This window comes from Methylophaga muralis, assembly GCF_001720165.1.
In the GTDB taxonomy this organism is placed as follows: domain Bacteria; phylum Pseudomonadota; class Gammaproteobacteria; order Nitrosococcales; family Methylophagaceae; genus Methylophaga; species Methylophaga muralis.
This window is the reverse complement of sequence record NZ_MCRI01000013.1, coordinates 1-57671: the sequence shown is the minus strand read 5'-3', so window position 1 is coordinate 57671 and position 57671 is coordinate 1. Positions and strand designations below refer to the sequence as shown.

Sequence of the window (57671 nt, the reverse complement as noted above, 5' to 3'; positions counted from 1 at the left end):
CAAAGTCATGTGTTCATGAAAAACACTGCTACGCACGCCATGTTGCAAACGCAGATGTAATTCCAGCTGCTGTGCGGTTTCAGCATTGGCAGTGATTAATAAGGTTTTTTCACCGCGATGTTGTTTCAACCAGTCAATCAGCCAATCTACTCGTGGATCCAGTTCCAGCCAGTTTTCGCCTAATAGCGTTTCTGGTTGTACCAGATGAGTAAGTTCGCTGTTGTTTTCCGGTGAAAACGACTCTGGAGCATCCAGGGGAAAAGTTGTTAACTGACGCTCGGGAAAACCTTTCACAGTATCGCGGGTATTACGGAATAAAATTCGTCCGGTGCCGAATTGATCGAGAAATTGTTGTTTGGCTTGTTCACGTGATGCTTCAAATTCGTCTGCAGAACTGAGCGCTTTCAGCAGCGTTTTATCCAGATAGCCCGCCAAGTCTTTGTTTAAGCTTTTGTTCGCAGCAAACTCGCTGGCGGATTCAACTGCCATCAGTTGATCCAGCAATAGACTTATCTGCTGATATTTCTGCTGTTCCTCGCGAAACAGATCCAAATCGTAATAACGATCCGGATCCAGCAGTCGCAGCCGGGCAAAGTGGCTATCCATGCCCAATTGTTCAGGCGTGGCGGTTAACAACAATACCGAAGCGATCTGCCCAGCCAGTTTTTCAACCAGTTGATAACCTTCACTGCTCTGTTCAACATGCCACTGCAGATGATGCGCCTCATCCACCACCAACATATCCCAGCTCGCCTGCAATACATCGTGTTGCATTGCAGGATGCGCTTCCAGCGTCTGTAAATCGGTTAATACTAATTGGGCGCTATCAAACGCATTGCCTTCGTCCAATTCAACCAGCGCTTCATAACGCTCTGCATCAATTACCGTAAACGCCAGATTAAAGCGGCGCAGCATTTCCACCAGCCACTGATGCACCAGTGCTGAGGGAACAATCACTAATACCCGACTGGCACGACCCTGCAGAATTTGCTGATGCATAATCAAACCGGCTTCAATGGTTTTACCCAAACCCACTTCATCAGCCAATAAAACACGAGTGGAAATACAATTAGCCATTTGTGAAGCGATATAAAACTGATGCGGCAGACATTGCACTCTGGCACCCAACAGACCAAATACCGGCGATTGATGCAAACGATGAGAAAACTGATGGGTGCGCAGCCGCAATTGAAACTGACGATTTTTATCTATCTGGCCAGCAAATAAACGATCTGTGGCCTGACTAAACTGCACATAACTGTCCAGATCCATTTCATGAATGCTGATAGCTTCACCGTTAGCGCTTTCACCCTGATAGATCACACAGCCATTTAAAGGATGTTTTTCACTGATGGTGAACTGTTGTCCGTTACGTGTTTTAACTTGTTCACCAACGGAATAATCGACTCGACTTAAAGGCGCATTATTTGCTGCATAACTGCGCTGTTCATCAGCTGCCGGAAAGGCAATTTCAATGCGTCTACCGGTGACTTCGGTGATGATACCCAGACCTAACTCGGCCTCGCTGTTACTGACCCAACGTTGGCCAACTGCAAAACTTAATTCTGACAAACTGTATTACCTGATGATTGATTGAACGGTGAACGAAACGTTGCTCTGCATAGCACGCGAGCAAAAGATGGCGATATGGTAAATTGTCGGGCTGTATTTTCCTATAGCAAATAAAATGTCCAGCCAATTTTTTGTTCTACGCACGGCGTCCAATGTCGAATCGGAAATTAAGAAATCGCGGTTTGTCGGTGTTGCCATGTCTTGTGACAGCGAACAATCTGCGTTAAAACAACTGCGACAATTGGCAGCACAACATCCATCAGCCAATCATCTGGCTTTTGCCTGGCGGATCCGCGCAGCAGAAGGTTTTATTACAGAACGTTTTTTTGATGCCGGTGAACCGTCCGGTACAGCAGGCCGACCGATTTTGGCGCCATTACAAGGCGAGGATTTGATAAACACGGTGGTCGCCGTTATTCGTTATTTTGGCGGTGTGAAATTAGGCACTGGTGGCTTAACCCGTGCTTATGGCAATGCGGCCAAACAAGCCATTGATGCCGCCGGGAAACTCCCTTGGGTAGAAATGGCGCAACTTAAACTGCAGATTGATTACAGCCAACTACAAATGCTGGAATATCAACTGAAACAGATTCACGGCCGCATCGTCGATCAGCAATTTACCGATATGGTTACCGTCGTAATCGAATTACCAGCACAACATTTAACCGCTGTACGCGAACAATTTAGTTAATAAAAGTAATTAATCTTTGATTAGCTTCAACTGAACTAAAACCAAATTGTTTCTGAATGAAATGCAAACTGTCGTGATGATAGAAAAACACATGGGTGATATCGTTTTTGTAGTGCCACCTGGCAAAATCGACGCTGTTCTCAAATAGTTGAGTCATGCAAAACAATTTTCCGCCGGGATTTAACAACGATTTAAGCCGGGCGAATTCCAATGCCGGTTGATGAAAATGTTCAATAACTTCGCAGCAGATAATAAAATCATATTGTTCGACTAACACGCTGTTATCCGGATGAAAAACCGGGTCATAAAGCTTTGTTTGATAGCCTTTTTCGCTGATAATTTTGCTGATAACGGGCCCAGGACCTGCACCAAAATCCAAACCAATTTTGTCTGGCGGTATTTGGCTTAGGATGGCCTCAGTGATTGGGGAAACAAACTGCTGATAACGCGGATCGTTAACATCATTTTCATGGGTCAGATACAACGCTGTTTCGCTTTCACGATCCGGCAGATGGTGTTTATCCATCTGCACAGCATGACACTCATTGCATTGCCAGTAATCGCGACCGCGCCAGTGTTGATAAAAATCTACTAGCGCGGCACATAAGCGGCAATTATTCTCGGCCCAGGGTTTCACAACGGTAAAAAGCTGGTCAGCAATCCTATCAAACCACCGAATACCCCACCCCAGACAACTAACCAGCCCAGATGCTGACGGATCAAATCCTGAATCATCTGCTTGACCATTTGTGGCGTCAGCTCATCCAGTCGACTGTGCACGATGGCATAGATCTGCCGATATAAATCATCACTGACTGGTCCACTGCTGAGTTTGTCACGCAGGTGCTGCTGAAAATGTTCGCTATGGGCAATATCGTTGAGTGACTGCTGCATTTTGCGAATAAAAGGCTCTTTTAAGGGTTTAAGTGCTTTGGCTCCCCCCACCATCGACAGCATACTGCCAAAGGAGGATTCCATAATGGTGGCGACCAGATTATCAAATACCGGATTCAGATCGGTTTGGTCGATGATTTCAGAAAAATCCAGTTGGTTTTCACGTTTGTCATCCAGCATTTCACTGACAAAACGATCCAGATTCTGTTGGTTGAAAAACTGTTCCATCACCAGTTTTTCGATGGCACTACGAAACTCACTAAACCGTGCCGTAATCACCCCCGATCCATATAAGCCGGGCACTTTTTCAAATAACATATGAATCGCCAGCCAGTTGGTTATGCCACCGGCCAGTGCAAACATTCCCGTAGCTAACACTGGCTCACGCCACGGTGAAGCAAGCATTAAACCTACGCCAACCACGACAGCGGCGCAGAGATTCGTCAATAAACTCTTATTCATAGGCGGCTTTTTCTAGTTAATCTTTGGTCCAGCGGGTTAACGCTTCAATGATTTGTTGCGCTTGATCACGGCTTGAAATATTGAATTTTGAACGTTGGCCATATTCGCCATTACGTTTTTGATAGCGACGAATTGTATATTTGTCTGGACCAAACTCACCGGTTTTACGATCCAGATCCTGATAACGAAACATCACCGTTGCCCAAGCACCTTTGGTCAGCACAACTTTATCCAATTCTTTAACTGTGGTGACATCGCCTTCTTGATAGGTCACCGTTAACTCATCAACTGTTTCTGACATAAGCTTTATATTCCTTTGATTTAATTAAAAAACTGTTTAAGCGCGCTGTATAAGTACCAGGTATCCCGGCTACCTGCGAGCTCGCGAATTGAATGCATGGCAAAGGTTGGCACACCGATATCCAGCGTTTTTACGCCTATACTGCTGGCAGTGATTGGACCAATGGTGCTGCCACAAGCCATATCGGTACGAACCACGAAATCCTGTAGCGGCACTTCAGCCAGTTCGCAAACCTGTCGAAACCGGGCACTGGTTTCGCTATTAGTGGCATAACGCTGATTCACATTGCTTTTGATGACTGGGCCATTGTTCAAAATTGGTCCATGTTGCGCATCATGTCGATCTGCATAATTTGGATGAATGCCGTGTGCATTATCAGCGGAGATCAACAGTGACTGTTGAATCATTCGTTGAAAGCTTTCGTTGTCCTGTGCCAATCGCTGCAGCACTGAAGGCAGAAATGTACCCTGCGCGCCACTGGTCGACACACTACCGACTTCTTCATGATCGGTACACACCAATAAAGTCGCTTTGTCTTTCGAGCCAGCTAACAATGCCTGTAAACCGATATAACAGCTAAGTAAATTATCCAGTCGCGCGGCACTGATAAAGTCTTCATTAAGACCCACTAATGCAGCGGGCTGGGTATCGTAAAAGCAGATTTCATAATCCAGAACTTTACCGACAACCTCATCACCGTGCTCTGATCTGAGCTGTTGCTCTAGTAACGCGCGAAAATCTGGCTTATCACCCTCTTCAGTCTGCAACACAATCGGCGGTAAATGCAGTTGTGGATTGATACTGCGGTTTTGATTCACTTCCCGATCCAGATGAATCGCCAGACTGGGAATAATCGCTGCAGGCTTAACGAAATTAATCAGGCTATGGCGTAACTGATTATCAGCATCGACATAACTTACCCGGCCAGCCATTGATAAATCACGGTCAAACCACGGATTTAGTAACGCCCCACCGTATACTTCAACTCCCAGCTGCCAGAATGAATGTTTCACAGTCTCAGGTTGCGGTTTCACTTTTAAACACGGGCTATCGGTATGCGCCCCGACCATTTGAAATCCTGCTTCTGCGATAGCTTGTTCAGGCAGATTAAACGCAATGATTGATGAGTCATTGCGGGTAACAAAATAACAACCTGCCGCTAGCTTTCCCCAACTGTCTTTTTCATCGAGCGATTGATAACCGGCGGCGATTAAAGCCGATTGCATATTCGCTACCGCATGATATGGCGTCGGTGATGCGTCAATAAAATCAAGTAAACCTCGATTGAGATTTTGGGGAGATAGGCTGCTCATGATGAATTCCGGAGTCTGTAACGTGGCGATATGTTAACGATTTTGGCGCAGTCAATGTGACAAATTCGTGGGATAAATTCAATCTTCAATGACCTGACCGCGATAGATGCGTTTACTTTTGCTTTTTTTCGGTGGTGTATCAGCTGATGATTCAATAACGGGTTTTACCGGTTTTGGTCGTGTTTCCTCGGGATCTTGTTCAACGATAAGATGACCGCGATACATTCGTGGGGTTTTTGTTGCAATGTGAGGTGCTTCGATTGCTGCAGTCTGCTGACGTCGCAACCCCAAGGCAGCGAAGATATCCGCCTGGTCTTCAATATTGGCGCGTTCGCTCAGTGGCATTCTGAGTGTGCTGTTAAAGCTGGTGCGTTCTATCAATAATCTGGGTAATAAATTAGCGACAGCTATACCTTTGACAGAACCAAACGCCATCGCTTCAATACGTCCCTGTTCGAAAATGATATGACAGGCTTTGTTATCAGCTGTTGTTAAAAATAAGGTGCCGCTTTTTTGCTCGTTACACAGTGTTAGTAATCTGTTCAGAATTTCTGTTGTCTCAAGCATAAGTCCCTCATTCTGTATCGTCCTCTTTTTTAGAACGAATGATGCGTCTGGCATTGCCGCCGTGAAGACGGCATCGATCTGCCAAAGCACCCAATGACCATGCTTCAGGTTGGCGTATAGCCACTGAACGTTTGCACTTTTTGCCTCCTGGCAGCCGTGCACCGCATGGCGGACGATAACGTTTAATTTTTTCCCAACCTTCCAAGGTTTGGGTCGCTTTGCGAATCACTTTAACTTCACGGGGCGACAAACTGTTTTGATCGACTGGTCGCGTTTTTTCGTCAGTTTGACGCCACCAATAACGTACTACCGGCAATGGCAGTCCGAATCGACGGGCAAGATCATCAGGTTTTCGGTAAATTTCCATTTCAAGCAGCGTCAATGCAGCTTGTTCAAGACGGGCGGTAAAGTCGCGACTTTCTTCAGGTGTCATGCGGATAAACGGGTGGCTGCAGAGCTATGACCTCTTCGGTTAAATCAATATCATCGGATTCGCTGATAGCCACATGACGCACTGAAATACCGGCATCAATCACAGATTGGGGATCACCGGTAATCAATGGATGCCAATCAGGTAAGGGTTCACCTTCGGCAAGTAATCGATAGGCACAGGTATCGGGTAACCAATCAAAAAAGTGTGCCTGCTCGACGCTGAGTTGAATACAGTCCGGCACCGTCTTTTGACGATTAGCATAATCCTTACAGCGACAAGTTGAAATGTCCAGCAATTCACAGGCAACGCGGGTGTAATACATCCGGCCATCGGCATCATCTTCAAGTTTATGCAGACAACAGCGCCCACAGCCATCGCAAAGGCTTTCCCACTCGGTATGTGTCATCTGTCCGAGACGCTTGTGTTTCCAGAATTCGGTAGATGTTTTATGCTGGTCAGTCATGAATCAATCAGTCTTATTGTCTTCGCTGCTCAGCACGCTGATACAGCAATTTAAACCGCAATCAATTTTAGTTGCGGGAGATGCGGCCAGGTCGTGCCTGAACGAAAGCCAAGATACCAGATCCCAGTCGCTGACAACACCATTTGAACAATCACAATTACAGCATATTCATAGTGTCGATCTGGCGGTTATCAGCGATTTAACGGAAACATTACCGTTGCAGGCGGGACAACAATGGCTAGGCTATTTACGTAATTTGCATGCCCCGCATATCATTTTGATCACCGATCCTGCGCAAGCTCAGCAACAAGGTTGGCAATTTCGAGATTATCTGGCGATGGGACTACATCATATTGCAGGTACCAACGATGGATTGCAGTTGTTCAGTTATGCTATTGAAAACTACCAGCCTAAACGTGATTGGCTTAATAGCCGCTTTTGGGCGAATCCGGAAAACTATGACAAATATCGCTGGTAAGCTGTCATCAGATTGTCATCATATCCCTCTAGTTTGCTTGGGGATTATTGAGTAACTCAATGAGCACTCGTAAACTTCAAATGCTGCACAAATTATTAATCAACTTTTTAATAAGCCACCAAAATGGAAAACATGGAAACACAAATTGACTTGAATAGCTCCGAGCTTTACCTGAATCGTGAGCTGAGTTTGCTGGAATTTAATTGGCGCGTATTACAACAAGCCTGGATCCCAGTGTTCCATTATTGGAAAGACTGAATTATTTGTGTATATCCAGCACCAATCTGGATGAGTTTTTTGAAGTACGTGTTGCTGGTCTGATCCAACAAATCGAAATTGGCGACCCTTATCTTGAAGCTGATCAAATCAGTGCTCAAGAAGCATTGAGATTGATTAGTGCTCGGGCCCATGAATTGGTTGATGAGCAATATAGCGTTCTTAATAACGAATTGTTGCCCCTATTAGAACAGGAAGGTATTAAGGTGCTTGCACGGCCAATGTGGAATGCTGAGCACAGTGCATGGCTGGAACAATATTTTCGTGATGAAATTCAGCCAATCCTAAGTCCAATCGGATTAGATTCATCCCATCCCTTCCCCCGTCTACTCAATAAAAGTTTAAATTTCATTGTATCGATGGATGGCAAAGATGCCTTTGGCCGCAATATTGGTTATGCCATTTTACAGGCACCTCGAGCTTTACCGCGTGTCATTCAATTACCCGCCGAATTTTGTGAACCGGGTCAATATCACTTTGTGTTTTTGTCATCGATCATTCACGCGTTTGCCGATGATTTATTCTTCGGCATGAAAATCAAAGGCTGCTATCAATTCCGGGTAACGCGTAACAGTGATCTGGCCATTGATACCGAAGAAACCAGTGACTTGCTGGCAACCATTGCTGATGAATTGACGCATCGTAATTACGGTGACGAAGTACGGCTTGAGATCGCCCATAACTGTCCTGAAGAAATGGTTACTTTTTTGCGTGACCAATGTGCTATGCAACAGGAAAACGTTTATTTAGTGAATGGCCCTGTGAATTTAAGTCGGTTGCAAGCTCTGCATTCGATAGTGGAACGTTCCGATCTGAAATTCAAACCATTTACCCAAGGGCGTCCCAACGGTTTGACGTCCGAGGTCGAAATCTTCGGCTTGTTAAAACAAAAGGACGTGCTGTTACATCACCCTTTTCAATCATTTACCCCTGTCATAGATCTGATCAAACAAGCGGCTACTGATCCCAATGTATTGGCAATTAAACAAACGCTATACCGCACCGGTGCTATTTCACCGATTGTCGATGCTTTGGTCTCAGCCGCACATGCCGGAAAAGAAGTTACCGTGGTTATTGAATTACGGGCACGTTTTGATGAAGCCGCCAACGTGGCCCTGGCCGCTAAATTACAACAAGCTGGTGCACATGTGGTGTATGGCATCGTCGGTTATAAAACCCATGCCAAAATGTTGCTGATTTTACGTCGTGAAAACAACAAATTACGTCGTTATGTTCACCTTGGCACCGGAAACTATCACCGCAATACTTCACGCATTTACACTGATTATGGTTTGTTGACATCAGACAAGCAGATCGGTGAAGACGTGAACAATCTGTTTATCCAACTGACCAGCCTTGGCAAAATTCCCAAAATGCACAAATTGATGCATGCGCCTTTCAATCTGCATCAGGGTTTACTGGATAAAATTGATCGCGAAATTGCTCACGCTGAAGCAGGCAAAAAAGCGCATATCATAATCAAGGTCAATGCCTTGGTTGAGCCAGAAATGATTAATGCTTTCTATCGCGCATCAATTGCCGGCGTTAAAGTTGATTTGATTGTCCGCGGTATCTGCACGTTAAAACCGGGCGTTCCAGGCGTTTCAGAAAATATTCAGGTACGCGGCATCATCGGCCGTTTTCTGGAACATACTCGGGTATTTTATTTTGAAAATGGCGGCGAAGTTGAAGTTTGGGCTGGCAGTGCCGATTTGATGAAACGTAACCTGTTGCGCCGTGTAGAAACCTGTTTTCCGATTGAATCCAAACGTTTGCAAAAGCGTGTTATCGAAGATTTAAACCTATACCTTGCAGACAATACACAAGCATGGATTTTATCTGCTGATGGTCGTTACCAGCGTGCTGAACGCAAAGAAGGTGATGAAATAATCAGTGCACAAACGGCTCTGCTTGATGAGCTGGCGAAAATAAATTAATCATGCAAATCATCGCATTTTTTAATCTCAAAGGCGGCGTGGGTAAAACTACCTCCGCGGTTAATATTGCCTGGCAGGCAGCCAATCAAGGTATTCCCACCCTACTATGGGATTTAGACCCACAAGGTGCTGCCAGCTGGTTATTACAGCGTAAAAGCAAACCCAAAGCAGAAGCCAAAAAATTGTTGTCAGGCAAAACGCCGATTGGGGAGTTAGTCAAAAACACCGATTATCCATCGCTGGATATTATTCCTGCTGACTTTTCATTTCGCCAAATGGATTTGGATCTGGCTAAAGCTGGCGATAACAAAAACCAATTAGCTAAATTGTTAGCGCCATTTGGTGAAAGTTATTCGTTAATCGTGTTGGATTGTCCGCCCAGTTTTTCTGAACTGACCGAACAAATGTTTGCTGCCGCAGATGCGATTTATGTGCCGATTATTCCCAGCCATTTATCGATGCGTACCTTTGAACAGACCCGCGATTTTTTCAAAGAAAATAACCTTAAACCCAAACGTCTACATGCTTTTTTCACGATGGCCGATCGCCGTCGCAGTCTGCATCGTGTCATGCTGGCGCACCCACCCAAAGTACTGAAACATGGTCTGAAAACAGCTATTCCCTATGCCGCCGTGGTGGAAAAAATGGGTGAAGTCAGAGCACCTTTAGCGGCTTTTGCAGCGAATTCTGCTGTCAATAAAGCCTATGAAGCATTATGGGAAGAAATTAAACTCACCCTCGATACTTCAAGTTGATTTTTGTATTTTCCAGCAGTAATGAATCTTTGAATTTCGTTCAAAATCAATTGGCAACGTTGCTTTGCTAATGTCTTTTATATCTAACCCTTTCAAGGCTGATCCATCTAATTTGAAATCACGACGGTTGGTAGAAAAGAAGATTTCACCACCTTGATTGAGCATTCCGGCGACTTTGTAGAGCATATCGATATAGTCACGTTGAATATCAAAAACCCCTTCCATTTTATTGGAATTGGAAAATGTCGGCGGATCGACAAAAATCAAATCAAAGCGAAGTTCTTTTGTGGCTGGATCATTCAACCATGCTAATACGTCAGCACGAATAAACTGATGCTGTTCACCAACAAAGTTATTCAGCTGCATATTATCTTTGGCCCAACCCAGATAGGTATTGGACATATCAACCGTGGTGGTAGATTTGGCACCGCCTGCAGCAGCATAAACCGTCGCACTACCAGTGTATGCAAACAGATTTAAAAATGCCTTACCTCTGCTGGTTTCTGCCAGCATTTGTCGGGTAATACGGTGATCCAAGAACAAGCCGGTATCCAGATAATCGGTCAGATTAATCCAGAACCGCAGATCATTTTCCCGCACTTCAAAACGCTGACGTAATGCCGCCTGAGATTCGTATTGATTGGAGCCACGTTGTTTCTGGCGTAGTTTTAAAGCCACTTTATCTTTATTCACACCCAAAACAGCAGGAATAATTTGCATCACTTCATCCAGCCGTTCGCTGGCTTTTAACGGATCAATATCGGCTGGCGGAGCATATTCCTGCACATGTACATAGTCACCATAGATATCAATGGCTACGGCATAATCCGGTAAATCGGCATCATAAACACGGTAACAATCGAGTTGGTTTTTGCGTGCCCATTTCGCCAAATGGCGAACATTCTTTTTTAATCGATTGGCAAACATTTCAGCTTGTGGGGACACATTTTCCACCACATCACTACTAGCAACTGGTTTTGGTTTGCTCTTGGGTGTTTTGTCCCATGGTGACGGGGAAGCAGCCATTTCCTGCTGCACCGGTTTGGCATCACGCCGTAATGGTTTAGGGGCACGATATGACAATACTTCACAGGCAATCGGCCCGTTATCAAACGGTTTGCTGTCAAACATGGTCAAACCAGTAAATTTACCCAATTGAGCATTATCAGTGATGATAGTAGTCCGCCATGCAGGTAAATGCTGATTGACTAAATCACCGAGGTTTTCATAAATATCGTGCAACGAGTTGGTATCACCAATACGTTGACCGTAAGGTGGATTCGAGACTAACAAGCCAACCTCTGGCAGCGTTTGGGCTACTGTTGTCCAATTTTGCAGATCGCGATGAATTACCTGAATGCGATCACTGAGTCCTGCTGCTTCGATGTTAGCCTGCGCTGCTGTTACAGCCGTTTTATCCTGATCGCCGCCCATGATCATCGGCAAACGTGCCAGACCACTTAGGCGTCGTCTTTCAGCATCGGCTTTTAATTGTTGCCAAGCGACTTTATCGTGCTGTTTCCAGTAGAGAAAACCAAAATAATCACGTTGTAATCCCGGTGCGATATCGGCTGCCATCAGCGCCGCTTCAATCAAAAATGTACCACTACCACACATCGGATCCAATAATGCCCAGCCTTCTCGGGCAAGTTTTGGCCATTCAGCAGAGAGTAATATAGCCGCTGCCAAATGTTCTTTTATCGGCGCATTGGTTTGGCTGACGCGATAGCCACGTTTGTGCAGGCTTTCACCGGACAAATCGAGACTAACAATCGCTTGATTATGTTTAAGATAAACGTTGACCCGCAGATCCGGTTGATGCAAATCGACTGAGGGTCTGGTACCGAACAGATCGCGTAATCGATCCACAATGGCATCTTTAACTTTCTGCGCACCAAATTGTGTGTGGTGAATTTTCGAGCGAAAACTGTTGAAATCAATGGCAAGAGTGGTGTCCTCCGCATCGATATGTTCTTCCCAGGCTAGTTCTTTTATACCGTTGTAAAGCTGGTCGGTAGTTTCAGCAGAAAAATGCGCTATGGGCATCAACACCCTGACGGCGACCCGTGACCATAAACAGACTTGATAAGCTTCCTTGAGACTACCGGTAAAACGGATACTACCCGCCTCTGTTTTGAATTGTTTGATACCGATTTGCTTGAGCTCGGCTTCGAGCAGCGGCAACATGCCACGTGCTGCGGTGACGGTGAACTTATGTTTAGTCATGAAACTATCCTGATATAATCACGGCATTTTAATACAGGTAGCACTTCACATGGCAGTCAATGATAAACAACGCCGATATCTGAAAGGTTTGGCCCACCCGCTAAAACCTGTCGTAATGATTGGAAACGCGGGTCTTACTGAAAACGTTTTGGCTGAAATTGAAAACGCGTTGGCGTTTCATGAGCTGATTAAAGTGCGTGTCAGCGGACAGGAAAGAGCGGATCGCAAACAAATGCTGGATGAAATTGCCGAAAAAACCAAAGCGGATCTGGTTATGGTGATTGGTCATATCGGCGGTTTTTATCGTCCGGCTGAAAAACCACGTATCGAATTACCACGTTAATTAAGTCATTTAGCTGTCCAGGAATTCTGCATGATTCAAAAACCAGCAGAAACAGAACAAAAACTCGCTTCGATTATTGCTGAGCGTTGGAGTGGCAAGTCATTCGATGCTTCCCAACCAGTAAGTGACGAGACCATTACTGCACTCTGTGAAGCAGCTTTATGGGCACCATCTTGTTATGGCGAAGCCCCTTGGCGTTATGTCATCTGTAATAAATTTGATGATGCAGCAAGTTGGCAACAGACTCTGGAATGCTTATCTCCGGGTAATCAGACCTGGGCGGTTAATGCACCATTATTAATCGTTACTGCCTCACAAGCTAAATTCACCCACAACGGTCTTGAAAACCGCTGGAATGGTTACGATACCGGCGCAGCAGCCTGAATTTATGTTTGCAAGCTACTGCAGTGGGATTAATGTCTCATCAAATGGGTGGCTTTGATGCCGATAAATTGCGTAAGTCTTTATCCATTCCCAGTGAAATAAACCTTTGGTCAGTCATTGCTATTGGCTACCCTGCTGCACTTGATACATTGACAGCAGAACAGTTAGAACAGGAACTAAAGGCCAGACAACGGCGTCCATTAAGCGAACATTTTTTCATCAATCGTTGGTCTGATTAACGCGTTATTCTTGAAATTGAGGAAAGTACAATGAAATCAATGGTGATTATCACAATCCTGAGTTTTTTCAGTACATCTGCTTATGCTTACAACAAGATTTATCTGAAAAGATTACTCGAACAGAACCAATGTCATCATTGCGATTTAAGTGAAGCACCGTTAGAAGATCATGATCTGCAAGCTGCCGATATGAGCGAATCCAATCTCAAAGGCATTAACCTTAAAAATGCCAATGCCAAAGGTGCCTGGTTTACTCACTCCCGCATGCATGGTGCCCAACTTGAAGGTGCCAATCTCAGTAATTCGTTAATGGATTACAGTCAGTTGATAGATGCCAATCTTAAAAATGCCATCCTTGACGGTGCACACCTGATTTTCTCAGATATGACGGGAGCTGATTTGACCGGCGCATCAATGGAGGGTGCCCATGTCCGGGGCATTAAATATTGTAATACCACTATGCCTGATGGCAGCATAAACAATGATGGTTGTTAGAACCGGTAATATTTCCCGAGATTTAAAGATAAATTCCCGACAAGTTACCACTGACATTTGATTCAGTTGTAGATAGTATATGGCAGAGAAAATCTGCCATAGGAATTAGTTTTGTTGCTGAAAAAAATTTTATTTGTCTGTTTGTTGGCTCCTGTTTTGTCTTACGCTGCTCCCGTTACATTGGTTTTAACCAATGGTGATCGTCTTCAAGGCGATTTATTAGAGCGCAATCAGGAATCTCTTACGATTAAACATCAACTGCTCGGTGAAATGACCATCAGTACCAATACGGTCTCAGAGATCAAGACCGATTATGAAGCCCTGGCGCAGCAAACTCCCACCACTGAGCAGTCAACTCCTCAACCCTATGTCGAACCAGCAGGCCTGGTAGCAGCAGCTGAGCCAGAAGACTCTGGTTTATTTGGCACTGGTTGGTTATCTGACTGGGAAAGACGTTTTGATTTAGGTCTGACCGGCAGCAGAGGCAAATCTGATAACAGTAAAGTAAACGTAGCATTTAACGCCGACCTGGCAACTGAAAGAACCCGTATCAATAGCAGAACTGCTTATTTTTATGCTAAATCAGAAGATGAAACCTCTGATAACAGCTTTTTTACTTCCATTAACCGCGACTGGTTGAAGCCAACAACTCCTTGGTTCATGTTTGCCGGTGGTCGCTTTGATATCGATAAATTCAAAGATTACGATTACCGGGTAAATGCTAACAGCGGTTTTGGTTATGAATTTGCAAACTCCGAAGACTTTTTATTCGTTGGTCGTTCAGGTGTGGGTTTTAATAAAACTTTTGGCGGAGAACGCCAAGAATTCACTCCTGAGGGTTTATTAGGTCTTGAATCTCGCTGGCGGATTAATGCAGCTCAACGTCTGGCACTGGCCAATACGTTCTATCCAAGTTTTGATTCCTTTGATGCTTATCGTAACGTGACTACTTTTGATTGGATCCTGGATCTCGACGAACGTGCCGGCGTAGCCTTAAAAGTGGGTATGACCAACGAATATGATTCAGAAACTGAAGATAACATCAGTAAAAATGATTTCAAATATATGTTGTCACTGTCTTGGAGTCTGTAAAGACGTCTAATCTCACATAGCATCGATGCTAAATGTATGATTCAGCCCTCAGGGCCATTGCATGCGTCCGGGTAAATTGAAGATCAGTGAACAACCTACAGCAACAACTAGAATCACAAATACAAAATACAATGATTGCCGACCAGCACAAGCTGCGTCGGCGCTTATTGCAGTTGCAGAATAAATCCGCTAATGAGTCAGAATGGCTGAGCCTGCAACAACAAATTGAACGTTCCTATCAACGTTATCAGTTACGACGAGATAATCTCCCCAAACCATCCTTAAATGCTGATCTTCCGGTTATCGAACGTCGCGAAGATATCGCCAAGGCAATTCAGCAACATCAGGTAATTATTCTTTGCGGCGAAACCGGCTCAGGTAAAACCACTCAGCTTCCGCAGATATGTCTTGATCTGGGTCGAGGCGTCGGTGGGCTGATTGGTCATACTCAACCACGCCGTATTGCGGCCAGAACTGTCGCCACCCGAATAGCCGAAGAACTGAAATCTGAAATTGGTGAATCAGTAGGATATAAAGTCCGATTTCATGATCAAGTGAAGGCAGATAAAAGCTACATCAAGCTGATGACGGACGGCATTCTGCTGGCCGAAACGCAGAATGATCCATATCTCAGCCAATATGACACACTGATTATTGATGAAGCCCACGAACGCAGTCTGAATATCGACTTTTTACTGGGCTATCTGAAACAACTGCTGCCTAAACGCCCCGATCTGAAACTGATCATCACCTCAGCCACTATTGATACCCAACGTTTTTCAGAGCATTTCAATAATGCACCGGTGATTGAGGTCAGCGGCCGCACCTACCCTGTGGAAATCCGTTATCGGCCGTTAATGAGCCGTGATGATGACAGTGAAGATCTGGATTTTATTGATGGTATTGTTCAGGCTGTCGATGAATTGTGTCGTGCCGGTCCCGGAGATGTTTTGATTTTTCTTTCCGGTGAACGTGATATTCGTGATGTTTCTGAAGCCCTGCGTAAACATCATCCACCCAATACCGAAATACTGCCGTTATTTGCCAGGCAATCCGCCAGTGAACAGAACCGTGTGTTTAAAACCGGTGGGCCACGACGCATTATTCTGGCCACCAATGTCGCTGAAACCTCGCTAACGGTACCGGGCATTCGCTACGTGGTAGACCCCGGTCTGGCTCGTATCAGTCGTTACAGTGTGCGCAATAAGGTGCAACGGTTACCGATTGAGAAAATCTCGCAGTCCAGTGCTAATCAACGCTCCGGTCGTTGTGGGCGGGTTGCCGCTGGTATCTGTATTCGTCTGTATGACGAAGAAGATTTTGCAGCCAGACCCGCGTTTACCGATCCGGAAATTCTGCGTACCAACCTGGCCTCAGTCATTTTGCAAATGACGGCGTTAAAACTCGGCGATCCAGCTAAGTTTCCGTTTATCAATCCCCCGCCACCGAAGATGATTAATGATGGTTATCGGTTACTGGAAGAACTAAATGCCGTTAATGACAAACGACAAATCACTGAAATCGGCCGACAGCTGGCGAAACTACCGATTGATCCCCGTATTGCCCGAATGATTCTGGCAGCAAATGATCAGAGTAGTCTCAATGAAGTTTTGGTGATCGCCAGTGCTCTGAGTATTCAGGATCCGCGTGAACGGCCAATGGATAAACAACAGGCTGCTGATGAAGCACACAGTAAATACAAAGATGAACGCTCGGATTTTTTGGCCTTCCTCAAACTATGGGATCTGTATCACGACCGGCAAAAACATTTAAGCCAAAACAAGTTTCGCAAATACTGCAAAGAAAATTTCCTGTCATTTCTGCGCTTACGCGAATGGCATGATATTTATCAACAGCTGCATGTTCAAACCACTCAAATGGGCTTTAAGCCAAATCAACAACCGGCAGAGTATCAAGCCATTCATCAAGCCCTGCTCAGTGGTCTGCTCAGCAATGTGGCCATGAAGGCTGACCAGCACAGCTATGCCGGAACACGAAATCTGAAACTGAAAATTTTTCCGGGTTCTGCCCTGCACAAAAAAGGGCCGAAATGGATCATGGCCGCCGAGCTGGTTGAAACCGGACAACTCTATGCACGGATTGTTGCCAAAATCGAACCCGAATGGATCGAGCCGATTGCTGGTGAATTGGTCAAACGCCAATACAGTGATCCCCATTGGGAGAAAAAGCCGGCACAGGTTGTTGCATTCGAAAGTGTCAGTTTATATGGCCTGCCAATTGTTAACCGGCGCAAAATTCACTATGGCCCTCTGGATCGCCCTACGGCTAATGAAATATTTATCCGTGAAGCGCTGGTCAATGGTGAATTCAACTGCAATGCAGCATTTTTCAAGCATAACCGTCAGTTGATTGATGAAATAGAACTGCTTGAGCAAAAGTCGCGGCGACGTGATGTGCTGGCAGATGAAGACACCTTGTTTGCCTTTTATCAGCAACGCATTCCTGGCGACATTATTAATGGCCATGGCTTTGAAAAATGGCGCAAACAGGGTGAGAAAAAAGACCCGAAATGTCTGTTTATGAGTCGTGAGATTCTGATGCAGCACAACGCCGAACTGGTGACGGTGGATAGTTACCCAGATCAATTGCTGGTAAACCGGGTGCCTTTGCCTTTGGAATATCATTTTGAGCCTGGCAAGCAGCATGATGGGATCACTCAGACTATTCCACTGTCGCTGCTCAATCAAAGTGATGCTGAGCGTTATGAATGGCTGGTGCCTGGGTTACTGCGCGACAAAGTTATCTTTCTGCTGAAAAGCCTGCCTAAATCATTGCGCCGACATTTTATACCAGTACCGGATTATGCCGATCGTTGCCTTAAAGCGCTGACACCATACGAAGGCGCTTTATTACCAACATTAAGCGATCAGTTGCGCAAAATGAGCGGTGTGGAAATCAAACCTGATGACTGGCGTCTCGAAGATCTGCCACTGTATTTAAAAATGAATTTCAAACTGGTCGATGAACAAGGCCAGTTATTGGCTGAAAGTCGGGATTTAAATCAGTTAAAACAGGACTGGTCAAAAGAAGCGGCTGCCAGTTTCCGGCAATTACCCGATTCAGAATATGAAAAAACCGGCCTGACTGGCTGGGATTTTGAGGCATTTCCCGAACATATCGTGATGCAGCAAAATGGTCTGGAAATGACCGCCTACCCTGCTTTGGTCGACCGGGGTGAACATGTTGATCTGACCTTGATGGATACCTTGCAACAGGCGAAATCGTTTTCAGCTTTAGGGCTGAGAAGACTGTTTATGCTGGCAGAGAAGGATAAAGTTAAATACCTGCAGAAAAATCTGCCGGATATTCAGAAAATGTGTCTTCACTATGCCAATGTGCCAGCAGCCCCATTTGAAGAAAAAACAACGCAGCAAATCACGCCATGTGAGCAGCTGAAACAGGATTTGATTGCGGTGGCATTTGATCGATGTTTTTTAAAAGATCAAGACTGGCCACGCGACAAACAACAATTTGAACAGCGGCTACAACAACGCAGTAGTGAACTTATCAATACTGCCAATCAACTTGCCAGACTGATTGCAGAGCCATTGAGTGAGTATCACGCCATTGCCAAACGCCTGTCTGGAAATATCCCATTAGCGGCGATGCATGCGGTCAAGGATATCCGCGAGCAATTAGGTTATCTGCTGTATCAGGGGTTTGTGCATCACACACCGGATGAAGCCTTACAACGTTTACCGGCTTATTTTCGTGCTATCGGTGCACGTTTAGATAAACTCAAGACAGATCCAACCAAGGATCGCCAGCGTCAAATGGAAGTCCAACCTCACTGGCAACGTTATCTGAACAATATCAAACGTGCTGACAATGAAGCCATGCAGCAATACCGCTGGATGATTGAAGAGTTGCGTATCTCGGTTTTCGCTCAGGAAATCGGTACTGCCTATCCAGTCTCAAGCAAACGACTTGATAAGCAATGGTCCGAGTGCTAAAAATTCATCCTTAAATTTCATAGCCATTCAGTATCAGTTCAGTTAAATATTGCTACCCTGAATTTCATTTCGATGAGTGGGGTTTGCGCCATGCCAAAATACCGCTGCACTATAAGTCAGATCGGCTATGTTTCCCCAACGCCATTCTCTCGAATATTTAACAGTAACTATTCCCAAAATAAGATTGTTCTCAACCATGCTGGGTCTGTTCTAGATAATGTCATGCTAAGCTCACCAGATTGTATTTATTTAGATGGTCGATAAGCCGTTATGAATTTACGTTTTACAGTTTTCGTGTTTTTTTGCTGTTTTGGCTTGTGGTTTGAGCCAGCCCAGGCTCAGGCTGGCTATAAAGTCACTGAGGGAAATAAACTGGATCCGCAAACCTATCGTGGATATTTACTTTATCGAAACTGGTGTGCTCGCTGTCATGGCACATTCGCCCAAGGACTTGCAGGACCTAATTTAGCAAATAGCCTGAATCAAGCTTCTAAAGAAGAATTCATGCAGGTTTTGTTTAAAGGAAAAAAAGGCCGGACAGGCATCATGCCCGGCTTTCAAGATAATCCCCAGATCGTCAATGGTCGTGAACAACTCTATAGCTATTTACGTGCACGTGCGGACAACGCCATCGGACCCGTAATGCCAGAACAGGGTCCAAAATAATGCATTCACTGACTGCTCGCAGTTTGTTATTATCCAACCATAACAAGCACAATAAAACTAAGGTTATTACATGAAATTTTCCTGGTATCTGCTAATAATGATTCTCACCTTACCGTTATCAGGGTATAGCGATCACTTACCGCCGGAAGCGGAAGCCGGAACCAGCATTAATGATATCGCTCTACCATTGACTAAAAAAACGGCCGCAGAACTGGCTCAGGTTGAATCGGGTGGCCGGGTTTTATCCGTCGATCAAGAGCAATATCAAAACCATACAATTTTTCGCGTCAAAGTATTGCATCAAAATGGTAAGGTAAAGACCTACCGACTGGATCGGGATACCGGATATCAAATGCAATAATTTATGCGTGTTTTATTAATCGAAGATGAACCCCAACTACGTGAACAGATAGGCCAGCATTTACGTCAACAACAACTTACTGTTGATATGAGTGCGGATGGCGAAGACGGATTATATCTGGGCTCAGAATATCCATACGATGTCGCCGTTATTGATCTTGGCCTGCCAAAACTTTCCGGCATCGAGGTTATAAAAAAGCTTCGTGAACAAAATATTACCTTTCCCATTTTAATCTTGACGGCTCGTGGCCGTTGGCAAGACAAGGTTGAAGGTCTGGAAGCCGGTGCAGATGATTATTTGGTCAAACCCTTTCATTTTGAAGAGTTATTGGCGCGGTTAAATGCTTTAGCTCGCCGTGCGGCTGGGTGGACAAACTCCACGATGCGCTGTGGTCCGGTAGAACTGAATCCTGCATCACAGCAAGTCATGGTTAATCAAATTGCTATTGATTTGACGGCATTTGAATACCGGTTATTACATTATTTAATGCTGCATGCCGGTGAAGTCATTTCTAAAACTGAACTGACAGATCACATTTATGAACAGGATCAGGATCGTGACAGCAATGTCATCGAAGTATTTGTTAAACGGCTGCGTAATAAGTTGGATCCGGATAAATCTTTAAACCCCATTGAAACCCTTCGCGGCCGTGGTTACCGATTAACGTTGCCTCGTGAATAAATTCACTCTGTCACTGACCAATCGCCAGTTAATCGCCGTAACTTTGGTATTAAGTGCTTTTCTGGGAATCTCGGCGTTCAGTTTATTTAATGCTTTTGCCGGCAATGCCGAGACGGCGCAGAAACAGCGTTTATTGAACTATGTCTACACCCTGCTTACTGCTGCAGAAATGAGTCATGACGGCAAATTAATCATGCAGGATAAGCTGGCAGAACCAAAGTTTTCCATTCCTAATTCCGGTCTTTACGCACAGATTACCAGTGGCGATACCATTGTCTGGCAATCGCCCTCGGTTATCGGATTGTTTCTCGCTCTTCCCTATCACCCCGGCCCATCTGAACAGTTATATAGTCAGATAAATCTTGATAATGGCATGAAATTACAAAATCTGGCCTTCGGTATCGTTTGGGAAAATGACGATGGCGAGCATTTTGATTACACCATAAATGTTTCTGAAGACCAGCACATGCTGGAAGCACAAATTGACGAATTTCAGTTAAATCTTTGGTATTGGTTGGGCGGTACTGGTTTGATGTTACTGATTGCACAATGGTTAATTCTCCGCTGGAGTTTGCAACCACTGCATAAAGCCGCTGCTGATCTACATGCGATTGAATCCGGTAAACAACAGCGTTTGGGGGATGATTATCCTAGCGAACTGCAACAGCTCACCCGCAATATCAACAACCTGCTTGATCACGAGCAATCTCGCCGGCAACGCTACAAAAATTCACTGGCCGATCTGGCTCATAGCCTGAAAACACCTTTAGCATTGTTAAGATCTGAGCTGGAAAGTTGTGATGATGTGGTCGCCTGCAAATTGACGGGCGAAGAGCAATTAGACCGTATCAACGCTTTAGTCGACTATCAACTACAACGTGCAGCCACTGAGGGTAAAAGTAACCTTCTGGCACCAGTATCGATTGGAGAAATCATCAATAAACTGATGAACTCACTGAAAAAAGTCTATCAAAGCAAGAACATTCATACTCAATGTGAAATTGAACGAGATGCCATGTTGCATGCCGATGAAGGCGACATGTACGAACTGCTGGGTAATCTGCTGGAAAACGCTTTTAAATACTGTAACCATCAGGTCAACATCGTATTACGTCAGCAAGATCGCAGAATTGTCGTGCGTATCGAGGATGATGGCCCTGGAGTGCCCGCGCATGCCAGCGCTGATATTATCAAACGCGGCAATCGCATAGACACCCAGATTGAAGGTCAGGGATTAGGCTTGGCCATTGCCAGTGATATTGTTGAAGCTTATCAAGGAAAAATCAGTGTACAGCCAAGTTATCTAGGCGGTGCTTGCTTTCTGATTGAGCTAATCGATCATTGATTTTGCTGTAACTGTTGGAGATACTTAAACAGTAAACGAGCCGATTTTGGTGGCTGTTGTTTGGCGGCTTCCTGCTTTGCATTACGCACCAGCTGCCTCACATGTTGGTTATCAAAATCTTCAAATTGCTCGCGTAACTCCGCCATCACCGTATCGTCTTCAACCAACAAACGATCACGCCATTTTTCCAATTGGTGAAAGTGGTTGGTTTGTGCCTGCAGCGGTTGTTTAAGCTGATCCAGTTTCTGCTGAATTTCTTCATGATCCAGTCGAGCAATGATGCCTCCGATATAACCTTTCTGACGTTTTAAGGCGCCTTTGCTCATGGATTGGGCGTTGATCACGGCTTCAGTTAAATCTTCGTCCAGTTCCAGCTTTAATAAATCTTTTTTAGGCAAATCAATCAAGTCCTCGCCTAATTTTTTCAGTTCATCAAGCTCACGTTTAATACGTGATTTACTCTTGGGAATCGAAGACCAATCAAATTCCTCATCAAGGTGATCCTGTTCAAATTCTTCATTCATTATTATTCACCTTGTACTGTAATAATTACCCGACGCTGCTGGCGGTGAGTGCGATGTTCCCATAAATAAATGCCCTGCCAGATACCCAGTGCGCATTTGCCATTACTGACAGGGACGACTAAGTCCGGATTGGTCAACACGGTACGGATATGAGCACTCATATCATCCGGGCCTTCATCCTGATGCAAAAACATAGCATCACCATCCGGAACAATGTGTTGCATAAAGGTTTCAAGATCCCGTCTGACATCGGGATCAGCATTTTCACATATCATCAAAGAAGCGCTGGTGTGTTGCACAAACACATGGCAGGTACCCGTAGTGATTCCTGACGCAGCAACAATTTTTGCGACTTCATCAGTGATATTGAGAGTACTGCGACCTTTCAATTCAAATTGTAATTGCTGTTGCAGAATCATCATTTTTTACCTTGTTCAAAAACAGCAAAAGCTTTACCAGAATCCAGAACATTTCTGACCGCATCACCTGCTGCCATTTGCTCTTTAAACAGGCCGCAATGCCATAAGGCCATGGCCGTGCCATAGACCAATAAATCATAGGCCACGCCTTTTTCCCCTTGCAGGGCAGCCAGACCACGCTGTGCAGATTCTGCTGCTGTCAGTTGTTCTTGATCAGGCATCACTCCGCGGGTTTGTTGACTTACGCCAAATGCCTGCGGATCCAGAGAGCATGGTTTTAACGCACCATCTATCAATAAAAAATTATCCGAAGCTTCCCGCAAGGTCGGCACAATACCACCTTCCAGCCCACGTACGATTAATGCGCTGTCAAAGCCACTTTGTTTAGCCAGATAAGCCAGCACAGGTGGATAAGCTTTATGCACAAAGCCAATTTGCAGATGGGTCTTTTTAGCTTTAACTGGCATCACCAGTTTTTCAAGTGTCGCCAAGCTTGGGCGTTTAATCATCAAGCGGCGCAAATCCTGCAGAGCAAACAAACTCGGTGTAGTAATAGCCTGATCCAGATAAGCCCAGCCGATATCGGCATTGTTTAAATGCTCAACAGCTTCAGGAACACTCATTCGAACATTCACCCCTGCGGCTTCTAGAACCTGGGCGTGAGTAACACCAAATTTCGGTGCCATTTCATACACACCCTGAGATAAAGCCGGTAATCCACAGGCTGCCATAACTGCTGGCAAAAATGCTGCGATCGGACAATGACGACTAAACCCGTTAAAAGGATCTGACAGCAACATGACGTTTTCAACATTCAGAGTTTGTTGCCCGGTCTTTTCCTGCATGGCTAAAAGCAAGCCCAAATTTTCTTCATCGGTTTCACGTTTCATTCGAAGTGCAATTAACATCACTGCCATTCTTACTGGATCAACTTCACCTGACAGGATCTCTCGCATCGCTTCACGACTTTCTTCCAGACTGAGATCTTTACTCAGATGGGGACCGGTCGCGACTTTTTTGATGGCATCAGCAACTGCACTCATTTAATTAATCCACTGTATTAGGGTCGCTTCATCGACCACATCAATCCCGAGAGATTGGGCTTTATTCAATTTGGAGCCAGCATCTCTGCCAGCTACCACATAATCGGTTTTGGCAGAAACGCTGCCTGCTACTTTGGCACCCAGTGCCAATAACTTTTCCTTGGCTTCACTGCGTGAAAGATTTTCTAAGGTTCCCGTCAATACAATAGTTTTGCCGGCTAATTCTGAATCAGCATATACCGGTTTTTCTTCCGGCCAATTTATTCCGGCATCTAATAATCGTTGAATCACATCCAGATTGTGCGTTTGTTGGAAGAAGGTATAGATATGATGCGCAACCACTGGTCCCACATCTTCAATTTCGATTAACTCGTCTTCTTTGGCGGCGATTAATTTATCTAATTCGACAAATTGTAATGCCAGAGATCGTGCAGTTGCCTCGCCAACTTCTCGAATGCCTAATGCATATAAAAATCGTGCAAAACGGGTGTTTTTGGCCTGCTCTAAGGCATTAACCAGATTTTCGGCAGATTTTTCACCCATACGTTCCAGAGCCGAAACCTGTTCTTTGTTCAGATAAAATAAATCGGCAGGATCTTTAATAAGTTCAGCATCAACCAGTTGTTCGACCAGTTTATCGCCCAAACCATCTATATCCAGTGCTTTACGTGAAGCAAAATGTTTAATCGCTTCTTTGCGTTGTGCGCCACAGAATAAACCTCCGCTGCAACGGGCAACTGCTTCACCTTCAATCCGTTCGACTTCTGCCCCGCAAACGGGACAATTAGTAGGCATTACAAACTCAACAGCAGTTGCAGGGCGTTTATCTTTAACTACCTGCACCACTTCCGGGATCACATCCCCTGCCCGGCGAATAATCACCGTATCACCGATGCGAACATCCTTACGACGAACTTCATCCTCATTATGCAGCGTGGCATTACTGACCGTGACGCCACCAACAAACACTGGTTGTAAGCGTGCTACCGGCGTTAACGCACCAGTACGACCCACCTGAACTTCAATATCCAAAACCAGCGTGCTTTCTTCCTGCGCCGGAAATTTATAAGCAATTGCCCAACGCGGTGCTCGTGAGACAAAACCCAGACGATCCTGCAATCGACTGTCATCAACCTTGAATACAACACCATCAATGTCATAGAAAAGACTTGCACGCCGCTCACCAAGTTGATGCAGATACTCCAGACATTCATCAACACCTTGTAGCTGTTTGGTGTCGGGACAAACCGCCCCACCCCATTCGCTGATGATCTGCATGGCTTCAGTGTGACTGGCCGGACAATCCATTCCCTGAATTTCGCCAAGGCCATAACAGAATAAAGCCAATGGACGGCTGGCTGTTACAGAAGAATCAAGTTGTCTTAATGAGCCTGCGGCGGCATTACGTGGATTAACAAACAGTTTTTCGTTATTGGCCAAACGCTGTTGATTTAGCTTCTCGAAACCCGCTTTTGGCATATAAATTTCACCACGGATTTCAACCACTTGCGGAACATTGTTACCGTGAAGTTTTAATGGGATATTACGAATAGTTCGGACATTTTCAGTGACATCTTCTCCTACTGCGCCATCACCACGAGTGGCCGCCTGCACTAATAAACCGTTTTCATAACGAATACTGATCGCCAGACCATCGAGTTTGGGTTCTGCAGCATAGGTAATTACAGCATCGGTATTGAGCCGATCCAGAACACGTTGATTAAACGCCGTTAATTCAGCTTCATCAAACACGTTATCCAGCGACAACATCGGCATCGCATGGGTCACCTGGGTGAACTTATCCAGCGGTGCAGCTCCGACTCGTTGTGTAGGTGAATCAGCTGTCGCCAGTTCAGGGTAATCTGCTTCAAGCTGTTTTAATTCGGCAAACAAGCGGTCATATTCCGCGTCGGTCACTTCTGGTTCATCAGCGCTGTAATACAGAAAATTATAACGGTTGATTAAATCTCGAAGTTGCGCTGCACGATTGCTGATTTCAGTTGAAATCGTCATCAGATTTATTGCCTGTCTGCAAAGATAAATTTAATTCAAAAATCCGGTTGCGAATGCCTTCCAGATGCTTATCGGTTATCGGTTCACGTTTTTCATCACACAATATGCCGCCCAGATAAGCAGTCAATTGCTGTGCAGTATCCAGCATGGAATCAAATACAGTGAGGCCATTTATAGGGCCCGGAAGTTTTGCGAATAATAATAATCCCGGTGTTTTCATCGAGATCAGCTGATCCGGTAATAAGGTGCCCGGGTCTAGAATATTGGCAACGCTGAATAAGGTTTGACGACGATTGTTAACGGTATAACGATGATAAATCTGCATATCGCCAAAATGCATTTCTTGCTGATCAAGGGCTGATTTTATAGCGCGCCCGGTAAACATTTGTGATTCTGGCGCCATAATCGTCAGCGCAATCACCATTTCCCAATCGGGAGCTTCTTCGAGCTCTTCGTCTTCGAAATCTTCGTCGAGTTCTAGCTCGTCAAATTCATCGTCAATATCGGCTTCATCTGAATTCAAACGTACTCGCGGTCCATTCGATAATTCAACCGTATCCTGCGCAAAAACCGAATCAAACCGCGCATGAAAATCGCTATTGTCCGTTTCATCAAACCGATCCAGTTCACGCTCGAACTCTTGCGCACGCTGCTGCTGCCGCGAATGGGTATACCAGCCGCCGATCACCAGCGCTACTAAAACAATTACAGACAGAAGAATGATTTCAAACACTTAATTAAATCTACCAACTCAGGGATAATAACGGTTTTGTTAACTGTTAGAGATTACCTATGTCTACGCTACCAAGCAAACAACTGGAAACCTTCGATAACGCTGTACCGGAGCGGGATTATACCATCCACATCGAAACACCTGAATTTACTTGCCTGTGTCCGAAAACCGGTCAACCGGATTTTGCCACGATTAAAATTGATTATGTACCCGATCTAAAATGCGTTGAACTGAAATCTCTGAAACTGTATTTCTGGTCATATCGTGAAGAAGGCGGTTTTCATGAAAAACTGACCAACCAAATTCTTACTGATTTGGTCGCAGCAACTGCACCACGCTTTATGCGTGTCACTGGTATCTTTAATGTGCGTGGTGGTGTCTACACCAATGTCGTTGCTGAATACCGTAAAGAAGGTTGGGTTGCCCCGACACCTGTTCATCTTCCATAAAACATGCGCGACAGCGCATGGATTGGCATTGATTTCGGCACCTCCGGGTGCCGGGTCTGCGCCATTGATAAATCGGCCAGTATTATTGCCCAAACCGAACAAAGCTTCCCCGCCTCGTCAAAATCCTATCCATCGCCCCAACAACAGTCCCAATTTCTTTTCAACACGTTAAAAACTTTGCTAAGCCAACTGTCTGAGTTAGATATTGACTCCATCAGCATTGATGCCACTTCCGGATCAGTGATGTTGTGTGATTTTGATGGACATCCATTAAGTGAGATGCTGATGTATAACGATCAGCAAGCCATTGAGGCTAGCGAAGATATTGCTAAACTTGCTCCGGCAGAATCCGCCGCAAATGGGCCCAGCAGTGGCCTTGCCAAACTAGTCTATTTGCAACGCTTATTTGCATTGCCAGCAAACTATTTTCTATTGCATCAGGCAGACTGGCTGGCCATTCAATTAGGTGCCAAACCTGGTTTTACCGATTACAACAATGCACTTAAATCAGGCTTTGATGTAACCAACAATTGTTGGCCTGATTGGTTAAGCGCACTAACGCCATTACATGTTTTACCGCAAGTGGTAACCCCAGGCACGGTGATTGGCGAATTATCAACATCAGTCATAAAAGCTCTCGGACTCAAACAATCTACACCTCCTCTTATCAAAGCAGGAACAACTGATAGCCTTGCTTCTTTTATTGCAACTGGTGCCAATAAGATAGGTGATGCAGTCACCTCACTCGGCTCAACGCTGGTATTAAAGCTTGTCTGTCAGAGTCCGGTGTTTGATGCCAAACGTGGCATATACAGTCATAAGATTGGCAATCGCTGGTTATGTGGTGGTGCATCCAATTCTGGTGGTGTGGTGTTAAGGCACTATTTCAGTGATGAGCAATTAGTCGCTTTAAGTCAGAAAATTGATTTGCAAATGCCAGTCGAAGATTATTATCCATTGCTAAAACCCGGTGAACGTTTCCCAATAGCGGATCCGGATTCTCCCCCGCGCATGCATCCACGCCCGGCAGAGGACCATCTGTTTTTATATGGTTTACTATCTGGAATTGCTCGAATTGAAAAAGCTGGATATGAATGTCTGCAGCAATTAAGCAAGACGCCATTAACCTCAATACGCAGTGTCGGTGGCGGTGCAAAAAATGCTGTGTGGACTCAACTTCGCCAATCATTGATAGACGTGCCTTTCAAACCAGTACAACACACTGATACAGCCTACGGAAGTGCATTACTTGCAAAAGATGGTCTTAAATTATTTCAGTAAGGTATTGATATATGGGCGATTTCATTCAAGGTTCGCGTTATTTGTTAAGCGGTTTCAAGTTAATCAATCAACCTGGTGTGCGGCGATTCGCCTTCATTCCAATTCTGATAAACACCTTGTTATTTGCTGGCGCTATCTGGTTTGGCATCAGCCAATTTGATTACTGGATGACTCAATTAACACCAACCTGGTTACCGGAATGGTTATCCAATGCCTTAATGTGGATCCTTTGGCCATTGTTTGCGATTTTGATTGTGTTAATTGTGTTTTTTACCTTTTCCATTCTCGCCAATATTGTTGCAGCCCCATTCAATGGTTTATTGGCTGAAGCAGTTGAAAAACGCCTTTCAAATCAACCTCCACCAGAACAAACCTTTTGGCAATTAATTGCTGATACGCCACGGATGATTTTTAACGAATTACGCAAATTGGCCTATCTGCTGAAATGGATGATTCCGCTATTTATCCTGTCATGGATTCCAGGTATTAATCTTATAGCACCGTTGTTATGGCTGTTCTTTTCCAGCTGGACATTAGCGCTTGATTATCATGATTATCCATTGGGAAATCATTTAATGGGCTTTAAACAACAAAGAGAATTGCTCAGAAAAAAACGATCATTGGCTTTGGGTTTTGGCATGACTACTTTGGGCGCGACGATGATTCCGATTCTGAATTTTCTGATTATTCCGGTGGCTGTTGCAGGCGCGACTGCGTTGTATGTTGGACGTCTGCAGAATCTAACTATAATCTCAACAAACCCAAATTAGTTGCAGCCCATATGAAAAAAAGGTTGGGATAAATACCATCCGAACTGATGATTTGTAGATATTTACCACCTTATTTACAGGGTTAAAGTCTGAATTGCTTCATCCATTGGCAATATAGCCTAAACACTGCAGAAGTTAGCAGCACCAAGCATTCCCCCCCTTCAATTAATTTCCTTACTAGTTGAAATCTCATCTAGTTGCGTGATTCATACATTGTGGAAAACTTGCCACATTTATTATTGCGCTTCTAAATAAGAAGCATTATTATTACGCAACTCATCACGCAGAACATCATGTTTCAAATATTTAAATTACAAGGATCGAAAATGAGATTAAAACCACTTTATGTAATGCAAGCATTGGCAATTGCCAGTATTTCAATGTCAGCAAATGCGGAAACACAAACTACTACTCAATTTAAAATGCCTGCATTACAAGTCGTGGGTACTGAGGGTTCTAAAGAAGAGCGTATTTCACGCCAGACCGGTGCTGTGGTTCTCATCGACCGTGAAGAAATTGAGCGCATCCAACCCACTTCAACAGAAGACGTTTTACGCCGGGTCCCAGGTATTAACGCTAAAACTGAAGAAGAATCAGCGGTAGTAAGCAATATCGGTATACGGGGCCTTTCAGCAAGTGAATCTAAATCTTTGATTTTGGAAGACGGTGTTCCTGTTGCACCTGGTTTGTTTATTGGTAATGATCGCTATTTCAATCCGCGTATTCAGCGCATGGAAGGTATTGAAATATTAAAAGGTTCTTCATCTTTACGTTATGGGCCATCCACTATCGGTGGCGTTATCAATTACATAACCAAAACACCTGATGACGGTGTGCATGTATCTACTCGTGTAGGTTCTTTCAACACCCGTGAAGCCACTTTAGAAGCTGGTGGTCGCACAGAATCTGGTGATAGTTTTGCAGGTATTGTTGCTACTCGCGCCCTTAGTGATGGGTTTATGGACCGCGGTTATCGTATGAGTGACATCCTGGTTAAAGCTGGGACTAAGTTAAATGAAAACCATAGCCTTGGTGTGAAGTACTCATACCATGAAAATGAAGCCAACATATCTTATCGTGGCATGTTCCTTAATGATTACAAAGCTGGCAGAACCTATAACCCAGCTCCCGATGATTATTACCTAACCGATCGCAGAGCAGTTGATGTCAACCATGAATGGCATTTGACTGATAACGCCACTCTGACCACATTAGCCTACTGGAGTGACATGTCGCGTGACTATTGGCGCTATGCTGTTCCGCAGGGAAACGTTGCGGCTTCAAATGCTGCTGGGCGTTGGGTGTACTCTGATAACTTGACTGGTAATAACCGCAGTTTTGAGCGGTATGGTATTGAGAGTCGGTTAGCAGTGGATCACAATCTGTTTGGTATAAGTAACCAAGCTGAGTTTGGCTTACGTTTTATGCAGGAAGAGTCTGACGATAAAACTATTGGTGCAACAAGAGCCAATGATCGGAGTGGAACCCTTAACAGATATCTTCGCGATGAGGCTGATAGTGTGGCGGGTTATGTTCAAAACCGCTTTGAAATTACCGATCGCTTTGCCGTTACTCCGGGTATTCGTATTGAATCTTACGAGCAAAAACGCAATGTTCTAATTGCTCAAAATCCTCAACAACTTGGAAAAGTTGAAACGAATAATACTGAAGTTCTACCAGGTATTGGTGCAACCTATCAGTTGATTCCTGAAGCACAATTATATGGTGGTGTCTATAAAGCCTTTTCTCCGGCATCTAATGGAACCTCGCTTGTGGGCGAGAATAACAACCTTGTAGACCAGAAGCTGGACGGTGAGCGTTCGGTGAACTATGAGTTAGGTGTGCGGGGTGAGATAGATCGTATGACTTATGAGCTTACTGGTTTCTATATGGATTTCGATAATCTTGTTGTTACTGGAAACTCCGACCCAAACTTATCTCGCTCTAATGCAGGTGAGAGCAAACATTATGGTTTGGAAGCTGCCTTGGGTTACGAATTGGGCGGCGGTTTCAGTGTTGATACCAATTTAACCTGGGTACCATACTCTAAGTTTGAAGCAGGAGAATTTGATGGTAATCGTCTACCGTATTCACCTAAATTCCTTGCAAACGTAGCGTTAAACTATACCCAAGGTAAATTCTCCAGTTCATTAACGGCCCATCACCGTGGAGAGCAGTATGGCAATGAAGCGAATGACAAAGATATTCCTGAAATTGTAACCAATAATAATACTATCTGGGGCGGCCTAATGCCTTCATATACTGTGTACGATCTTTATGCCCAGTATCAAGTTAGTGAGCAGTTCCGTGTGCGCGGTGCCGTTAAGAACCTGACTGACAAACTCTACATTACTGGTTTACGCCAAGGTATTTATGTTGGCCCAGAACGTTCTTTCGAAGTTGGTTTTGATTACAGCTTCTAAGCTGAAAACAAATGAGGTGCGGCAGCTCTGTCGCACCTCATTTTTCAACATTTGTCTTTTCTATTTAAAAACCAATTCATCCAGCAATAATTCGATCTCGTGATCACAGGAACCACATCCTGAAATTGCGCCGGTTTTTCGTGAGATGGTATCCGTGTCTACAATGCCCTGTTCTACCAGGCTGATAATTTTCCCCCGCGTAGTACCACTGCAATCACAAATTACTTCATCAATATTTTCAGTAATGTCATTTTTGTTATCCATCGTGATTACCTGGCAAAAAAATAATAGTGGAGAAGAATTTTCTGGTTTGGTTTAGCATATTAAATAGCGTTAGTTATGATTAACTCAAGTTATTGTGACGTCATGCCCAAACTGAAATAGTAGCTAATGATTAATTGTTCTTGGTCAGACAAGAGCCTTCCCGAGATCTATCCCATTTTGATTCCGTATTTAAAGGATTTAGCTGCATGTTGAGTAAATTATCTCTACAGCAAAATTTCGCGTTACCACAATCACTAATGAGCTTTTCCAGACTCATTATCGTTATATTTACCAGTCTTTTTTTAAGTGCCACTTTTGCTGAAACATCTAACGAACAGGTCGACGGCACAGCTTTTTCACATGACACAGTTATTGAATATGCTCGCAAGCTTGCTGAAGAACCGTTTAAACAACCAAAAACTGCTCCAGAAGAATTAAAAAAGTTGGATTATTCCACCTATCGGCAAATCAATTTTCTGGAAAATGCGGCAATTTGGGGAGGAACTCCCACTAAATTTTCGGTGCAATTATTTGCCCCCGGATTTCTCTACCAGGATTTAATCGATATTGATGTGGTTGAAGCAGGAAAGTCTTTTCCGCTTGAGCTCTCAGAAAATTCATTTCGTGTACCCAATGAAATCATCGGCAAAAAACTGACTGAAGTAGGTAAATATGCGGGTTTGCGCCTCCACTATCCTCTGAATAATGCTGATTATCAGGATGAATTTATTGTGTTCCAAGGGGCCAGTTATTTCCGCGTCGTCTCCAAGGGCCAGCTTTATGGAATTTCTGCGCGTGGCTTGGCGATTGATGTCGGACAACCAAAAGGTGAAGAGTTTCCAATTTTTAAACGTTTCTGGATTGAACGGCCATCCTCAAAACAGAATGCCATCGTTGTCCATGCCTTACTGGATAGTAAAAGTGTCACCGGAGCCTATCGCTTTGGAATACATCCTGGCTCCCCCAGCAAGGTGGATGTTCAGGCCATTCTGTTTCCTCGCACAGATGTCAAACACGTCGGCCTTGCGCCATTAACATCAATGTTTATGCATGGTGGCATGGATCGCCCTGATCAACTGGATTATCGCCCGGCTGTTCATGACTCAGAAGGCTTACAAATGCGTAATGGCCAAGGTGAACGTATCTGGCGTCCGTTGAACAATCCGCAGACGTTGCAGATAAGTGCATTTATAGATGAGAACCCGAAGGGCTTTGGTTTGATTCAGCGTAATCGTAATTTTGCTTATTATCAGGATCTTGAAGCCAATTATCATCAGCGTCCTTCAGCATGGATAGAACCGGTGGGTGACTGGGGCAAAGGTCAGGTTGAACTGGTTGAGATACCATCAGCCTCGGAAGAAAACGACAATATTGTTGCCTACTGGAAACCAGAAAATGGCCTGAAAAAAGGCGAACCGTTTGAGTTTGCCTATACCTTAACATCTCCTGATGATGTGCCTACCAATAAAAATAGACCCCGTATTGTCGGCAGCGCTAGTGGACTGAAATTATTCGATAAAAACAAAGAAATATTGATTGATTACAGCAACATCAACAGCGATGACATTGAAAATATTGATGTTATTGCCAGTATTAGTCAGGGCAAGATCTTAGAAAGTCGGCTCGAAGCAAACCCTCATATTAACGGTGCACGAGTAGTGATATCGTTTGATTCTCAAGATGCTGATGTTGCAGAGTTACGAGTGCAACTTAATAAAGGTGATAAACAAGCTGCACCAACCTGGCTTTACAGATGGTTAAGCAGAGACTGGAACAATTCTTTATGAGCGTTGAGTTATTGACTGACAATAATGAAAAGAGCATCGCTTATGAACGTGCTCTGCCCCCTGAGTCGCCATTATCCATGCCTCGGCATGGCGTATACGAACAGGGTTTGTCGATGCGTCATAATCAACGGACATTCTTTTATATCCTAAGAACCTTAGTTTCCAGATTATTCGTACTCGCCGTGATGCTGGGATTATCGTATTACGGTATTACCGAAATATATGGTGTTTTAAGTACCACCAATAACGTTACTTACCTACAGTGGTTGTTCTTAATTCTGTTCAGTATTAACTTTCTCTGGGTATCGTTTGCTTTTGCCCAAGCCTTGTTGGGTTTTTTACTTCATCTCAAACCAAGGCTGATAAGACAAGCTGAGCGAGAAGCTGATTTTACCACCGCGATTTTGTTGCCCATCTATAACGAAGATCCGATAAGAATTAAAGCTGCGCTTAAAGTTATGCGCGAAGATATATTAAACAAAGCGCCCGGTAAGTTTGCCTTTTTTATCCTGAGCGACACCAATAAAGCAGATGCCTGGATTGCCGAAGAACAGGCTTTTCTGGATCTAGTCAACAAAGACGAATCCGGTTGCCCGGTCTACTATCGTCGCCGTCAGAATAATTCTGAACGTAAAGCCGGCAATATCGGTGATTGGGTGCAACGCTGGGGCGGCGCTTATGAAGCAATGATTGTTTTAGATGCCGATAGTGTGATGAGCGGTGAGTGCATGCTTAAATTGTCCCAACGGATGGCGGCGTCTCCTGGGGTAGGTTTAATACAGACGTTACCAACTATCATCAAAGCAAACACGTTGTATGGGCGTTTACAGCAATTTGCTAACCATTGTTTTGGCCCAATTTACGCTGAAGGCTTATCTGCCTGGCATGGTTTGTCTTCCAATTTTTGGGGGCATAACGCCATCATTCGCACCCGAGCATTCGCCGAGTCATCTCATCTGCCGATTTTGCCCGGTAAACCTCCATTCGGTGGGCATGTATTAAGTCACGATTTTATTGAAGCGGCCTTATTACGTCGTGCAGGTTGGGGCGTTCGCTTTGACACTGATATTCAAGCAACTTTTGAGGAATCCCCACCGTCGTTGATTGATGTGATGATTCGAGATCGCCGTTGGTGTCAGGGAAACCTGCAACATACGCCGTTTATGTTCGCTCAGGGGTTTGTTCTGCCTACTCGTTTGCATATATTTTCGGGACTAATGTCTTATTTAAGTGCGGTTTTCTGGTTATCGTTAATTGTTGTCGGTTTAGCTATCGCTGTACAAGCAACCTATGTTCGCCCTGAATATTTTGCTAATCCGTCACTGTTCCCTACCTGGCCGGTATTTGACTCGGAACGGGCTTTAAACTTATTTATTGTTTCGATGGCTATTGTTATTGCACCAAAAGTATTTGGCTGGTTTGCAGCACTAATCAATATTCCTCGTTGTATGCAATTTGGTGGTCCAATTCTGTTGACCTTGAGCACCCTGCTGGAAATGATCATGTCGGCTTTATACGCACCCATTCTGATGGTGCATCAATTTGGCGTGGTGGTTGGTATCTTTAGAGGTAAAGACAGTGGCTGGATGCCTCAATCACGCGATGATGGTGCCTTAAACTGGGCATCGGTTGCCCGTGCTCATATTGGTCATACTATCTTCGGTATTATTCTCGCGGTTATCTCGTTAGTACTCAGTAAAGAATTATTTTATTGGTTGTTACCGATTACCGGAGGGTTGATGTTATCCATCCCGTTATCCTGGATAAGCGGCGGCGCCCGGCGCAGCAAGTTAATCAAATGGTTAGGTCTGTTACGGGCACCCGAAGAGAAACATCCAGCACCGATTATCAAAGCATTGGAAGCACAGCTGTCTCAACTTTCTGATCAGCCCAAGCAACATGCCTTTATCCGCTTGCTAAATGATCCACAGCTTTGTAAATGGCATATCGCCCAGCTGCCGGACGATGCTGGACAACGCCCGGTATTTCACCCACCCCGTATTCTGGCGGAATGGAAAGTGCGTCATGCCGAGAGTATGCAGCAACTTGAGACTTGGCTGGAACCAGCAGAATCAATGGCATTTTTAAGTCAACGAGATTGTTTGCAACAACTGAAAAGTCTTGAACACTCGTTTCTTAAACAAGTTGTTTAATTGTTAAATCCAGTACATCGAGCCAATTTAATTCTGTTTAGTTAAGTAAATAAACTAAGTTTAAGCAGTTGGCTCGTCTCTTTTCTGCATAATCAAATAGAGATGTAATTCGGGATATTGATCATATTCAAGATGCCGACATACCGCTCCAGCTTTATCAATCAGTCTAAGCGTATCGGGGATGCCTAACACGCTGTAATACATCGGTGGCCCCATTACGGAATCAGTTTTCTCAGACGCTGTATCCATCGCACCAGTGGTAAAAATCAAAACGCCACCGGGTGTCAAAGCATCAATCAACTTGTTCAAAACCGGTTGCTGCTGATTTAACGGTAAATGCCAAATGCTATCCCAGGCTGAAATAAAATCGTATTGCTGAGTAAACTGCCATTCACAGATATCAGCATGATGAAAAATCGTTTGCGGATGTCTTTTACGAGCCAATTCGAGCATTTTGGTTGAGATATCCAGCCCTTCAGCGTTAAAGCCGTGACTCATAAACAAATCTAAAATACGTCCACTTGCACCACAACCAATATCCAGAGCTGTGGATTTATGTTTTACAAATGCGATAGCCCTTTCATGTTGTTTGATGCCATTGTCGCGGTTAAAGCTGTCGCTGTTCCACACATCAGCAATCTGATCATAACTTTCGGCGACTTGTTTTGGTTTCATCTGTGGTTTATCACACTATAATTTATTCAACGCAGCATGAATCCGTTCGACAGCCTGAATTAAACGAGCTTCATCTGTGGTATAGGCAAATCGCACATGTTGATCGGCAAGATGTAAACCGAAGTCATTACCTGGCGTAATCGCCACCCCTGCTTCGCTGAGAAGATATTTAGATAACGCCATGCCATTTGGGATTTTGTCATTCAATAATTTGCTACAGTCTGCATAAATATAAAACGCGCCTTGCGGTTTCACCGGAATGGAAAAACCCAATGATTGCAATGCCGGTAGCAATATATCTCGGCGTTTTTCAAATGCTTGGCGGCGTTGTTCGAGAATCGCCAGACTCTCCTGTTCAAATGCAGTCAATGCAGCATGTTGAGCGGTTGTTGGTGCGGCCAGAAAAAGATTTTGTGCCAAGCGATCCATCACTGGTTCGAGACTTTCCGGCACCACTAACCATCCCAATCGCCAACCGGTCATGCCAAAGAATTTGGAAAAACTATTAATGACTATCGCTTCATCATCGACTTCCAGGATGGAAGGCAAATGTACGCCATCGTAATTCAGTCCATGATAAATCTCATCAACAACTAATAGTCCCCGCTTTGCGTTAACGGCCTCTGAGAGGGCTTTTAAGCCGTCTTTATCAATAATGGTTCCGGTAGGGTTAGAAGGTGTAGCAACGAGGGCTATTTGCGTGTCCTGATTCCAATATTTTTCAATATGTTCTGGGGATAATTGGTAAGCCGTATCGGCACCCACCGGCACAGAAACGGCAGAGGCTTCTACAAAACGAGCAAAATGCCGGTTACAGGGATAACCCGGATCGGTCATTAATAGATGCTTGCCTGCTTCTAATAATGCCCCCATCACCAGAAGTAATGCGCCTGAAGCCCCAGGGGTAATGACTATTCGTCGTGGTGAAATGGCAAGCCCATATTGCTGTTGATACCAGCCGGCTATTTTTTCGCGTAATGCCATCAAGCCTAATGATGGTGTGTAAAACGTATCACCGTTTTTTAATGAAGCAATTGCAGCATCAATAATAGGCTGCGGCGTTTGAAAATCCGGCTCCCCAATTTCCAGGTGAATAATATCCCTGCCCTGAGCTTGCAGCACCTTACCTTGCGATAAAATATCCATCACCTGAAACGGTTTAATATCCAGCGCGCGTTGAGTTATGTTAATTTGCTTTGGCATGTAAATCCTGAATGGTTTGAGCAGTGATATAACTCGTATTGATCGGTGAGCCAGCGATTATTTTGCAGGGAGAATCAGCTTCGCCAAGCTGATCCACAACACACACTGCCTGGTTGAAATCCTCTTCGGCGGTATAGGAATTAATAGTCACCAATGTGCTTATGCCTGCTCCAACAGCGGCCTGCAAACCATTGGCTGAATCTTCTATTGCCAAACATTCTTTAGCATCCAATTGCAATTGTTGCAGACAATAGTGATAAATATCTGGGGCAGGTTTTTTCACGGGCACAATATCACCCGCTGCAATGCAATCAAACCAGTCTAAAGCACCTTCCCCCATCGTTGCTTTAATTAAACCTGTTACATTCTCTGGAGTTGATGTGGTGGAAATAGCCAGTCTGACTCCAGCAGCTCGTAATTCCTCTATCAATCTTTTCACACCGGGACGTAGCTGGATCGTCTGACTTTCCAGCAAGCCAGCATAGTGCCTGTTTTTATCAGTGTGTAGTTTAGCAATCATGTCGCGATGATCACCGGCAAAACCACACTGCAAATGAAAATTTTCCAGATAGTACTGGATACGTTCTTTACCGCCTGTTATCGCCAATAATTGTCCATAAAACTGTTCATCCCAACACCAATCCAGACTCGCCTCGGCAAATGCGCGATTGAACGCAATTCGATGACCACTACGCTCGGTTTCAGCAAGGGTTCCATCTACGTCGAATATAACGGCTTTTAATTGATTCATTAGTCTCTTATTTTTTCAAAATGGGTTAAAATAGCTCAATTATTTTGCACATGCCCGAAGCTTCTGGTATAGATGCGCCCTTGTTTTTAGAAAGTATGAGGTTTGCCAACATGGACCCGAACCAAGATGATGTAAGTTTCACCCCGTATCAACCGGGTAGTGATGAAGAATACATGAGCAAAGATATGGTAAAACATTTTCGGGGTATTCTCGAAAAATGGCGTTCGCAACTTATGGAAGAAGTTGACCGCACTGTTCACCATATGCAGGACGAAGCAGCAAACTTCCCGGATCCAAACGATCGCGCTACGCAGGAAGAAGAATTTACCCTTGAATTACGTACTCGTGATCGTGAACGCAAACTGATCAAAAAAATTGAAGAATCATTGATTGATATGGATAAAGGTGATTACGGATATTGTGAATCATGTGGTGTTGATATCGGTATCCGCCGTCTGGAAGCGCGTCCGACAGCAACATTGTGTATCGATTGCAAAACATTGGATGAAATTCGCGAAAAGAACCGCGCCTGATTTCACCCAGACTCACCTCATACTTGAGTAAAAGGTAGGTCAAAAGGCCCTGTATTTATACAGGGCTTTTTTTATCGTTCGTAGATATACAACAAGTCCACGCCGCTATGTGTCCCTGACTCCGCTTGCAACGTCCAAATCTTGCTTAAGGTATAGCGTAATTGCACGGTGCTCACCGGCTCAAAGATACCAATGCCGTAACCCAAATAAAGTTTGGGTGACAGGTATTTGCCGATTTGCACTGCAGCCGTCTCTGGACTTTCACCTGTAAACTCGACCGAATCCAAACCAAAAGTGTTGGCAATTTGCTCACTTATCGCATTACCGTTGGAAATACCGAGGTTGGTTGCAGCTGAAGCCAACATCGCAGCATCAGCTGCGCTGGCTTGTCCTAATGGCCGTCCTAGAACAATATAAGACAGAATGTCTTCCTGGCTCATTGATGGCACTGAAAATAACGTTGCCTGGGGATTATTGGCAGGTCCGGTAATGTGTATGCCGGCCTGATAGTTTGTGCCTTTACGAATTGCTTTTATATCTAGATCGGGGTTATCAATAGCTGCACCAGAAAACAACACTCTGCCATTATTTACGGTTAATTCGCGCCCATAAGCGGCATAACTGCCATCATTCACCGTGATTTGGCCATTGCCCAGCAAAAGCTCTCCTGCATCACCATATATGCGTAGATTTCCGCCCAGACGACCACGAAAACCTAAAGCCCGTATCATCACATTGTCACCCAACTGCACAGTGACATCGACATCCGTTGCCAGACGCATTTTTTCATCATCCATTTCCTGACCGACAATCACCACATCCTGACTGGCTGAAACCGTGGTGTTGAAATCCATCGGTGCCAATTCTGCTGTAGGAATTTTCACGGTTCCACTCACTTTCGCTGTCTGCGGAGAAACCATCAGTTTTAAATCTGGCGAAGCAATCACATAAGCTTCCGGCAGATTCATCACTTCCAGCTGGTCACCTTTAATGGTGGCATTCAGCAACCAATCAGCATCGGTCATGCTGAAATCACCAGCAATTTCCAACTGGCCCTCGGCGGACTGTGCCTGCAATAACATCTTCACGCCAGATAAAGGATCGCCTTTGATATCGCCATTAATCGCCGATAAGGTTATCCCCATATCTACTAAAAATATTTGCCCATCACGCAAGCTGATTGCTGTGGATAATTCCGGTTGATTAACTGTGCCCTGCATATCAACATGCAACTCAAGTTTGCCGGCTAATTCATCAAATGCCAGTGTTTCCAGATTTAACGCAGCGAGATCTTCAACCGAAGTCTGCAATTGCAAGGTAAGCGGTGTGTCCTTCGGTGCTTCCATGACGGTTTTAATCGCGGCAGATTGCAATCTTGCTTCGATGGGCTGCATACCAGCGACATCGGGAGCAATAGTTATAGCCAGCATGCTGTCTTCAGCGGTGAGCTGATAAAGCAATTCAACCGACTCAAATTCAATCGGTTCTTGCTGGCGGAGGCCTTCCGATTCAAGTTTTAAAACAGCTTCGTCCAACGATAAATTGCCAGTGCCAGTAATATCCCCTTCCGCTGCCATAGCCAGTTGCAATTTGCCGTTAATAAACCCGGATAATTTTGCGTATTCCTCAATCCAGGGTCTGAACAGTTCCATTGAAAGTTGATTGATGTCTACTTGAGCCTGAGCACCTTGCACCGCATTTTCACCTTGCAGACACAGTTCTGCCTGCTGAGCAGATTGCCAGCAATGTTGCGTCATGATCTGTTTATCCGCTGATAACTGGATATCACCGGCTTCACGTAGTTGCCAGCTGCCCGCCATATCATTATCAATGTCCATTGACTGTAACCGGCCGGTCCATTGATTTTCTGCATTTAAGCTACCTTGTAATAGACTGGATAAGGTCACAATGTCAGACTGGATCTGCAGACCAAGCTGGTGTTGATCGCGTTTACCACTCAAACTTAAGTCAACTGAATCGATGGTTTGTTGAGCAATTACGATCTGCGTTGACTTAACATTAAGTTTGCTTTGTTGATTGTCAGTAAGGTCTATTTGGGCATTGGCATTAAAAGAGCCGATAGTTAGTTCATCGGCCCAGTGAATAGCGCTGCCGTCCAGTTTGGCATTCAGTTTTAATCTGGCCAGTTCGCCGAACAATTGCCCCTGCCCGTTTAAACTACCGGATAAATCAGGATGAAAATCCTGCAGATTGGGTGAAGCTAATTGCCAACTTAAATCCAGCTGCTTCTCAACCTTACCTTTTAACGATAGTTGTGAATCGCCTAGTTTGAGCAGCAAATCTTCAATATTTACATCGGTATTAATTGCTTGCAGATTACTATCCAGCGAAAAGTTACGTTCTCTCAACATGCCGTTTAAATGCAATTGCTGCACACTGGCTTGGAAATTACCCTCACCTTTATCCTGAAATTGTAATTGTGCCTGACCACTTATCCTGCCCGGCCATTCAGTGTCAAAAGCCGCGGGATCCAGCTGTCTTAAGGTGAGTTTTCCGTCAACCAACAGATTTTCTTTCCAATTGACTTTGCCGCTAAAACCGGCACCACCATCTGCGATTTTAGTATCAGCCCGTATCTCGGTTATTCCGGCTTCCGGGCTGCTGGCCAGTAAATTTACTATCAAGGGGATGTCATCAATAATAAAATCTGAATCTAGTTTTAAATCAAATAGTTCTTTCTCACCTTTAAGGTTGAATAAACCCGAATAGCTTTCAACCGTGACGCCACTTAAACTTGCCGGTAGCTGCAGATTTTTCCATCCACCTTCCAATTGATAACGTAACTCAGGATCCCAACCGACATCACCACTAACAGCAAGCTCAGCGAGCGCCGATTGGATTTCAAGTGAATTAATTGTCGCGTGCTGCAGATCACCGCTTAAATTTGTATTAATCGTCCAGTTTTGCTCCAGTGCTGATAGCGAACTGCTCAGTACCAAACGATAATCCTGCAGGTTCCCATCCAAAGAAAGTTGTCCTGAGGCATCGCCAACTAATAATTCGGTATCGGGTTGCCAAGGCCATTTTAGCTTCGACCAGCTTGCCTCAATTGAAAAGCCGCTCTCCAGCGGATCTTCAGTAACTTGTATGTCGCCATGCAGCTCGGCAAAACTGTTTTGACTGATAGCGGCCATTAAATCAACACGCCAGTTGCTTAAATCATTCGAACTCAAACTTACACTTGCCGACAATGGTGGGTGTATTTCTTCAAATTCATCCAGTTGAAAATCAAGTTCTAACTTAGCGCTGTTCAAGGTGCCTTTGGCATCTAAATCGATTGCGGTGATATTGCCAAGGTCAGTTTTAAGAATTTTCCCCAAGGGCAACTCTTCACTTTCAATGCTGAGACGCCAATCTAAATCACCTAGCAGATTACGCACCATGATGGTTTGTTCAGATGCAAATGGTGCCCCCAATTGCTGTCGTAATGTCATTTGTTGAAGATCACCGGTAATCGTTCCGGTTGCAGAAATAAGGCCCCATTCAGGATCGTTCAGTCTGGCACCATAATTTAAATTGGTGGTGTAGGGTTCGTTTAACTGCACATTGCCCACTAAGGTAAAAGCAAACACATCACGATTCAGCCTTAATGAAGAGACAATCAACCGGTCGTAATTCAACCTTAGTGATGTATCGAAACGATCAAATAAAGACGTTGCAACACCTTGATTATCAATCAACTCTGCTCTCGTTACGCGCAGTGATCTGACATGTATTGCAAGGGGGATGCGTATTTCCGGGAGGCTGAAGCTATCTTCATCATCAACCTCGATGACCGTTTCGGCCTGTTTGATTTGCAGCTTATTTAAATGGACTTGATTGATAATAAATCGGCTGGAAAGTAGCGACCATAACTGCCAACGGGCATCAATGGTATCGACATAAATCGCATCGCCATCTTCAGGTTCATAGGCAATACCCTTTAAAAATATGCCATCGTAAAGCCGACCACGTGCTTCGTTAATAGTGAGTTCTGGTATGGTTTTCTGAGTAAAATTTAATGCTGTTTCAAAACCAGACTTGGTCATTAATAACCAATATAAGCCTGCCGGCAAAACCAGCAACAGTGTAATAGCGATTATCCATAATGCGCGCTTTATCACAAATCAGGCCCTATCATGATATGTAAACCAAAGGGTTTGTCTTCATCCGAAATACCACTGGCTACATCCACTCGTATCAAGCCAACCGGTGAACGCCAGCGAATACCGACACCTACACTATACTCTATTGGATCAGACCAACTATTGAATGCGTTACCAAAATCAGTAAACACCGCACCACCCCAATTTTGCAAAAACATATGTTCATATTCAACGCTGCCAACCGCCATGTAACGGCCGCCAGTCACCTCATCAAGGTCATTTTTTGGACCAAGCGATTGATAATTAAATCCGCGAATACTGTTATCGCCACCGGCAAAAAAACGTAGGGAACTGGGTAATTGTGAAAAGTCACTGACTTCAGTGGCACCAACGGTTGCTCTGGTAATAACTCTGCTGGAACCACCAATGCTTTTGATGTATTTACCACGCAAGACTATTTGGCTGAAACTGATATCTGACAGAAAACCTTCAGCCGCACCACTCAGCTCTAAGCTGACTCGACCACCATGTCGGGTATAAATAGTGTCATCAGCCCAGGTTCTGGCGTAAGCAATTCCGGGAATTAATAAAGTGGTTGATGCAGAATCGTCTGACACGTCAAAGTTTTCGTTAAGAAACTTGATGCTACCGGTTTCTTCCCAGCCCCAACGCATGCGGTTGTAATAACTTCCGACCGCAACGGATCGGCTTTCGCTGGTATCGGTATCTTCTTGCTTTAATTCTGTATTAAAACCAACTGTATCAATATTTTCACTCCAGAACGGCATCTGGTAATCGGCACCAATCCGGTTGGCAATTTGCGATAAACGACTTTCTACCGAAAGTCTGTGACCACGATCGTTTACGTAGCGGTTTTGCCACCCCAGACTCATCCTGGCACCGGTATCAGTACCATAGCCCACCCCTGCGCTATAACGATGCTTCAGATTTTCATCCAATGAAACCTCTATAGGGACTTCATCGTTTTCCCGAGCAGACGTCATCGCTTGAGTAGAAACAGAAGCAAAATAGCCGCTGTTTTGTAAGTTATTGCGTAATGTCAGTAACTTGCTTGAAGTGAAGGGTTCACCTGTTTCGATAGGTGACATCGCTTCAAGCAATTCATCATTTACCACGGTATCTGGAAAAGAAATCGTACCGAATCGATAGCGCTGTTTGCCGTCATACACCAGACAAATGTCGGCAGCATTAGCCTCTATATCTACACTGACCCGATTACATGTAAAAGCACCATCAAAGTATCCACGCTCAGCAGAAATTCTGAGCATAGACTTTTTGGCATTTTCATAATTGTCATGTTTAAAGTGGTCTCCCACTTTAAGCGGCATAGTCTTTACCAATGTAGTAAAGACCGGATCAGTCTTAGCATCACCCTCAACAGCGATATTGATTTTACGAATAGTGACAGGTTGGCCCAACGCAATTTGATAACTGGCCTGCCAGTTATTTTCGTCAGTCTCAATTAATTCAGCAGTAATTTCAGGGGAATAATAACCATATACCGTAAGCATATGTTTCAATTCATCGGTCGCTTGATCGTGTAAACGGCCAACGCTGCGAGACTCCAGCCGCGGGCTATTCTTTTGTCTATTGATGCTCAGACCATTCAACAAAGTTTCAGTTAATTCATCATCTGCCCCTGTTATTTGAATATCGATATTCTTTTCTGAATCTGCCATGACCAAATGGGATGGCAAAAAACTCAAAATTAATAACAGGATGACCCTGTTGAAAAAATAGTATTGGCATAACGGCATAGAATTTCTGTCATTACTGAAGGGGTATTTTTGAGAGGTGAAGCAAATTTAACTGTCACAATTATGACAGCTTGAAGCCTTCGACGTTCTTAATAAACGAAATTAAATGACTAGTTATAGCGATTAATCAGGCAGATTTACTTTCCGAAAAGCGCTGGGTGAACAGCCAAAAAACTGACTGAAACGTCGGCTGAAATGGCTTAAGTCATTGAATCCATAACCATAACAAGCTTCAGTGACACTTTGGCCGTCACGAATCGCATCAGCAGCAGATTTCAGTCTGAGTTGTTGGTGAAATTCACCTGGTGTACAACCTAACTGTTTTTTAAATTCAACATACAATCGGCTGCGACTCATACAAGCCTGCCGACATAATTGATCGATATCCAAAGGTTCACGAAGGTTTTGTTCCAACGTGTGAATAACCGTTGTTATGCCACTGGCATCGGGCACACGTTTGCAATAACTTAATAACACTTCGCGACCCTGCTCACGAAGTAATCTAATTACCAGTTCTGATACGCCTAAATCCACCATCAATTCTTTATCTGGATCATTTCGCACATAAAACGAAACCATTCTTTCCAGTAATTGCTGGGTATCACGAGTGTGATGTTTGTGAATAATGCGGGGCTGATATTCCCAGTGATGTTCTGGGGCTTCTATTTTCACTAAATCTCGCATACGTTTTGAAATTGCTTCAATACGTTCTTTGGAGATCTCAATGGTCAGGCAAGTTGTAGGTTGTTGCTCATTGGCATCGGGAAAATCAATTTCAACATGTTCGCCAGGTGGCATCACATATGATTCATGTGGCACAAACAGCTCACCCGAAACATTGTAATGGTTATGCATGACTTTTCGGCCACTAACCATGCCGCAATACAATAAGTGATCAGCTTCAAGTGCGACGCCTGATGAATTACGATAAGTATCGTAAATACTTAATTCCGTTTCTGGACCGTTGAATGTCACTTTATTTTCTATTAGCAACTGACGGTTTTCGCGACGGCTAATTGGTGGCAATGTGTTCAGGCTCATAATATGACCTTAATAAACGTTGATTGATCATGTGTCCGTTTCCGAGCATAAGTCAAGTCATAGTATTTACGACTAAAGACTTCTTTCCAATCACAAAAGATGTGAAAATTTCATAGCTAAAAATAGCAACTCTATCGAACGATGTGTTAACTTTTTTGTCACTTCTGGACTATCAGTCAAGTGAACAGGATTTTCAGTCAAGTATTTTATCCGCCACAGCATTTATGCTGGGCTTTTTAAAACATAACAATATAAGAGAGAGAATTATGATTTACGCAAAACCAGGCACACCAGATTCGGTGATCTCATTTAAATCACGTTATGAAAACTTTATTGGCGGTGAATGGGTCGCCCCTGTAAAAGGCGAATACTTTGATAATATTACCCCGGTAACCGGTGAAGTCATTTGTGAAATCCCCCGCTCCGGCGAAGCTGATATTGAATTAGCGCTTGATGCAGCTCATAAAGCACGTGATTCGTGGGGCAAAACCTCAGTTCAAGATCGAAGCAATATTCTGCTGAAAATTGCTGATCGCATCGAAGCAAATCTTGAAAAACTGGCCGTAGCCGAAACCTGGGATAACGGCAAAGCTGTGCGTGAAACGCTCAACGCCGATATTCCATTAGCCGCTGATCACTTCCGTTATTTTGCCGGGTGTTTGCGTGCTCAAGAAGGCACCATGGGTGAAATCGACGAAAATACTGTCGCGTATCATTTCCATGAACCACTTGGTGTTGTTGGTCAGATTATTCCGTGGAACTTCCCGCTTTTAATGGCGGCATGGAAACTTGCTCCAGCGTTAGCTGCAGGCAACTGTGTTGTCATGAAACCAGCTGAACAAACACCTGTATCGATTCTGATTCTGGCCGAACTAATCGCCGATTTATTACCCGCAGGAACATTAAATATCGTTAACGGTTTTGGTCGCGAAGCGGGTCAGGCGCTAGGAACCAGCAAACGTATAGCCAAAATCGCATTTACCGGTTCAACTCCTGTCGGCTCGTTAATCATGAAATACGCCGCCGAAAACATCATTCCATCTACTGTTGAACTTGGTGGTAAATCACCGAATATCTTCTTTGAAGACATCATGCAGCAAGAACAGGACTACATTAATAAATGTGCCGAAGGCATGGTCCTAGCGTTCTTTAACCAAGGTGAAGTTTGTACCTGCCCTTCTCGCGCAGTCATTCAAGAAAGCATCTATGACGAGTTTATTGCAGTTGTCATGGAACGCGCCAAACTGATCAAACGTGGTAATCCACTTGATACCGAAACGCAAGTCGGTGCTCAGGCTTCACAGGAACAGTTCGATAAAATCCTCAGCTATGTTGAAATCGGTAAACAAGAAGGCGCCCAATTATTAATGGGTGGTGGTATCGAACAACTGGGTGCGGAATTCAATAATGGTTTCTATATCGAACCGACATTGATGAAAGGTCATAACAAAATGCGTATTTTCCAGGAAGAAATTTTTGGACCTGTGGTATCAGTCACAACTTTCAAAGACGAAGCCGAAGCTCTGGAAATTGCTAACGACACCGAATTTGGTCTGGGTGCCGGTTTATGGACCCGTGATATGAATCTGGCTTATCGTATGGGCCGTGCTATTCAGGCTGGTCGTGTTTGGACAAACTGCTACCATCATTATCCAGCTCATGCCGCCTTTGGTGGATATAAAAAATCTGGCGTGGGCCGTGAAACCCATAAGATTGCTCTGGAACATTACCAACAAACGAAAAACTTGTTGGTCAGTTACAGCACCAGCCCGCTCGGTTTCTTCTAAACACTACCATTAGCTTAAACTGACTCTCCCCTAAGCATTCTTGCTTTCGGGAGAGTTTTTTATTGGAAGCTGACTACAATTAACGCTGGCAGCGGGCTATACTCAAAACAGAGAGAATAATAAGGTAAAGTATCTATGGCTCAGAATAATATTGAATCTACCCTTCATGAAAACCGGCATTTCGCCCCCTGCGAAAGTTTTTATAAAAGCTCTGCGCTAAACCCTAAAAATCTTGATGCACTTTATGCCAGGGCGGCTGAGGACCATGAAGCTTTTTGGGGCGAATTAGCTAAGCAGGAACTGGATTGGATAACCCCTTTCACTAAAGTATTAGACGACAGCAACGCCCCGTTTTATAAATGGTTTGCCGATGGTCAATTGAATGTTTCCTATAACTGCCTTGATAGACAATTAAAAGAAAATGCCGAAAAAACGGCCATTATCTTTGAAGGCGAACCCGGTGATGTGCAACATATCACCTATCGAATGTTGCATCAGAAAGTCTGCACATTTGCCAATGCATTAAAAAATCAAGGTATCAGAAAAGGCGATCGGGTCATCATCTATATGCCGATGATTACCGAAGCCGTTGTGGCCATGCAGGCTTGCGCTCGCATTGGTGCCATACATTCAGTCGTGTTTGGTGGATTCTCTGCTGAAGCATTAAAAGATCGTGTCGAAGACACCCAGGCCAAACTTGTCATCACAGCAGATGGCGGACATCGTGGTGGCAAAATCATTGGGCTGAAAAACACAGCTGATCAGGCCTTAAGCAAAGGCTGCAAAAGTGTTGAAACCGTCATTGTGTTTAAACGTTGCGGCAATGACATCAACATGCAAGATGGTCGTGATATCTGGTGGCATGATGCTGAGCAAGATCAGTCATCGGAGTGTGAACCTGAACCGATGAATGCCTGCGATCCATTGTTTTTACTATACACATCGGGTTCTACCGGCAAGCCAAAAGGTATCCAACATTCATCAGCCGGTTATTTACTGAACGCTATTACCACCATGCGATGGGTATTTGATATTCAGGCAAAAGACGTATTCTGGTGTACTGCCGATGTTGGTTGGATAACCGGTCATACCTACGTCGCTTATGGTCCGCTTGCAGTCGGCGCAACAATGATTATTTATGAAGGTGTACCAACCATTCCCGATGCAGGACGTTTCTGGGATGTATGTGCGCGTCATCATGTCAGCATTTTCTACACAGCTCCCACCGCAATCCGGGCTTTGATGAAAGCAGGCGATGATATTCCACAACGGTACGATCTCTCCCACTTGCGCTTATTAGGTACAGTGGGTGAACCGATCAATCCGGAAGCATGGATGTGGTATCACCGCGTGATTGGCCAAGAACGCTGCCCTATCGTTGATACCTGGTGGCAGACTGAAACCGGTGCACATATGATTGCTCCGGTACCGGCCGTCACAGTAACTAAACCAGGTTCATGTACCCGAGCTCTGCCCGGTATTGATGCGGCAGTCGTCAATGAACAAGGCGAAGCGCTTGGTCCAAATCAAGGTGGCTTTTTAGTAATTCGTAAGCCTTGGCCGTCAATGATTCAGACCATCTGGGGTGATGACCAGCGTTATAAAGATACGTATTGGCCGTATTTCGATGGCAAATATTATCTGGCTGGTGACAGCGCCCGTCAGGATGAAGAAGGTTATTTCTGGATCATGGGGCGCATTGATGATGTGCTTAATGTATCCGGTCATCGTCTGGGTACCATGGAAATCGAATCAGCTTTGGTTGCCCATGAAGCCGTTGCCGAAGCAGCGGTTGTTGGTAAACCGCATGATGTAAAAGGCGAATCGGTTTTTGCCTATGTGGTTTTAAAAGGCAATCGCCCTGAAGGCGGTGTTGATGAAGAAATGACCAACGTATTACGTGCCTGGGTCGCTGATCAGATTGGACCTATCGCCAAGCCTGATGAGATTCGCTATTCCGATAATTTACCGAAAACCCGCAGCGGAAAAATCATGCGTCGGTTATTGCGTACCATTGCCAAAGGTGAAGAAATTACGCAAGACACCTCAACACTTGAAAACGAAGGTATTTTGTTGCAATTACAAGGTAAAGCTTGATGGCGAAAGCCGAAACCGAAAGTCAGGAAAATCAACGACTGGACAAATGGCTCTGGGCTGCGCGGTTTTACAAGACCCGCAGCCTTGCGGTTGAAGCCATTAACGGCGGCAAGGTTCATGCAAACGGTCAACGGGCTAAACCCAGCCGTACTATTCGTCCAGGCGATCAATTAGCTATTTCGCTGCCACCTTATGAATACGTTATTGATGTATTAGGTCTGCAAAAACAACGCCGACCTGCCAGTGAAGCTCAATTGCTCTATCAGGAAACACCGGAAAGTCGTGAAAAACGCGAACTATTACGTGAACAAATTAAAAACGAGCCATTAGGCTTTCGTGATCAAAAAGGTCGGCCAAGTAAGCGTGATCGCAGACATATTATTAAATTTACCCGTGGCGACTAATGGATAAATCTTCCCTACTTAATACTGCAGATAACCAGCTTCCATCACTTCGTTATGCAGTCGAATTGCAAAAAACTGCTGCCAGTGTGGGATTTGACTGGACGAATATTGATGGGGTAATTGCCAAAATTCACGAAGAGCTGGATGAAGTAGCTGCAGAACTTGATGATGCCGATCCAAAGAAACTACAGGAAGAAATTGGCGATTTGTTATTTGCCATTACCAATCTTGCCAGACACTTAAATATTGATCCTGAACAAGCTATCGAGCAATGTAATCAGAAGTTTTTGCGTCGTTTTAAATACATTGAAACGCAGATAAGTCAGCAGGGAAAATCAATGCAAACAGCATCATTAGATGAGCTTGATGCATTGTGGGATGAAGCAAAGATTAATGAGAAAAACGATTAAGTTTGTATTGTAACTATCTGTTATTAAACTTCTAAAAATAAACGATATGCTTGCATGGAAGACTCTGTGAACCCATGTTGCTGATAAAAATGATGTGCCGCTTCATTGTCATTATCGGTAAGCAAGGTAATGCGTTTACAGCCTTTTTGTCTGGCAAAATCAATCGCATGTTTCAACAATGCAGAACCGACACCCAGACCACGATGTTGCGGTGCAATAACCATATCTTCCAGAATCGCTACCCTACTGCCTAATGCTGTAGATACGGTATAGAGCAAATTCACCATACCGATAATTTGCCCGGATTGTTTTGCCACCAGAATATCGCCAATGCCATCACCTTCAATGATCGCCCCTAATCCAAGCGCCTGTAATTGACTGTCCGGTTTAAACTCGGCTTCCTGGTTGAATAAGGTGTCTAGTAACAAACATAATTGTGGGATATCAGCGCCAACGGCAGTTTGTATTTCCATATTTTATCCAGCAGAGCTCAATGAAGTATTCGTTTGAAATTGATCTTGGCCTGTATACACCAGAAAGTGTTTACCTTTCGCTCGGGCGACCATGCCAATACCAATATTCTGTGCAATGTTTAAGCCCATTTCAGTCACCCCACTTCGGGATAACAGCAGTGGTACTTGCATCTGAGCAACTTTGATGACCATTTCAGAGGTCAGACGGCCAGTGGTATAAAACACCTTGTCATCGCCTTTGACATCGTTAAGCCACATCCAGCCAGAAATCGCATCAACAGCATTATGTCGGCCTACATCTTCAACGAAAAAAAGCACATCGTTCTGCTGACACAATGCACAGCCATGCACCGCCCCGGCCTGTTTATACATTTCGTTGTATTCGTTTAACGCATGCAGCACATCATAAATAGACTGGGCACTAAACGCCGGACATTGCAGTTTTAATTCAGACAATGAATCCATTACGTGACCAAACATGGTGCCCTGCCCGCAACCACTGGTGGCAATACGTCTGGACATAAGGGAATCGAGGTTGTTTTTCTGTTGATGCGTGGTCACCGCTACCGCATCGACATCCCAATCCACCTGAATGGATTTGATATGAGTAAGTTCATCAACCAACCCCTGATTTCGCAGATAACCCAGGGTGAGTAATTCAGGCTGACCGCCCAAAGTCATCAAAGTCACAATCTCACGATTATCGAGATAAATGGTGAGCGGTCTTTCGCCGGTTAACGACACTTCACGGGCTTCGCCAAACTCATCTAATACGGTGGTGGTATGCAGGCGATTAATGCCTTGATTGGTCATTTCCGGCTGATATCTAGCCACCGGTGACACTCATATGACGGAAAATAATTGGCTGTTCTTTGATATTAAAGTCATGGCCTTTCGGTTTGATATCCATCGACTTGATAATGGCTTGTTTCAGTTGTTCGATATCACCTGGATGACGGCGAATGATGTCGCGTAAATCCATTGAATGTTCCTGGCCCAGACATAACAGTAAACGGCCTTCAGTTGTTACCCGAACCCGATTACAGCTTTCGCAGAAATTATGACTATGGGGTGAGATAAAACCGATTTTGCTCCTGGTACCAGCCACCTGGTAATAACGCGAAGGTCCGCCGGTATTGGCAATACTGGTTTGTAAATCAAAGTGTTTCTGTAATGTGGCAAGCACTTCATCACTACTACAATAGCTTTCATTACGACTGTGCGTCACTTGGCCTAATGGCATTTCTTCGATATAGGAAATATCCAGCTCATTATCGATAGCAAATTGCGCCAAATCGACAATCTCATCGTCATTACGGCCTTTCATAATCACTGCGTTCAATTTGATGCGTTTAAAGCCTGCTTGTTTGGCGGCCTCAATCCCGTCCAACACCTGAGTTAATTCACCGGTACGGGTTAATTCACGAAAGCGATCGGCATTCAACGAGTCCAGACTGATATTAATGCGATCCATACCGGCTGCAGCGAGCTTTTCAGCGTACTTGGGTAACTGCGAGCCGTTGGTGGTTAAGTTCAGTTCTTTAAGCGACGTAGTGTGCTTTAACGCGCCAATCTGCTCTATCAGCCAATCAACGTTACGACGCACTAATGGTTCACCACCGGTAATACGCACTTTTTCAACGCCTAACTCGCAAAAGGCTCTGACCAGAAAAGCAATCTCTTCCAATGTCAGCAAACGTTCGCGCGGCATGAACGTCATTTCTTCATCCATGCAATACACACAACGAAAATCACAACGATCAGTGATCGATATGCGGACATACGACACGCGTCGTCCAAAGTTATCGATTAATTGTGTTTGGTTATTCGTCATGATGTTTATTATGCGCTAGCTACGCTCTTTATGAGAAATGTCACAGGAATCATTTGCAGTAGAAAAGCCAAACAAGGCATAACCACCGCAGCGACCACTTAAACCATTAATCAGCAGACCTAATCCCAACAAGGCCCACCAACTCTGGTAATACAAAGCAATCGCTATTATAAACAGACCGATTATGATGCGTAACGTTCTATCGGTTTTGCCCAGATTCTTTTTCATGGCAATGCTCCAGAAACAAACAAGCCCCTGGAAAGGGGCTTGAATGAATAACATTTAAACTCTCGCAAATTAATCGCTGCTTGAGAAAGCGCCGATCAAATGCAACAGGCTGGTAAACAGGTTGTAGATACTGACATACAAGGTCACAGTCGCCATGATGTAGTTTGTTTCACCGCCGTGAATGATGTTGCTGGTTTCATACAGAATCAAACCAGACATCAGCAGTACAAACATCGCTGAAACAGCTAATGACAGACCGGGCATGTTAAAGAAGAACGCTGCCAGACCCGCCAGGAAAGCAACCAGGATACCGACAAACAGGAAGCCGCCCATGAAGCTGAAATCTTTTTCAGATTTAATCGCATAAGCAGACAAGCCTAAAAACACAATGCCGGTCGCACCCAAGGCTTGCATAACGATTTGCGGACCATTTGGTAAACCTAAATAAGCGTTAACGATTGGTCCCAATGTCAGGCCCATAAACCCTGTTAAAGCAAATACAGAAGCGATACCCCAGACACTGTTGCGCAATTTAGCTGTCAGGAACAACAGACCGAAGTAACCGATCAAAGTGATGATAATGCCGGGATGCGGCAGGTTGAAAACCATTGAAACACCAGCTGTAACGGCACTAAAGCCGAGCGTCATTGCCAGTAGTACATAGGTGTTACGCAATAACTTGTTGGTTTGCAGCGCAGATTCGCGCGAGCGTACAACTGTTGATTGTGTATCGTAGTTCATCAGTTTATTTCTCCATTACTCAGTAAAGTATTGATGATTGGTGGTTCATCCAATGGACATCATCCTACCGGATAAGTTCTAAATGGCAATAGCAATATAAATTTTGTTTTCACTGTTGTCAGAACAAGTCATTCCTAGTAATATGCCGCGTCTTGGAGGGATGGCAGAGCGGTTGAATGCACCGGTCTTGAAAACCGGCGTGGGTTTATAGCCTACCCAGGGTTCGAATCCCTGTCCCTCCGCCAAACAAACTAACGGACTTCGGTCCGTTTTTTTGTATCTGGGGTTTGGTAATTGTGATTATAGCTATCGGATATTTAGAATTTATTTCAGGCTAATCGTCAAATATGACAAACCCTTTTACGACTGACATCTTCGAGAACCGTCTCTGCACTCCCTCACGTAAGCGTTAAAAAAGCTGCAATTGAAGTCATGCGACAAAGCCTGTTACACGATGCTACAAAGGTTACTTTTAAGTTATCACCACCGCTAAACATAAATCCTCAAAAGGTTGAATTTAGGATAAAAGTTTATCTGTCAGCAGTTTGTCAAAAAGTAATGGTTTGCTAAAAAAATAACCCTGAATTTGATCACAATGATTTTCATTTAACCAATCTACCTGAGCTTTTGTTTCTACACCTTCAGCAATGGTGGTTAGACCAAGCTTCTCGCCATACTAATAATTGCAGAAGCAATAGCTCTATCATCTGAGTCAGTTTCAATATCATCCACAAATGATTTATCAATTTTCAACTTGTTAACTCGAAACTTTTTTAAATAACTTAATGAGGAATAACCAGTACCAAAATCATCAATTGCTATGCCAACCCCGAGCTTATGTAATTCGTCCATAATGGCGATGGCAATTTCTGGCTCACTCATGGCAACGGCTTCTGTCAGTTCCAGTGTTACTCTCCTAGCAGGAACGGCATATAGCCTTAATAAACTTCCAATGTCATTAATCAGATTCCGGTTACGAAATTGCACAACCGAGATATTTATAGCAATTTGAAATTCGTCTGTTGTTTTGGATAACAATTGCTGCATATCGGCAATTGCCCTTTCTAACACCCAGCGTCCTATATCATTTATCAGTCCAGACTCTTCTGCTATGGGAATAAATTCCGCAGGTGACACTTCACCAAATTCAGGGTGATTCCAACGCAATAAAGCCTCAATACCAATCATTTTCATATCAACCAGTCTAACTTGGGGTTGATACATCAGATATAGCAAATCTTCTTGAATGGCTGTCCGAAGTGCCAAAGAGAGTTCCAGATTTCGTTTAGATTTTTCTTGCATTTCAGGCGTGAAAAACATGAAGTTATTCTTGGAAAGTTGCTTAACTTTATACATCGCTGCATCAGCATTTTTTGACAATGTATCAACCTCAGTGCCATCTTCTGGACAGATGGCAATCCCTATAGAGGAAGAGCAGGTCAGTTTATAAGGACCAATGTAGAAAGCTTCTGCAATTATTTCGATGAGTTTCTGAGCCAATACTGCAGCACCATTAGCATCTGTTTTAGGCAGTACGATAATGAATTCATCGCCACCAAAACGTCCAATAAGGTCATCATTTCTAAGAATTTTTTTCAAACGTTGGCTCAATTCAATTAACAGCTTGTCACCAATTGAGTGCCCTAAACCATCATTAATTGTTTTGAAGTTATCCAGATCCAGAAACATCACGGCAAGTTGTTCATGGTTGCGCTGAGCAGTATTTAAAGCAAATTGAAAATGGTCATTTAACAAAACTCGATTTGGCAAGCCAGTTAACTGATCGTGATGAGCCAAATAATTTATGCGTTCTTCATCCTTTTTTTTCTCAGTAATATCATCCTCTATTGCCAGATAATTAATAATTTCACCATCATCATTTCTGACGGGAGAAATCATCAAGGAGACAACGTATTCACTACCATCTTTGCGCTTGTTATAAAATTCTCCACGCCATGCGTTACCTTGTTTTAGGGCTGACCACATTTCACGGTAATCATTTGATAATGTTTTTCCAGATTGCAGTAGTCGCGGATTCTGTCCTATAACTTCTTCAAGTGTATAGCCTGTTTGGTTGAGGAAAGTTTCATTGACATATTCAATTCTGGCAGCAACATCGGTAATCAAAACAGAACTTGGACTTTGTTCTACTGCCTGACTTAGCTTTTTAAGTGAAGCTTCATTTTCTTTAATGCTGGTAATATCCTGCATAGCTCCATGGATCCCAATGAGATCCCCATCGCTACTCCAAACGCCTTGTCCGCTAATACGTGTCCATTTTCTTTGGCCTTTAGCATTGATAATCTGAGCGTCCAATTCGTAAGGGCTGCCATCTGATAAACAACTAGCCACACTATTTCTTACCTGCTTATTGTATTTCCCAGGATAAAAAGAAAGTGCTCTTTCTAGCGTTATTCCCTCGTCAGGAGCTAGTCCATGGATAGCATATATTTCGTCCGACCAGGTGAGTGCCATATCAGGCAACTCAACTGCCCAGCCCCCAATTTTAGCCAATCTATTTGCTACCCGATTCAGAGCCTGACTTTCGCGCAGCTCACGATCATATTTCTGGATTAGACTTATTTCTTCAAAATGATCCAGGGCATAACTGATGTCTTTGCCCATTTCCAAAAGCAAGTTTTGTTCAGCAACATCGAAAGCATTTAAATTATCAGCATATAAATTCAATGCAGCAACAACTTTACCCCCTCGAAATAAGGGTATTGATGCAGATGATCTCCAACCAAATGTTAGACCCTGTTCCCGCCACGGAAAGGTCATTGGATCATTTTGAAAGTCCTGACACCAGATGGCATTTCCTTCGAGAAAAGCCCTACCTGTAGGCCCCTGACTTTGGGGACTACCAAGCTTAGTATTAATCTGAGTATGTTCTAGATACTCTTTACCATTACCGTAAACAGTGATTGGAATGACTGTCTCATTATCAATATCCAATTTGGCTATCCATGCCATTTTAAATTCACCATGCTCAACGGCATCTTTACATACAGTTACAAAAAGCTCTTGCTCCGTTTTACAACGAATAATTGCTTCATTACATTTACTCAATGCAGCATATAAATAGTTAGAGCGTTTTAATTTTTGTTCGGCATAGATACGTCGGGTGATATCAAGGGCAGCACCTTCTAAGATGGTAATATTTGTATCAGGGTTAACTAGTTTTCTGCCATAGAGTTCGACCCAAATAACTTTACTGTCCTTGCGTTTCCACTCAACCATATCGAGTGCAACCCATGACTCCTGGGCAACGATTTTATTTACTAATGAGTCTCGATCTGCATGATGAACATAGACCTGATCACTAATATTGGTCAGATTCACAACAGCTTGTTCGGGGTCCGTATATCCAAGCATGACCGCAAAGGCAGGATTACAACCTAATAATTTACCTTCGTAAGTGGTTTGAAAAAGACCCACGGGGGCATTCTCATAAATATTTCTAAATTCCTGCTCGCTTTTTTTCAGTGCACTTTCAGTCTCGATAAGTCGAGTGATGTCACGAGCAACACCAAATAAGCCAATAACTTCACCCGTTTCGTTTTTTATTGGATATTTACGATTATCCACCCAACCAGATTGACCTGTATTATCAACATAGGGTTGGATTTCTTGGGCTACTTCAACCTCTCCATTAAACAGCTGTTTTTCAAGAGAAAAGTAAACATCTGCATAACTTTTACTAAACACCTCATAGTCTGATTTACCAATGAGTTCAGACCAATGAAACTGAGCGTTAGTGATTGGAACTAGGCTTTGACTGGCACCAGTAAAAACATGGTATT

50 protein-coding genes, 1 tRNA gene and 2 pseudogenes (1 of these 53 running past the window's edge) are annotated in these 57671 nt (G+C 44.2%); 26 read left to right on the top strand and 27 right to left on the bottom strand.

Features of this window, described 5'->3' with window-relative positions:
* Positions 1–1572, bottom strand: the 5' portion of a protein-coding gene (gene rapA / locus A9E74_RS07305; RefSeq protein WP_069295983.1) for an RNA polymerase-associated protein RapA. It extends 1287 nt beyond the left edge of the window; the window shows 1572 of its 2859 coding nt (coding positions 1–1572); it begins with the start codon at positions 1570–1572; the stop codon falls past the left edge of the window.
* Between the two features lie 115 nt (positions 1573–1687).
* On the opposite strand from rapA, the gene A9E74_RS07300 reads away from it, so the two are divergent.
* Entirely contained in the window at positions 1688–2263 is a 576-nt protein-coding gene (locus A9E74_RS07300) for a YigZ family protein (protein ID WP_069295982.1), read from the top strand.
* Here the strand turns inward: A9E74_RS07300 and A9E74_RS07295 are convergent.
* The 7 genes from A9E74_RS07295 to A9E74_RS07265 all read right to left on the bottom strand — a co-directional run bounded on the left by A9E74_RS07295 (position 2256) and on the right by A9E74_RS07265 (position 6696).
* Positions 2256–2900: a class I SAM-dependent methyltransferase gene (locus tag A9E74_RS07295; RefSeq protein WP_069295981.1), complete on the bottom strand. Its 645-nt coding sequence runs from the start codon at positions 2898–2900 to the stop codon at positions 2256–2258. The genes A9E74_RS07300 and A9E74_RS07295 overlap by 8 nt on opposite strands.
* Positions 2897–3619 (bottom strand): DUF445 domain-containing protein, encoded by a 723-nt coding sequence (locus A9E74_RS07290; protein ID WP_069295980.1) that lies wholly within the window; start codon positions 3617–3619, stop codon positions 2897–2899. The genes A9E74_RS07295 and A9E74_RS07290 overlap by 4 nt, the downstream gene beginning before the upstream one ends.
* Positions 3620–3635: 16 nt before the next feature.
* Positions 3636–3920 carry a hypothetical protein gene (locus A9E74_RS07285; protein WP_014707111.1) on the bottom strand — a complete coding sequence of 95 codons (285 nt, stop codon included), beginning with the start codon at positions 3918–3920 and terminating at the stop codon, positions 3636–3638.
* A 20-nt stretch (positions 3921–3940) separates the two neighbouring features.
* Positions 3941–5233: a M18 family aminopeptidase gene (locus tag A9E74_RS07280; protein ID WP_069295979.1), complete on the bottom strand. Its 1293-nt coding sequence runs from the start codon at positions 5231–5233 to the stop codon at positions 3941–3943.
* A 78-nt stretch (positions 5234–5311) separates the two neighbouring features.
* Positions 5312–5800, bottom strand: a complete 489-nt coding sequence (locus A9E74_RS07275) for a hypothetical protein (protein WP_069295978.1) — start codon at positions 5798–5800, stop codon at positions 5312–5314.
* Between the two features lie 7 nt (positions 5801–5807).
* A complete protein-coding gene (locus tag A9E74_RS07270) occupies positions 5808–6233 on the bottom strand; it encodes a hypothetical protein (protein WP_069295977.1) in 426 nt (141 codons plus the stop codon).
* Positions 6223–6696, bottom strand: a complete 474-nt coding sequence (locus A9E74_RS07265) for a YcgN family cysteine cluster protein (protein ID WP_069295976.1) — start codon at positions 6694–6696, stop codon at positions 6223–6225. The genes A9E74_RS07270 and A9E74_RS07265 overlap by 11 nt, the downstream gene beginning before the upstream one ends.
* Here A9E74_RS07265 and A9E74_RS07260 point away from each other — a divergent pair.
* The 3 genes and pseudogenes from A9E74_RS07260 to A9E74_RS07250 all read left to right on the top strand — a co-directional run bounded on the left by A9E74_RS07260 (position 6695) and on the right by A9E74_RS07250 (position 10142).
* Positions 6695–7174 carry a DUF6231 family protein gene (locus tag A9E74_RS07260; RefSeq protein ID WP_069295975.1) on the top strand — a complete coding sequence of 160 codons (480 nt, stop codon included), beginning with the start codon at positions 6695–6697 and terminating at the stop codon, positions 7172–7174. The two genes, A9E74_RS07265 and A9E74_RS07260, sit on opposite strands and share 2 nt — an antisense overlap.
* 132 nt (positions 7175–7306) lie before the next feature.
* Positions 7307–9387, top strand: a pseudogene (ppk1, locus tag A9E74_RS07255) (polyphosphate kinase 1).
* A gap of 2 nt (positions 9388–9389) precedes the next feature.
* Positions 9390–10142, top strand: a complete 753-nt coding sequence (locus tag A9E74_RS07250; protein WP_069295974.1) for a ParA family protein — start codon at positions 9390–9392, stop codon at positions 10140–10142.
* Here the strand turns inward: A9E74_RS07250 and rlmKL are convergent.
* Positions 10134–12368 (bottom strand): bifunctional 23S rRNA (guanine(2069)-N(7))-methyltransferase RlmK/23S rRNA (guanine(2445)-N(2))-methyltransferase RlmL, encoded by a 2235-nt coding sequence (gene rlmKL, locus A9E74_RS07245; protein ID WP_069295973.1) that lies wholly within the window; start codon positions 12366–12368, stop codon positions 10134–10136. The genes A9E74_RS07250 and rlmKL overlap by 9 nt on opposite strands.
* Positions 12369–12417: 49 nt before the next feature.
* Here rlmKL and yhbY point away from each other — a divergent pair, with 49 nt between their 5' ends.
* The 10 genes from yhbY (at position 12418) to A9E74_RS07200 (ending at position 21948) form a co-directional block, all read left to right on the top strand.
* A complete protein-coding gene (gene yhbY / locus A9E74_RS07240) occupies positions 12418–12711 on the top strand; it encodes a ribosome assembly RNA-binding protein YhbY (protein WP_069295972.1) in 294 nt (97 codons plus the stop codon).
* Between the two features lie 30 nt (positions 12712–12741).
* A complete protein-coding gene (locus A9E74_RS14725; protein WP_245652095.1) occupies positions 12742–13095 on the top strand; it encodes a nitroreductase family protein in 354 nt (117 codons plus the stop codon).
* 32 nt (positions 13096–13127) lie between these two features.
* Positions 13128–13334 carry a nitroreductase family protein gene (locus tag A9E74_RS14720; RefSeq protein WP_245652094.1) on the top strand — a complete coding sequence of 69 codons (207 nt, stop codon included), beginning with the start codon at positions 13128–13130 and terminating at the stop codon, positions 13332–13334.
* A 30-nt stretch (positions 13335–13364) separates the two neighbouring features.
* A complete protein-coding gene (locus tag A9E74_RS07230) occupies positions 13365–13829 on the top strand; it encodes a pentapeptide repeat-containing protein (protein WP_069295971.1) in 465 nt (154 codons plus the stop codon).
* Between the two features lie 111 nt (positions 13830–13940).
* On the top strand, positions 13941–14921 hold the full coding sequence (locus A9E74_RS07225) for a DUF481 domain-containing protein (protein WP_069295970.1): 981 nt from the start codon (positions 13941–13943) through the stop codon (positions 14919–14921).
* Between the two features lie 86 nt (positions 14922–15007).
* Entirely contained in the window at positions 15008–18895 is a 3888-nt protein-coding gene (gene hrpA, locus A9E74_RS07220; protein WP_084002989.1) for an ATP-dependent RNA helicase HrpA, read from the top strand.
* 270 nt (positions 18896–19165) lie between these two features.
* The gene (locus tag A9E74_RS07215; RefSeq protein ID WP_069295968.1) at positions 19166–19561 is read left to right on the top strand and encodes a c-type cytochrome; all 396 of its coding nucleotides are present in this window, start codon (positions 19166–19168) and stop codon (positions 19559–19561) included.
* A gap of 70 nt (positions 19562–19631) precedes the next feature.
* Positions 19632–19922 carry a PepSY domain-containing protein gene (locus A9E74_RS07210; protein WP_069295967.1) on the top strand — a complete coding sequence of 97 codons (291 nt, stop codon included), beginning with the start codon at positions 19632–19634 and terminating at the stop codon, positions 19920–19922.
* Positions 19923–19925: 3 nt separating this feature from the next.
* Positions 19926–20603, top strand: coding sequence for a response regulator transcription factor (locus A9E74_RS07205; protein WP_069295966.1), 678 nt, complete (start codon positions 19926–19928; stop codon positions 20601–20603).
* Positions 20596–21948 carry an ATP-binding protein gene (locus tag A9E74_RS07200; protein WP_069295965.1) on the top strand — a complete coding sequence of 451 codons (1353 nt, stop codon included), beginning with the start codon at positions 20596–20598 and terminating at the stop codon, positions 21946–21948. Before A9E74_RS07205 ends, A9E74_RS07200 begins: the two co-directional genes overlap by 8 nt.
* On the opposite strand, the gene yjgA is transcribed toward A9E74_RS07200, so the two are convergent.
* Genes yjgA through A9E74_RS07175 form a run of 5 tightly spaced genes read right to left on the bottom strand, consistent with a single transcriptional unit; the run spans position 21942 to position 26680 of the window.
* Positions 21942–22472, bottom strand: a complete 531-nt coding sequence (gene yjgA, locus A9E74_RS07195; RefSeq protein ID WP_069295964.1) for a ribosome biogenesis factor YjgA — start codon at positions 22470–22472, stop codon at positions 21942–21944. The genes A9E74_RS07200 and yjgA overlap by 7 nt on opposite strands.
* 2 nt (positions 22473–22474) lie before the next feature.
* On the bottom strand, positions 22475–22891 hold the full coding sequence (locus tag A9E74_RS07190) for a secondary thiamine-phosphate synthase enzyme YjbQ (protein WP_069295963.1): 417 nt from the start codon (positions 22889–22891) through the stop codon (positions 22475–22477).
* Positions 22891–23934: an anthranilate phosphoribosyltransferase gene (locus A9E74_RS07185; RefSeq protein WP_069295962.1), complete on the bottom strand. Its 1044-nt coding sequence runs from the start codon at positions 23932–23934 to the stop codon at positions 22891–22893. The genes A9E74_RS07190 and A9E74_RS07185 overlap by 1 nt, the downstream gene beginning before the upstream one ends.
* A complete protein-coding gene (gene ligA / locus A9E74_RS07180) occupies positions 23935–25947 on the bottom strand; it encodes an NAD-dependent DNA ligase LigA (protein ID WP_069295961.1) in 2013 nt (670 codons plus the stop codon).
* Complete coding sequence (locus A9E74_RS07175) at positions 25931–26680, bottom strand: cell division protein ZipA C-terminal FtsZ-binding domain-containing protein (RefSeq protein WP_069295960.1); 750 nt, start codon at positions 26678–26680, stop codon at positions 25931–25933. Before A9E74_RS07175 ends, ligA begins: the two co-directional genes overlap by 17 nt.
* Before the next feature lie 59 nt (positions 26681–26739).
* On the opposite strand from A9E74_RS07175, the gene queF reads away from it, so the two are divergent.
* The 4 genes from queF (at position 26740) to A9E74_RS07155 (ending at position 31603) form a co-directional block, all read left to right on the top strand.
* Positions 26740–27129 (top strand): preQ(1) synthase, encoded by a 390-nt coding sequence (gene queF / locus A9E74_RS07170; protein ID WP_069295959.1) that lies wholly within the window; start codon positions 26740–26742, stop codon positions 27127–27129.
* 3 nt (positions 27130–27132) lie between these two features.
* The gene (locus tag A9E74_RS07165; RefSeq protein ID WP_069295958.1) at positions 27133–28410 is read left to right on the top strand and encodes an FGGY-family carbohydrate kinase; all 1278 of its coding nucleotides are present in this window, start codon (positions 27133–27135) and stop codon (positions 28408–28410) included.
* 11 nt (positions 28411–28421) lie between these two features.
* The gene (cysZ, locus tag A9E74_RS07160; protein WP_069295957.1) at positions 28422–29180 is read left to right on the top strand and encodes a sulfate transporter CysZ; all 759 of its coding nucleotides are present in this window, start codon (positions 28422–28424) and stop codon (positions 29178–29180) included.
* 326 nt (positions 29181–29506) lie between these two features.
* The gene (locus tag A9E74_RS07155) at positions 29507–31603 is read left to right on the top strand and encodes a TonB-dependent receptor family protein (protein ID WP_069295956.1); all 2097 of its coding nucleotides are present in this window, start codon (positions 29507–29509) and stop codon (positions 31601–31603) included.
* A 60-nt stretch (positions 31604–31663) separates the two neighbouring features.
* Here the strand turns inward: A9E74_RS07155 and A9E74_RS07150 are convergent, their stop codons facing one another.
* Positions 31664–31867: a (2Fe-2S)-binding protein gene (locus tag A9E74_RS07150; protein WP_069295955.1), complete on the bottom strand. Its 204-nt coding sequence runs from the start codon at positions 31865–31867 to the stop codon at positions 31664–31666.
* A gap of 206 nt (positions 31868–32073) precedes the next feature.
* On the opposite strand from A9E74_RS07150, the gene A9E74_RS07145 reads away from it, so the two are divergent.
* On the top strand, positions 32074–33654 hold the full coding sequence (locus A9E74_RS07145; RefSeq protein ID WP_069295954.1) for a glucan biosynthesis protein G: 1581 nt from the start codon (positions 32074–32076) through the stop codon (positions 33652–33654).
* Entirely contained in the window at positions 33651–35807 is a 2157-nt protein-coding gene (mdoH, locus tag A9E74_RS07140; protein WP_069295953.1) for a glucans biosynthesis glucosyltransferase MdoH, read from the top strand. Before A9E74_RS07145 ends, mdoH begins: the two co-directional genes overlap by 4 nt.
* 60 nt (positions 35808–35867) lie before the next feature.
* Here the strand turns inward: mdoH and A9E74_RS07135 are convergent, their stop codons facing one another.
* The 3 genes from A9E74_RS07135 to A9E74_RS07125 are packed head-to-tail and all read right to left on the bottom strand — an operon-like array spanning position 35868 to position 38436.
* Entirely contained in the window at positions 35868–36482 is a 615-nt protein-coding gene (locus A9E74_RS07135) for a class I SAM-dependent methyltransferase (protein ID WP_069295952.1), read from the bottom strand.
* A 15-nt stretch (positions 36483–36497) separates the two neighbouring features.
* Positions 36498–37685 (bottom strand): pyridoxal phosphate-dependent aminotransferase, encoded by a 1188-nt coding sequence (locus A9E74_RS07130; protein WP_069295951.1) that lies wholly within the window; start codon positions 37683–37685, stop codon positions 36498–36500.
* Entirely contained in the window at positions 37669–38436 is a 768-nt protein-coding gene (locus tag A9E74_RS07125; protein ID WP_069295950.1) for an HAD family hydrolase, read from the bottom strand. The genes A9E74_RS07130 and A9E74_RS07125 overlap by 17 nt, the downstream gene beginning before the upstream one ends.
* Before the next feature lie 110 nt (positions 38437–38546).
* Here A9E74_RS07125 and dksA point away from each other — a divergent pair, with 110 nt between their 5' ends.
* Positions 38547–38969: an RNA polymerase-binding protein DksA gene (gene dksA / locus A9E74_RS07120; protein ID WP_069295949.1), complete on the top strand. Its 423-nt coding sequence runs from the start codon at positions 38547–38549 to the stop codon at positions 38967–38969.
* A 71-nt stretch (positions 38970–39040) separates the two neighbouring features.
* Here the strand turns inward: dksA and A9E74_RS07115 are convergent, their stop codons facing one another.
* The 3 genes from A9E74_RS07115 to A9E74_RS07105 all read right to left on the bottom strand — a co-directional run bounded on the left by A9E74_RS07115 (position 39041) and on the right by A9E74_RS07105 (position 45894).
* The gene (locus A9E74_RS07115; RefSeq protein WP_069295948.1) at positions 39041–43093 is read right to left on the bottom strand and encodes a translocation/assembly module TamB domain-containing protein; all 4053 of its coding nucleotides are present in this window, start codon (positions 43091–43093) and stop codon (positions 39041–39043) included.
* On the bottom strand, positions 43090–44775 hold the full coding sequence (locus A9E74_RS07110; RefSeq protein ID WP_245652093.1) for an autotransporter assembly complex protein TamA: 1686 nt from the start codon (positions 44773–44775) through the stop codon (positions 43090–43092). Before A9E74_RS07110 ends, A9E74_RS07115 begins: the two co-directional genes overlap by 4 nt.
* A gap of 201 nt (positions 44776–44976) precedes the next feature.
* Complete coding sequence (locus A9E74_RS07105) at positions 44977–45894, bottom strand: AraC family transcriptional regulator (protein WP_069295946.1); 918 nt, start codon at positions 45892–45894, stop codon at positions 44977–44979.
* 266 nt (positions 45895–46160) lie between these two features.
* Between A9E74_RS07105 and exaC the strand changes: the two genes are divergently transcribed.
* The 4 genes from exaC to A9E74_RS07085 all read left to right on the top strand — a co-directional run bounded on the left by exaC (position 46161) and on the right by A9E74_RS07085 (position 50592).
* Positions 46161–47681, top strand: a complete 1521-nt coding sequence (gene exaC / locus A9E74_RS07100; protein WP_069295995.1) for an acetaldehyde dehydrogenase ExaC — start codon at positions 46161–46163, stop codon at positions 47679–47681.
* A gap of 135 nt (positions 47682–47816) precedes the next feature.
* Positions 47817–49778, top strand: coding sequence for an acetate--CoA ligase (acs, locus tag A9E74_RS07095; RefSeq protein WP_069295945.1), 1962 nt, complete (start codon positions 47817–47819; stop codon positions 49776–49778).
* The gene (locus tag A9E74_RS07090; protein ID WP_069295944.1) at positions 49778–50182 is read left to right on the top strand and encodes an RNA-binding S4 domain-containing protein; all 405 of its coding nucleotides are present in this window, start codon (positions 49778–49780) and stop codon (positions 50180–50182) included. Before acs ends, A9E74_RS07090 begins: the two co-directional genes overlap by 1 nt.
* Positions 50182–50592 carry a MazG nucleotide pyrophosphohydrolase domain-containing protein gene (locus A9E74_RS07085; protein ID WP_069295943.1) on the top strand — a complete coding sequence of 137 codons (411 nt, stop codon included), beginning with the start codon at positions 50182–50184 and terminating at the stop codon, positions 50590–50592. The genes A9E74_RS07090 and A9E74_RS07085 overlap by 1 nt, the downstream gene beginning before the upstream one ends.
* Positions 50593–50615: 23 nt before the next feature.
* Here A9E74_RS07085 and A9E74_RS07080 read toward each other — a convergent pair whose 3' ends face one another.
* From A9E74_RS07080 to A9E74_RS07060, 5 genes are all read right to left on the bottom strand, one after another.
* Positions 50616–51065, bottom strand: a complete 450-nt coding sequence (locus A9E74_RS07080) for a GNAT family N-acetyltransferase (RefSeq protein ID WP_069295942.1) — start codon at positions 51063–51065, stop codon at positions 50616–50618.
* A gap of 3 nt (positions 51066–51068) precedes the next feature.
* On the bottom strand, positions 51069–51899 hold the full coding sequence (locus A9E74_RS07075; RefSeq protein ID WP_084002988.1) for a formate dehydrogenase accessory sulfurtransferase FdhD: 831 nt from the start codon (positions 51897–51899) through the stop codon (positions 51069–51071).
* Complete coding sequence (gene moaA / locus A9E74_RS07070; RefSeq protein WP_069295940.1) at positions 51892–52899, bottom strand: GTP 3',8-cyclase MoaA; 1008 nt, start codon at positions 52897–52899, stop codon at positions 51892–51894. Before moaA ends, A9E74_RS07075 begins: the two co-directional genes overlap by 8 nt.
* 15 nt (positions 52900–52914) lie before the next feature.
* Entirely contained in the window at positions 52915–53127 is a 213-nt protein-coding gene (locus tag A9E74_RS07065) for a YgaP-like transmembrane domain (RefSeq protein ID WP_069295939.1), read from the bottom strand.
* A gap of 69 nt (positions 53128–53196) precedes the next feature.
* Complete coding sequence (locus A9E74_RS07060; RefSeq protein WP_069295938.1) at positions 53197–53868, bottom strand: Bax inhibitor-1/YccA family protein; 672 nt, start codon at positions 53866–53868, stop codon at positions 53197–53199.
* Positions 53869–54022: 154 nt separating this feature from the next.
* Here A9E74_RS07060 and A9E74_RS07055 point away from each other — a divergent pair.
* Positions 54023–54113 (top strand) — tRNA-Ser (locus tag A9E74_RS07055).
* 272 nt (positions 54114–54385) lie between these two features.
* On the opposite strand, the pseudogene A9E74_RS07050 reads toward A9E74_RS07055, so the two are convergent.
* Positions 54386–57576: pseudogene (locus A9E74_RS07050) on the bottom strand (EAL domain-containing protein).
* Positions 57577–57671 lie beyond the last annotated feature (95 nt).

Bases quoted from the DNA above. Each gene is read 5' to 3' on its own strand.
- A9E74_RS14725 (WP_245652095.1), top strand. From the start codon at position 12,742: ATGATTCAAAAACCAGCAGAAACAGAACAAAAACTCGCTTCGATTATT.
- queF (WP_069295959.1), top strand. From the start codon at position 26,740: ATGTCTACGCTACCAAGCAAACAACTGGAAACCTTCGATAACGCTGTA.
- A9E74_RS07065 (WP_069295939.1), bottom strand. From the start codon at position 53,127: ATGAAAAAGAATCTGGGCAAAACCGATAGAACGTTACGCATCATAATC.
- A9E74_RS07155 (WP_069295956.1), top strand. From the start codon at position 29,507: ATGAGATTAAAACCACTTTATGTAATGCAAGCATTGGCAATTGCCAGT.
- A9E74_RS07110 (WP_245652093.1), bottom strand. From the start codon at position 44,775: ATGGCAGATTCAGAAAAGAATATCGATATTCAAATAACAGGGGCAGAT.
- A9E74_RS07260 (WP_069295975.1), top strand. From the start codon at position 6,695: ATGAATCAATCAGTCTTATTGTCTTCGCTGCTCAGCACGCTGATACAG.
- A9E74_RS07185 (WP_069295962.1), bottom strand. From the start codon at position 23,934: ATGAGTGCAGTTGCTGATGCCATCAAAAAAGTCGCGACCGGTCCCCAT.
- A9E74_RS07145 (WP_069295954.1), top strand. From the start codon at position 32,074: ATGTTGAGTAAATTATCTCTACAGCAAAATTTCGCGTTACCACAATCA.
- A9E74_RS14720 (WP_245652094.1), top strand. From the start codon at position 13,128: ATGTCTCATCAAATGGGTGGCTTTGATGCCGATAAATTGCGTAAGTCT.
- A9E74_RS07165 (WP_069295958.1), top strand. From the start codon at position 27,133: ATGCGCGACAGCGCATGGATTGGCATTGATTTCGGCACCTCCGGGTGC.
- A9E74_RS07265 (WP_069295976.1), bottom strand. From the start codon at position 6,696: ATGACTGACCAGCATAAAACATCTACCGAATTCTGGAAACACAAGCGT.
- acs (WP_069295945.1), top strand. From the start codon at position 47,817: ATGGCTCAGAATAATATTGAATCTACCCTTCATGAAAACCGGCATTTC.
- A9E74_RS07105 (WP_069295946.1), bottom strand. From the start codon at position 45,894: ATGAGCCTGAACACATTGCCACCAATTAGCCGTCGCGAAAACCGTCAG.
- A9E74_RS07205 (WP_069295966.1), top strand. From the start codon at position 19,926: ATGCGTGTTTTATTAATCGAAGATGAACCCCAACTACGTGAACAGATA.
- cysZ (WP_069295957.1), top strand. From the start codon at position 28,422: ATGGGCGATTTCATTCAAGGTTCGCGTTATTTGTTAAGCGGTTTCAAG.
- A9E74_RS07275 (WP_069295978.1), bottom strand. From the start codon at position 5,800: ATGCTTGAGACAACAGAAATTCTGAACAGATTACTAACACTGTGTAAC.
- A9E74_RS07215 (WP_069295968.1), top strand. From the start codon at position 19,166: ATGAATTTACGTTTTACAGTTTTCGTGTTTTTTTGCTGTTTTGGCTTG.
- A9E74_RS07250 (WP_069295974.1), top strand. From the start codon at position 9,390: ATGCAAATCATCGCATTTTTTAATCTCAAAGGCGGCGTGGGTAAAACT.
- A9E74_RS07210 (WP_069295967.1), top strand. From the start codon at position 19,632: ATGAAATTTTCCTGGTATCTGCTAATAATGATTCTCACCTTACCGTTA.
- exaC (WP_069295995.1), top strand. From the start codon at position 46,161: ATGATTTACGCAAAACCAGGCACACCAGATTCGGTGATCTCATTTAAA.
- A9E74_RS07290 (WP_069295980.1), bottom strand. From the start codon at position 3,619: ATGAATAAGAGTTTATTGACGAATCTCTGCGCCGCTGTCGTGGTTGGC.
- yjgA (WP_069295964.1), bottom strand. From the start codon at position 22,472: ATGAATGAAGAATTTGAACAGGATCACCTTGATGAGGAATTTGATTGG.
- A9E74_RS07085 (WP_069295943.1), top strand. From the start codon at position 50,182: ATGGATAAATCTTCCCTACTTAATACTGCAGATAACCAGCTTCCATCA.
- ligA (WP_069295961.1), bottom strand. From the start codon at position 25,947: ATGACGATTTCAACTGAAATCAGCAATCGTGCAGCGCAACTTCGAGAT.
- rlmKL (WP_069295973.1), bottom strand. From the start codon at position 12,368: ATGACTAAACATAAGTTCACCGTCACCGCAGCACGTGGCATGTTGCCG.
- A9E74_RS07230 (WP_069295971.1), top strand. From the start codon at position 13,365: ATGAAATCAATGGTGATTATCACAATCCTGAGTTTTTTCAGTACATCT.
- A9E74_RS07285 (WP_014707111.1), bottom strand. From the start codon at position 3,920: ATGTCAGAAACAGTTGATGAGTTAACGGTGACCTATCAAGAAGGCGAT.
- A9E74_RS07090 (WP_069295944.1), top strand. From the start codon at position 49,778: ATGGCGAAAGCCGAAACCGAAAGTCAGGAAAATCAACGACTGGACAAA.
- A9E74_RS07125 (WP_069295950.1), bottom strand. From the start codon at position 38,436: ATGAATCAATTAAAAGCCGTTATATTCGACGTAGATGGAACCCTTGCT.
- A9E74_RS07300 (WP_069295982.1), top strand. From the start codon at position 1,688: ATGTCCAGCCAATTTTTTGTTCTACGCACGGCGTCCAATGTCGAATCG.
- moaA (WP_069295940.1), bottom strand. From the start codon at position 52,899: ATGACGAATAACCAAACACAATTAATCGATAACTTTGGACGACGCGTG.
- A9E74_RS07060 (WP_069295938.1), bottom strand. From the start codon at position 53,868: ATGAACTACGATACACAATCAACAGTTGTACGCTCGCGCGAATCTGCG.
- dksA (WP_069295949.1), top strand. From the start codon at position 38,547: ATGGACCCGAACCAAGATGATGTAAGTTTCACCCCGTATCAACCGGGT.
- mdoH (WP_069295953.1), top strand. From the start codon at position 33,651: ATGAGCGTTGAGTTATTGACTGACAATAATGAAAAGAGCATCGCTTAT.
- A9E74_RS07080 (WP_069295942.1), bottom strand. From the start codon at position 51,065: ATGGAAATACAAACTGCCGTTGGCGCTGATATCCCACAATTATGTTTG.
- A9E74_RS07130 (WP_069295951.1), bottom strand. From the start codon at position 37,685: ATGCCAAAGCAAATTAACATAACTCAACGCGCGCTGGATATTAAACCG.
- A9E74_RS07150 (WP_069295955.1), bottom strand. From the start codon at position 31,867: ATGGATAACAAAAATGACATTACTGAAAATATTGATGAAGTAATTTGT.
- yhbY (WP_069295972.1), top strand. From the start codon at position 12,418: ATGGCAGTCAATGATAAACAACGCCGATATCTGAAAGGTTTGGCCCAC.
- A9E74_RS07135 (WP_069295952.1), bottom strand. From the start codon at position 36,482: ATGAAACCAAAACAAGTCGCCGAAAGTTATGATCAGATTGCTGATGTG.
- A9E74_RS07270 (WP_069295977.1), bottom strand. From the start codon at position 6,233: ATGACACCTGAAGAAAGTCGCGACTTTACCGCCCGTCTTGAACAAGCT.
- A9E74_RS07280 (WP_069295979.1), bottom strand. From the start codon at position 5,233: ATGAGCAGCCTATCTCCCCAAAATCTCAATCGAGGTTTACTTGATTTT.
- A9E74_RS07190 (WP_069295963.1), bottom strand. From the start codon at position 22,891: ATGATTCTGCAACAGCAATTACAATTTGAATTGAAAGGTCGCAGTACT.